Annotated in this window: 56 protein-coding genes (2 of these 56 only partly in view); 19 read left to right on the top strand and 37 right to left on the bottom strand. The window is 66.9% G+C overall.

Annotated elements, in window-relative coordinates; translation table 11 throughout:
• The 6 genes from HYU53_04755 to HYU53_04730 all read left to right on the top strand — a co-directional run.
• On the top strand, positions 1-918 hold the 3' portion of the coding sequence (locus tag HYU53_04755) for an AI-2E family transporter (GenBank protein MBI2220496.1). Its footprint begins 87 nt before the window's first position; only the last 918 of its 1005 coding nucleotides appear in the window; its start codon lies off the left edge, out of view; the stop codon is at positions 916-918.
• A gap of 82 nt (positions 919-1000) precedes the next feature.
• Complete coding sequence (locus HYU53_04750; protein MBI2220495.1) at positions 1001-2194, top strand: glycine C-acetyltransferase; 1194 nt, start codon at positions 1001-1003, stop codon at positions 2192-2194.
• Positions 2195-2229: 35 nt separating this feature from the next.
• Positions 2230-3420, top strand: coding sequence for a serine/threonine-protein phosphatase (locus tag HYU53_04745; protein MBI2220494.1), 1191 nt, complete (start codon positions 2230-2232; stop codon positions 3418-3420).
• A gap of 11 nt (positions 3421-3431) precedes the next feature.
• Positions 3432-6164, top strand: a complete 2733-nt coding sequence (locus HYU53_04740) for a hypothetical protein (GenBank protein MBI2220493.1) — start codon at positions 3432-3434, stop codon at positions 6162-6164.
• A 713-nt stretch (positions 6165-6877) separates the two neighbouring features.
• Complete coding sequence (locus HYU53_04735) at positions 6878-8656, top strand: molybdopterin-dependent oxidoreductase (protein ID MBI2220492.1); 1779 nt, start codon at positions 6878-6880, stop codon at positions 8654-8656.
• Between the two features lie 3 nt (positions 8657-8659).
• Entirely contained in the window at positions 8660-9382 is a 723-nt protein-coding gene (locus HYU53_04730; protein ID MBI2220491.1) for a cytochrome c biogenesis protein CcdA, read from the top strand.
• Here the strand turns inward: HYU53_04730 and HYU53_04725 are convergent.
• Complete coding sequence (locus tag HYU53_04725; protein ID MBI2220490.1) at positions 9342-10271, bottom strand: diacylglycerol kinase family lipid kinase; 930 nt, start codon at positions 10269-10271, stop codon at positions 9342-9344. The genes HYU53_04730 and HYU53_04725 overlap by 41 nt on opposite strands.
• 33 nt (positions 10272-10304) lie before the next feature.
• On the opposite strand from HYU53_04725, the gene HYU53_04720 reads away from it, so the two are divergent.
• Positions 10305-11471: a GAF domain-containing protein gene (locus HYU53_04720; protein ID MBI2220489.1), complete on the top strand. Its 1167-nt coding sequence runs from the start codon at positions 10305-10307 to the stop codon at positions 11469-11471.
• Here the strand turns inward: HYU53_04720 and HYU53_04715 are convergent.
• Complete coding sequence (locus tag HYU53_04715; GenBank protein MBI2220488.1) at positions 11468-12298, bottom strand: PDZ domain-containing protein; 831 nt, start codon at positions 12296-12298, stop codon at positions 11468-11470. The two genes, HYU53_04720 and HYU53_04715, sit on opposite strands and share 4 nt — an antisense overlap.
• A 484-nt stretch (positions 12299-12782) precedes the next feature.
• Here HYU53_04715 and HYU53_04710 point away from each other — a divergent pair, with 484 nt between their 5' ends.
• Positions 12783-13145 carry a hypothetical protein gene (locus HYU53_04710; GenBank protein ID MBI2220487.1) on the top strand — a complete coding sequence of 121 codons (363 nt, stop codon included), beginning with the start codon at positions 12783-12785 and terminating at the stop codon, positions 13143-13145.
• 33 nt (positions 13146-13178) lie between these two features.
• Here HYU53_04710 and HYU53_04705 read toward each other — a convergent pair whose 3' ends face one another.
• On the bottom strand, positions 13179-14933 hold the full coding sequence (locus HYU53_04705) for a GAF domain-containing protein (protein MBI2220486.1): 1755 nt from the start codon (positions 14931-14933) through the stop codon (positions 13179-13181).
• Positions 14934-14961: 28 nt separating this feature from the next.
• On the opposite strand from HYU53_04705, the gene fabZ reads away from it, so the two are divergent.
• Entirely contained in the window at positions 14962-15408 is a 447-nt protein-coding gene (gene fabZ, locus HYU53_04700) for a 3-hydroxyacyl-ACP dehydratase FabZ (GenBank protein ID MBI2220485.1), read from the top strand.
• Here the strand turns inward: fabZ and HYU53_04695 are convergent, their stop codons facing one another.
• Positions 15409-15876: a hypothetical protein gene (locus HYU53_04695; protein ID MBI2220484.1), complete on the bottom strand. Its 468-nt coding sequence runs from the start codon at positions 15874-15876 to the stop codon at positions 15409-15411. It lies immediately after the preceding gene.
• Positions 15877-16108: 232 nt separating this feature from the next.
• Between HYU53_04695 and HYU53_04690 the strand changes: the two genes are divergently transcribed.
• Positions 16109-16255 carry a lmo0937 family membrane protein gene (locus tag HYU53_04690; GenBank protein MBI2220483.1) on the top strand — a complete coding sequence of 49 codons (147 nt, stop codon included), beginning with the start codon at positions 16109-16111 and terminating at the stop codon, positions 16253-16255.
• Here HYU53_04690 and HYU53_04685 read toward each other — a convergent pair.
• From HYU53_04685 to HYU53_04670, 4 genes are all read right to left on the bottom strand, one after another.
• Positions 16236-17192, bottom strand: coding sequence for an HD domain-containing protein (locus HYU53_04685; GenBank protein MBI2220482.1), 957 nt, complete (start codon positions 17190-17192; stop codon positions 16236-16238). The genes HYU53_04690 and HYU53_04685 overlap by 20 nt on opposite strands.
• Positions 17189-18127: an EamA family transporter gene (locus HYU53_04680; protein ID MBI2220481.1), complete on the bottom strand. Its 939-nt coding sequence runs from the start codon at positions 18125-18127 to the stop codon at positions 17189-17191. Before HYU53_04680 ends, HYU53_04685 begins: the two co-directional genes overlap by 4 nt.
• Complete coding sequence (locus HYU53_04675; protein MBI2220480.1) at positions 18124-18600, bottom strand: Lrp/AsnC family transcriptional regulator; 477 nt, start codon at positions 18598-18600, stop codon at positions 18124-18126. Before HYU53_04675 ends, HYU53_04680 begins: the two co-directional genes overlap by 4 nt.
• Positions 18601-18741: 141 nt before the next feature.
• A complete protein-coding gene (locus tag HYU53_04670; GenBank protein ID MBI2220479.1) occupies positions 18742-19533 on the bottom strand; it encodes an SDR family oxidoreductase in 792 nt (263 codons plus the stop codon).
• Positions 19534-19571: 38 nt separating this feature from the next.
• Between HYU53_04670 and HYU53_04665 the strand changes: the two genes are divergently transcribed.
• On the top strand, positions 19572-21116 hold the full coding sequence (locus HYU53_04665; GenBank protein ID MBI2220478.1) for a response regulator: 1545 nt from the start codon (positions 19572-19574) through the stop codon (positions 21114-21116).
• Here HYU53_04665 and HYU53_04660 read toward each other — a convergent pair.
• The 3 genes from HYU53_04660 to HYU53_04650 form a co-directional block, all read right to left on the bottom strand.
• Entirely contained in the window at positions 21076-21996 is a 921-nt protein-coding gene (locus tag HYU53_04660) for a FliA/WhiG family RNA polymerase sigma factor (GenBank protein ID MBI2220477.1), read from the bottom strand. The two genes, HYU53_04665 and HYU53_04660, sit on opposite strands and share 41 nt — an antisense overlap.
• A 252-nt stretch (positions 21997-22248) precedes the next feature.
• Positions 22249-22473 carry a hypothetical protein gene (locus tag HYU53_04655; GenBank protein MBI2220476.1) on the bottom strand — a complete coding sequence of 75 codons (225 nt, stop codon included), beginning with the start codon at positions 22471-22473 and terminating at the stop codon, positions 22249-22251.
• 14 nt (positions 22474-22487) lie between these two features.
• Positions 22488-22709 (bottom strand): excisionase family DNA-binding protein, encoded by a 222-nt coding sequence (locus HYU53_04650; protein MBI2220475.1) that lies wholly within the window; start codon positions 22707-22709, stop codon positions 22488-22490.
• A 92-nt stretch (positions 22710-22801) separates the two neighbouring features.
• On the opposite strand from HYU53_04650, the gene HYU53_04645 reads away from it, so the two are divergent.
• The 3 genes from HYU53_04645 (at position 22802) to HYU53_04635 (ending at position 25376) form a co-directional block, all read left to right on the top strand.
• The gene (locus tag HYU53_04645) at positions 22802-24202 is read left to right on the top strand and encodes a sigma-54-dependent Fis family transcriptional regulator (protein ID MBI2220474.1); all 1401 of its coding nucleotides are present in this window, start codon (positions 22802-22804) and stop codon (positions 24200-24202) included.
• Between the two features lie 222 nt (positions 24203-24424).
• Positions 24425-24766 (top strand): Dabb family protein, encoded by a 342-nt coding sequence (locus HYU53_04640; GenBank protein MBI2220473.1) that lies wholly within the window; start codon positions 24425-24427, stop codon positions 24764-24766.
• A gap of 127 nt (positions 24767-24893) precedes the next feature.
• Positions 24894-25376: a hypothetical protein gene (locus HYU53_04635; protein MBI2220472.1), complete on the top strand. Its 483-nt coding sequence runs from the start codon at positions 24894-24896 to the stop codon at positions 25374-25376.
• Between the two features lies 1 nt (position 25377).
• Here HYU53_04635 and dusB read toward each other — a convergent pair whose 3' ends face one another.
• From dusB to mfd, 4 genes are read right to left on the bottom strand one after another with little or no spacing between them, the layout of a single operon-like run.
• On the bottom strand, positions 25378-26454 hold the full coding sequence (dusB, locus tag HYU53_04630) for a tRNA dihydrouridine synthase DusB (protein ID MBI2220471.1): 1077 nt from the start codon (positions 26452-26454) through the stop codon (positions 25378-25380).
• Positions 26455-26485: 31 nt separating this feature from the next.
• The gene (locus tag HYU53_04625; protein MBI2220470.1) at positions 26486-26998 is read right to left on the bottom strand and encodes a UpxY family transcription antiterminator; all 513 of its coding nucleotides are present in this window, start codon (positions 26996-26998) and stop codon (positions 26486-26488) included.
• Between the two features lie 36 nt (positions 26999-27034).
• Complete coding sequence (locus HYU53_04620) at positions 27035-28108, bottom strand: peptidylprolyl isomerase (GenBank protein MBI2220469.1); 1074 nt, start codon at positions 28106-28108, stop codon at positions 27035-27037.
• A gap of 24 nt (positions 28109-28132) precedes the next feature.
• Positions 28133-31699, bottom strand: a complete 3567-nt coding sequence (gene mfd / locus HYU53_04615) for a transcription-repair coupling factor (GenBank protein MBI2220468.1) — start codon at positions 31697-31699, stop codon at positions 28133-28135.
• A gap of 107 nt (positions 31700-31806) precedes the next feature.
• On the opposite strand from mfd, the gene HYU53_04610 reads away from it, so the two are divergent.
• Positions 31807-32001 carry a DUF1059 domain-containing protein gene (locus HYU53_04610; protein MBI2220467.1) on the top strand — a complete coding sequence of 65 codons (195 nt, stop codon included), beginning with the start codon at positions 31807-31809 and terminating at the stop codon, positions 31999-32001.
• Here the strand turns inward: HYU53_04610 and rfaE2 are convergent.
• From rfaE2 to rpmH, 22 genes are all read right to left on the bottom strand, one after another.
• Positions 31967-32449, bottom strand: coding sequence for a D-glycero-beta-D-manno-heptose 1-phosphate adenylyltransferase (gene rfaE2, locus HYU53_04605; protein ID MBI2220466.1), 483 nt, complete (start codon positions 32447-32449; stop codon positions 31967-31969). The genes HYU53_04610 and rfaE2 overlap by 35 nt on opposite strands.
• Positions 32449-33828: an ABC transporter ATP-binding protein gene (locus HYU53_04600; protein MBI2220465.1), complete on the bottom strand. Its 1380-nt coding sequence runs from the start codon at positions 33826-33828 to the stop codon at positions 32449-32451. The genes rfaE2 and HYU53_04600 overlap by 1 nt, the downstream gene beginning before the upstream one ends.
• Before the next feature lie 5 nt (positions 33829-33833).
• Positions 33834-34631: an ABC transporter permease gene (locus tag HYU53_04595; protein MBI2220464.1), complete on the bottom strand. Its 798-nt coding sequence runs from the start codon at positions 34629-34631 to the stop codon at positions 33834-33836.
• A complete protein-coding gene (locus tag HYU53_04590) occupies positions 34621-35382 on the bottom strand; it encodes a serine/threonine-protein phosphatase (GenBank protein MBI2220463.1) in 762 nt (253 codons plus the stop codon). Before HYU53_04590 ends, HYU53_04595 begins: the two co-directional genes overlap by 11 nt.
• A gap of 3 nt (positions 35383-35385) precedes the next feature.
• Positions 35386-35802 (bottom strand): F0F1 ATP synthase subunit epsilon, encoded by a 417-nt coding sequence (locus HYU53_04585; protein MBI2220462.1) that lies wholly within the window; start codon positions 35800-35802, stop codon positions 35386-35388.
• A gap of 34 nt (positions 35803-35836) precedes the next feature.
• Positions 35837-37285, bottom strand: a complete 1449-nt coding sequence (gene atpD, locus HYU53_04580; GenBank protein ID MBI2220461.1) for a F0F1 ATP synthase subunit beta — start codon at positions 37283-37285, stop codon at positions 35837-35839.
• Entirely contained in the window at positions 37285-38160 is an 876-nt protein-coding gene (atpG, locus tag HYU53_04575) for an ATP synthase F1 subunit gamma (GenBank protein ID MBI2220460.1), read from the bottom strand. Before atpG ends, atpD begins: the two co-directional genes overlap by 1 nt.
• 3 nt (positions 38161-38163) lie before the next feature.
• On the bottom strand, positions 38164-39687 hold the full coding sequence (locus HYU53_04570) for a F0F1 ATP synthase subunit alpha (GenBank protein MBI2220459.1): 1524 nt from the start codon (positions 39685-39687) through the stop codon (positions 38164-38166).
• Positions 39684-40229 (bottom strand): ATP synthase F1 subunit delta, encoded by a 546-nt coding sequence (atpH, locus tag HYU53_04565; GenBank protein ID MBI2220458.1) that lies wholly within the window; start codon positions 40227-40229, stop codon positions 39684-39686. The genes HYU53_04570 and atpH overlap by 4 nt, the downstream gene beginning before the upstream one ends.
• The gene (locus HYU53_04560; protein ID MBI2220457.1) at positions 40226-40909 is read right to left on the bottom strand and encodes a hypothetical protein; all 684 of its coding nucleotides are present in this window, start codon (positions 40907-40909) and stop codon (positions 40226-40228) included. Before HYU53_04560 ends, atpH begins: the two co-directional genes overlap by 4 nt.
• Before the next feature lie 20 nt (positions 40910-40929).
• Positions 40930-41355, bottom strand: a complete 426-nt coding sequence (locus HYU53_04555) for an ATP synthase F0 subunit B (GenBank protein ID MBI2220456.1) — start codon at positions 41353-41355, stop codon at positions 40930-40932.
• A 59-nt stretch (positions 41356-41414) separates the two neighbouring features.
• A complete protein-coding gene (gene selD / locus HYU53_04550; GenBank protein ID MBI2220455.1) occupies positions 41415-42455 on the bottom strand; it encodes a selenide, water dikinase SelD in 1041 nt (346 codons plus the stop codon).
• A 28-nt stretch (positions 42456-42483) separates the two neighbouring features.
• Positions 42484-43341 carry a ParB/RepB/Spo0J family partition protein gene (locus HYU53_04545; protein ID MBI2220454.1) on the bottom strand — a complete coding sequence of 286 codons (858 nt, stop codon included), beginning with the start codon at positions 43339-43341 and terminating at the stop codon, positions 42484-42486.
• Positions 43342-43348: 7 nt separating this feature from the next.
• Positions 43349-44155, bottom strand: a complete 807-nt coding sequence (locus tag HYU53_04540) for a ParA family protein (GenBank protein MBI2220453.1) — start codon at positions 44153-44155, stop codon at positions 43349-43351.
• 69 nt (positions 44156-44224) lie between these two features.
• Positions 44225-44872 carry a class I SAM-dependent methyltransferase gene (locus HYU53_04535; GenBank protein MBI2220452.1) on the bottom strand — a complete coding sequence of 216 codons (648 nt, stop codon included), beginning with the start codon at positions 44870-44872 and terminating at the stop codon, positions 44225-44227.
• Positions 44869-46713: a tRNA uridine-5-carboxymethylaminomethyl(34) synthesis enzyme MnmG gene (mnmG, locus tag HYU53_04530; GenBank protein ID MBI2220451.1), complete on the bottom strand. Its 1845-nt coding sequence runs from the start codon at positions 46711-46713 to the stop codon at positions 44869-44871. The genes HYU53_04535 and mnmG overlap by 4 nt, the downstream gene beginning before the upstream one ends.
• 7 nt (positions 46714-46720) lie before the next feature.
• On the bottom strand, positions 46721-48067 hold the full coding sequence (gene mnmE / locus HYU53_04525) for a tRNA uridine-5-carboxymethylaminomethyl(34) synthesis GTPase MnmE (protein ID MBI2220450.1): 1347 nt from the start codon (positions 48065-48067) through the stop codon (positions 46721-46723).
• 39 nt (positions 48068-48106) lie between these two features.
• The gene (locus tag HYU53_04520) at positions 48107-48562 is read right to left on the bottom strand and encodes a hypothetical protein (GenBank protein ID MBI2220449.1); all 456 of its coding nucleotides are present in this window, start codon (positions 48560-48562) and stop codon (positions 48107-48109) included.
• A gap of 6 nt (positions 48563-48568) precedes the next feature.
• Positions 48569-50266, bottom strand: coding sequence for a membrane protein insertase YidC (gene yidC, locus HYU53_04515; protein MBI2220448.1), 1698 nt, complete (start codon positions 50264-50266; stop codon positions 48569-48571).
• A complete protein-coding gene (gene yidD, locus HYU53_04510; GenBank protein ID MBI2220447.1) occupies positions 50248-50508 on the bottom strand; it encodes a membrane protein insertion efficiency factor YidD in 261 nt (86 codons plus the stop codon). Before yidD ends, yidC begins: the two co-directional genes overlap by 19 nt.
• A complete protein-coding gene (gene rnpA, locus HYU53_04505; protein ID MBI2220446.1) occupies positions 50486-50860 on the bottom strand; it encodes a ribonuclease P protein component in 375 nt (124 codons plus the stop codon). Before rnpA ends, yidD begins: the two co-directional genes overlap by 23 nt.
• Positions 50861-50864: 4 nt before the next feature.
• The gene (gene rpmH / locus HYU53_04500) at positions 50865-50999 is read right to left on the bottom strand and encodes a 50S ribosomal protein L34 (protein MBI2220445.1); all 135 of its coding nucleotides are present in this window, start codon (positions 50997-50999) and stop codon (positions 50865-50867) included.
• Positions 51000-51234: 235 nt separating this feature from the next.
• On the opposite strand from rpmH, the gene dnaA reads away from it, so the two are divergent.
• The 4 genes from dnaA to gyrA all read left to right on the top strand — a co-directional run.
• Positions 51235-52569 (top strand): chromosomal replication initiator protein DnaA, encoded by a 1335-nt coding sequence (dnaA, locus tag HYU53_04495; protein MBI2220444.1) that lies wholly within the window; start codon positions 51235-51237, stop codon positions 52567-52569.
• A gap of 350 nt (positions 52570-52919) precedes the next feature.
• A complete protein-coding gene (gene dnaN, locus HYU53_04490; GenBank protein MBI2220443.1) occupies positions 52920-54032 on the top strand; it encodes a DNA polymerase III subunit beta in 1113 nt (370 codons plus the stop codon).
• Positions 54033-54040: 8 nt separating this feature from the next.
• Entirely contained in the window at positions 54041-56605 is a 2565-nt protein-coding gene (gene gyrB / locus HYU53_04485; GenBank protein ID MBI2220442.1) for a DNA topoisomerase (ATP-hydrolyzing) subunit B, read from the top strand.
• A protein-coding gene (gene gyrA, locus HYU53_04480) for a DNA gyrase subunit A (protein ID MBI2220441.1) crosses the window boundary here: on the top strand, positions 56598-57333 show its 5' end (the start). 1766 nt of this gene lie beyond the right edge of the window; 736 of the gene's 2502 nt are visible here — the first part of the coding sequence; it begins with the start codon at positions 56598-56600; its stop codon lies beyond the right edge, outside the window. The genes gyrB and gyrA overlap by 8 nt, the downstream gene beginning before the upstream one ends.

Here is a 57333-nt window from a genome sequence, read left to right as displayed (position 1 = left end):
CATGTCCTGCTGCTCATCTACATCTCGGGGCTGCTCGCGATCGGTTTCTCGCCCGTGGTGCGCCTGATCGAGCGGCAGCGCCGGATTCCCCGCTGGCTTGCCATCCTGCTGCTGTACGTCGTGATCCTCGGCTCGGCGGCGATCGTGATTTCGCTCGTCGCCCCGCCGCTCATCGAGCAGGCGAAGGGACTCTGGGATGCCGCGCCGCGCATGTTCGACCGCGCGCAGGAGTACCTGATCGACAGAGGCCTCCTGCGGGAGCGTCTCACGCTGCGCGAGGCGGTCGAACAGGCGCCCGGCACGAGCGGCGCGGTGGGCACGATCACGGGCGCCGCGCTTGGGATCGTCGGCGGCCTCGCTGGCGTGCTGACGATTCTCATCCTGACGTTCTATCTCCTGCTCGAGGCCGACAGCCTGCGCAATACGTTCCTGCGGCTGTTCCCGAAGCCGCGACGCGCACAGATTGCGAACGCATCGGCCGAGGCGACACGCAAGGTCAGCGCGTGGCTCAACGGCCAGCTGCTGCTGGCCGCCACCATCGGCACGACCGCGGCCATCGGGCTCTGGATCCTGGGCGTGCCGTACTTCTACGTCCTGGCGCTCATCGCCGGCGTCGGCGAGATGATCCCCGTCGTCGGCCCGATCATCGCGGCGGTACCCGGCATCGCCGTGGCCCTGACCATCTCCTACCAGAAGGCGCTCATGGTCGCGCTCTTCTACCTGCTGCAGCAGCAGCTCGAGAACCACGTGCTCGTGCCCAAGATCATGTCGCGGCAGGTCGGCGTGAGCGCCGTCACGGTGATCGTGTCGCTGCTCATCGGCGGGAACCTGCTCGGCGTGCTCGGCGCGATCCTCGCCATCCCCACCGCGGCCATCCTGCAGGTCATCTACCAGGAAACGATCGGCAAGCAGGACTGACGTGCCCGCGCGGGCACGCGTCGATCCTGCCGTGGCCGCACGGCTCTACGCGGGCTGACGCGCGGCGTATACTTGGCCAATCATGGCCATCTCGCAGCGAACCGATCCCCTCGCGTATCTCGGCGAGGAGCTTGATTCACTCAAACAGCAGGGCCTCTATCGGCGCCTTCGCATCCTGGGGGATGAACAGAAAGCGCGCACGACCTTCGACGGCCGATCGGTCGTCAACCTGTCGTCCAACAACTACCTCGGATTGACGACTCACCCTCGGCTGCGCGAGCGGGCGCGCGCGGCGCTCGAGAAATATGGCGCCGGCACCGGCTCGGTGCGCACCATCGCCGGCACGATGGACATCCACATGGAGCTCGAGCGGAAGCTCGCCGAGTTCAAGAAGACGGAAGCGGTCGTCGTGTTCCAGAGTGGCTTCGCCGCCAACGCGGGCACGGTGTCCGCCGTCCTCTCGAAAGACGATTTCATCGTCTCCGACGAATTGAACCACGCGAGCATCATCGACGGGGCCCGGCTGAGCCGCGCCACGATCAAGGTCTTCGCGCATCGCGACGTCGCGGCCGCGCGCAAGATCCTCCAGGATCTGCCCGCCGGCCCGCGCAGGCTCCTCATCACCGACGGCGTGTTCAGCATGGACGGGGACGTCGGGCCGCTGCCGGATCTCTGCGCGGCCGCCGAGGAGCACGGCGCGATCATGATGGTCGACGACGCGCACGCGAGCGGCGTGTTCGGACAGAACGGACGGGGCACGATCGATCACTTCAACTGCCACGGCCGCGTGCACGTGCAGGTCGGGACGCTCTCGAAGGCAGTCGGCGCGCTTGGCGGCTACGTGGCCGGCAGCCGCAACCTCGTCGAGTTCCTGCATCACCGCGCACGGCCGTTCCTGTTCTCGACGTCTCACCCTCCCTCGGTCGCCGCCTCGTGCATCGCCGCCATCGACGTGCTTCTCGAAGAACCGCAGATCATCGACCGGCTCTGGGAGAATACGCGCTTCTTCAAGGCCGGTCTCCAGAAGCTCGGGTTCAACACCGGCATCAGCGAGAGCCCGATTACGCCGGTGATCGCCGGCGAGGGCGCGCTGGCGATGAGGCTCTCCGACCGGTTGTTCGAGGAAGGCGTCTTCGCGCAGGGCATCGCGTTCCCGACCGTCGCGCGAGACAAGGCGCGCGTCCGGACGATCGTCACCGCGACGCACACCCGCGAGGAGCTGCAGTTCGCGCTCGACGTGTTCGCGAAGGTCGGGAGGGAGCTGGGGATAATTTAGAAAGGCAAAAGGTAAAACCAAGAAAAACTACGTTCATGCGAAAGCTCACCGCCCGTGCCCGCAAGTTCTTCGGCGACTACGCCGGAGATCTGTCCGCCGACGACGTTCAACGGCTGCTGACCAGGGACACGGCGGAGGCGTACCGCTTCTTCGCGCGGGGGATCGATCGCGATGCCATGCGGCAACTGCCGGCGTTCAAGCGCTGGGCGGTGCACGCGCGGCTGCTCTTCCTCGCCTTCACCATGCGGCTCTCGCCGCCGCGCCGCGTGCTCTACGCGGCGGCGCTCGTCGCGGCGGTGTTCGGCCTGTTCAGCCTGTTTCGCGGATTCGGGCCGCGCACGGTCCCGGTTGCCGGCGTCCCCATCTTCGACGTCCGGCTTCCCGCACCCACGTGGGTGCCGGGAACGCTGTGGCTCGTCAGCAGCCTGATTCTCCTGAACCTGCTGATCCTCCTCGAGGTCGCGGATCGACTTTCCCTCAAAGGGGACCTCGAGGTGGCGCGCGACATCCAGCTGGCCATGCTGCCCGCGGGCACATGGAGCGCGACGGGGGTCGCCGCGTGCGGGCTGACGCGGCCGGCGAACACCGTGGGCGGTGATTTTTACGACATCCTGCCGCTGCCCGACGGGCGTCTCGCCATCGCGGTCGGAGATGTCGCGGGCAAGGGCAGTCCAGCGGCACTGCTGATGGCGTTGCTTCTCGCGATTCTCCGCACGCTCGTGGACGAAGCGCTCGAGCCCGGCGACCTGGTGCAGCGCCTGAACGCGCAGGTGGCGCGGCATGCGCCCCCGTCGCGCTTCATCACGCTGTTCTTTGGGATCTACGATCCGGCGAGCGGCCACCTCACCTACGTGAACGCCGGCCACATGCCGCCGCTGCTCCGCCGCGCCGCGACGGGAGAATCGCTGCGTCTGCCGGCGACGGGCGTCGCGCTCGGGATGTTCGAACAGTCCACCTACGTCACCGAGCGCGCGACGCTCGACGCCGAGGATCTGCTCGTCCTGTATTCGGACGGCATCACCGAGGCCGAGAACCCCGACGGCGACCCCTTCGAAGACGCGGGACTCGAGCGCGCGCTGAACAACCTCTCCGCCGGGGATCTGGCCGCCGCCGGCCGCTTCATCTTCTCAGCGGTCGAGCGCCACGCGCAGGACACGCGATTCGCGGATGACCTGACCGTCCTGCTGCTGAAACGATCGATACAATCGGCGCCCGCCGGCGTCTAATACGGTGAGTGGTGTCCTCCCTGCTGCGCGCGCGCATCGCAGTGCTGGCGTTCATTGCCGCCGCGGCGCCGTTTGCCCCTGCCGCGGCGCAGACCGCCCCTGCGACCGACGGGATCGCGACCGTCCTGCAGCAGATAGAGAAAGCCCTGCTGGGCGGGAGCCTCGACGGCTACCTCGCGCTCGTGGCGCCCGGGGCGAACAGCGAAGCGGCTGAAGCCTTTGCAAAGCCCCTGTTCGCCGGGGGCATGACCAAGGTCACGATTCGCGAACGCGACCGCCAGCCGCTGGTCGGTGCGGTGGCGGGCGAAGGGCACCGGCTGCTGGTCGAGGCGCTCTTCGAACGCGGCCGCTCGGGGCGGATCGTCACCTGGCGGCTCGACGTGCGGCGCTCGCGCGAGGACGAGCAGCGCTGGTTCATCTCCGGGCAGGAGCAGATCTCGTCGCTCGACGGCCTCTCCCAGCTGCAGCTCGAGACCGCGCGGCCGTTCGCCGCACGCGATCTGACGATTACCTCGATCGATTTCTCGCTCACCCTCCCGAAAGGGCGTGTGTACGTCGCCGAAACCGCGGCGGGAGTGACGGCGCTCGTCCTCGTGGGCAACGGCACGATGCGGTTCTCGCCCGGGCCGGCTGCCGAGCGCCGCCAGGTGCGGATCTTCGCGGGCAGCGAGACGCTCGAGGCGTCGTTCGACACCGCTCTTGTCCGCCTGAACCCGGCTGAGTACGCCGAACGCGTCTCCTCCGGCGCGCTGACCGCCACCGAGGGCACTGAAAAGGACGCGCGCGGCGCTCGGGCCTTCTTCGACTCGCAGATCGGGCAGAGCTTCGCGATCGCCACCGACCTGTCACCGGGCAGCAACTGGTCGCTCACGCCGGGCTATGGGGACTTTCTCGCCGAAGTCCGCACGAAGAAGCACGGGACGCTGACCGTCGCTCGCTCGTCGAGCGAAGCGGAGGACGTGACGCTGTTCGATCGGCGCCGGCGCCGCAACATCGCCCTGTATCCGTCTCCCCAGAAGCTCGAATCACGCGGGCGGTTCTACGACGAAGACGACCTGGCCGACTACGACATTCAGAGCTACGACGTCGCGACGACGTTCAACCCCGATCGCGAGTGGGTCGAGGGACGGACGACGATCGCGCTCAAAGTGCGGGCCCCGTCGATCGGCACCCTCACCCTGAAGCTGGCTGAATCGCTCGCGGTCCAGTCCATCGGCTCGCCACAATTGGGCCGGCTCCTCTTTTTCCGCGTCGTCGGCCAGAACAGCATCATCGTCAGCCTGCCGTCAATGGCGTTCAAGGACCAGCAGTTGTCGCTGACGGTGACCTACGCCGGCCGTCTCGGGCCGCAGGTCCTGGACCGCGAGGCGATCGCGGTCGCGCCGGACCAGACGCAGGAATTCGTGTCCGATTTCCCGCTGGCGCAGCCCGAGCGTCGCTACATCTACAGCAACCGCGCGCACTGGTATCCGCAGGCGCCGGTCACCGACTACGCGACGGCAATGCTGCGCGTCACCGTCCCGGAGGATCTCGCGTGCGTCGGCAGCGGCGAGCTGACGGAGACGCGCACCGTGAGCACGCCGATCGAGCGCGGCGACACGCGCTGGCGCCAGTACACCTTTCACGCGCGGCGGCCGCTCCGCTATCTGGCGTGCGTCATCAGCCGCTTCGTCGGACCGCACGTGTTGAACGTCAGGATGACGACGCCGTCGGCCGAATCGGCGGCGACGAGCGTGCGCAGCGGCAGCCAGGCCGGGGCTGCAGATACCTTCGTCCGCCTCGCTGTCACGTCCAATCCCCGCCAGGAGTCGCGCGGCAGGACGTTCCAGGAACGCGCGGCCGCGATGTTCCAGTTTTACTCGGGCGTCGCGGGGGACACGCCGTACCCCGCCTTTACGCTCGCGGTGACCGAGAGCGAGGTGCCCGGCGGCCACAGCCCGGCCTACTTCGCGATCCTCAACCAGCCGCCGGTGCAGAGCAGCCTGACGTGGCGCAACGATCCCGTCAACTTCGAGAGTTTTCCGTCGTTCTTCCTCGCGCACGAGATCGCGCACCAGTGGTGGGGCCAGGCGGTGGGCTGGCAGAACTACCACGAGCAGTGGATCAGCGAGGGCTTCGCGCAGTACTTCGCCGCGCTGTATTGCAGGGAGGAACGCGGGGCCGACGCGTTCATGAGCGTGCTGCGGCAGATGCGCCGTTGGGCCGTCACTTACAGCAACCAGGGACCGATTTCCCTCGGGTATCGCCTCGGCCACATCCGCGGCGACAGCCGCGCCTTCCGCGCGGTCCTCTACAACAAGTCGGCGGTCGTGCTCGACATGTTGCGGCGGCTCGTCGGCGACACCGCCTTCTTCCGCGGGCTGCGGCGCCTCTACTTCGAATCCCGCTTCCGCAAGGCGGGAACCGACGACGTGAGGAAGGCGTTCGAGGCGGAGTCGGGTGAGACGTTGGATCGGTTTTTCGACGGGTGGATTTTCAGCTCGGACCTGCCAACGGTGCGCGTCGATCACCAGATCGTGGGCGGGGGCAGCGGGGGGCCCGTCGTGCGCCTCGTCTTCCAGCAGGAGCAACCCGAGCTGTTCGACGTGGTGTTTCCTCTGGCCGTCCGCTACGTCTCGGGCGCGTCGGATACCCACGAGATCCGCGTCCGCGAGCGTCGTACCGAGGTCACGCTGCCGCTCAAAGGGCAGCTCCGGCGCGTCGACCCCGACCCGGATAGGATCACGCTCGCGCAGTTCAAGTAACGAAAGGTTCAAGACGGGGGGTTCAAGACGAGGGGTTCAAGACGACAGGTTCTGCCGGAAGGTTCTGATACAGAAAGCGTGATGCCGATCGCGCCGAAGGCGATCATCGAAAGGAGGAACGTCAGGCACCCCACTACGATGATAGCTAGCGGGCGAAACGGACCAAGCGAAATAGCCACCTCCACCCTCCCACTAACATGGTGGTTGAGGCCCGCAGTTCGAGGCCGCATCGCACGAATCCTGCGCGCCGAACTGATAGACGATCGCGGTGCCCCCGGTCATACTCGCACCGAGTAACACACATCCAAAGAACACGCCGGCGGCGACGTACGGCCCAGTGGCCCCTGCTCTGGTGGCATTCAGGGCGCAATATCTTACGGATCCTAGTCCGCCGCCCACCGCCGCCCACATCGACGCGTTGAGCCGGGCCTTGACGCATGCTCGCATACAAGCGCGCCACGCCGCGCGGTCCGCCTGACAATCGAGTCCCGCGACAAAGAGCGCCTTGAGCAAGCGAGGCATATGCACTTGCTGAGCTGTCCCCGATGTCTGGTGGACTTTGGTAACACCCACTCTTAGAACACTATTTTTGAACCTTCCGTTTTGAACCTTCCGTTTTGAACCTTCCGTTCAGAACCGACCGTTTTGAACCCACCGTTTAGAACCTTCCGTTTTGAACCTTCGCCTTCCGTCTTTGATAAGATTTCAAGGTTATGGAAACCGTCACGCTCACGATTGATGGCCGGCAGATCACGGTGGAAAAGGGCCGGACCGTCCTCCAGGCCGCGATCGAGCACGGCATCAAGGTGCCCTACTACTGCTATCACCCCGGCCTCGGCGTCGACGGGTCCTGCCGCGTCTGCATCGTCAAGGTGGAGAAGATGCCGAAGCTGCAGACGTCGTGCTCGACGGTATGCACTGACGGCATGGTGGTTTACACCGATACGCCTGAGGTCGTGGAAGCGCGGGCGAGCGTGTTCGAGTTCCTGCTCATCAACCATCCTCTTGATTGCCCGGTGTGCGACAAGGGGGGCGAGTGCCCGCTCCAGGACTTCTCGTATACGTTCGGCCCCAACCGCAGCCGGATGGAGTTCCCGCGGCGCGTCTTCGACGGCGAGGGGGTTCGCGCCGACGTGGACTTCGGCCCCACGCTGATGCTGAACCGCAACCGCTGCATTCTCTGCACGCGGTGCGTGCGCTACATGCGCGAGATCGATGGCGACGCCCAAATCGGCATCATCGATCGCGGGAACGGCAGCGAGATAGCCACCTTCCAGGAGCAGGGGGTGCACTCGCTCACCTCCGGGAATCTGATGGATGTCTGTCCGGTAGGCGCGATTACCACGCGCGATTACCGGTTCAAGTCGCGGCCGTGGGACAACCCGCACGCCGTCGACACGATCTGCACGCTGTGCGAGAAGGGCTGCAACACGACGGCCTGGATCAAGGCGAAGCCGGAGTGGGCCAAGGGGGCGCGCCTGATCCGGATGACGCCGCGCTTCAACCCTGATGTGAACAGCTATTGGATGTGCGACATCGGCCGGTTCAACTTCCACTGGGTAGAAGGGGAGCAGCGCGTCCGCAGGCCGTTCGTGCGCGGCGCCGCGAACTCGTTCGAGCCGATGGCCTGGCACGACGCGCTCGCGAAGCTGCGCGAGCGGGCCGACGCGTCCGGCGGCAGGCTCGGGTTCCTCGTCTCGGCCCACGCCGCTCTCGAGGAAATGTTCCTCGTGAAGCAGCTCGCCTCCGCCCTCGGCGGCGCGCCGATCGCCGTGTCGTGGACGTCGAGCCGGAAGCAGCAGCCGGCGAACACCCGGTTCCCCGTCCCCCCCGTCGATGCGCCGAACGTGAACGGCGCACGCGACCTCGGGCTTGTCGCCGCCGGTGCCGCGCAGCCGGATGCCGGCGCGTTGCGCGCCGCGGTCGAAAGCGGCGCCGTGAAGGCGGTGTACGTGCTCGACCCGGGGCCTGAGCACAGCATCGGCGACGTGCACTGGCTCATCGACGCGCGCCGCTCAGGCCGGTTGCCGCTCCTGGTTGTGCAGGGTGTGTCGATGACGCCGCTGGCCGAGGCGGCGGACTTCATCCTGCCAGGCGCGGCCTACGTCGAGAAGGATGCCGTCTACACCAACGGCCAGGGACGCGTGCAGGCGGCCTCACAGGTGCTGCTCCCGTCGGGCGACGCGACGGAAGACTGGCAGATCCTGGTGAACGTCGCGGTGTCGCTTGGCGTGTCCACAATCACCTACACGGACGCGGCGCACGTGCGCGGCGCGGCCGCTTCCGCCCTGTCGTCGAATCCGGCATATGCCGCCATGGCGACGCTCGAATTCACGCGTCCCGTCCCGGCGCGGACGTGGCTCCAGGCGTCCAACCCGTCGGAACGGTGGAAGTGGGATTTCATGTTCCAGGACCTGCTCCCGGTGAAATTCGCCGGCGAGCCGGAAAAGACGTCCCGTCCGGACCTCATCCTCCTGAGACGCGTCGAATAGTACATGTCTGAAGTGTCATACCTCGCCGCGTTCGTGGGGGGCTTCCTGTCGTTCATTTCCCCCTGCGTGCTGCCCTTGATCCCGGGCTACCTGTCGTTCGTGTCCGGGCTGTCGATGGAGGAGTTCCGCGGCGGAACGGCGAGCTCCAGCTCGCGCTGGCAGCTGCTCTCATCCTCGCTGGCGTTTGTGGCGGGCTTCTCGCTCGTGTTCATTGCGCTCGGCGCGTCGGCCAGCGTCGTCGGCGAGTTCCTCATGAGCCGCTTGCCGCTTCTGGGCAAGATTGCCGGCGTGCTGATCATCGTCTTCGGGCTGCACACGATGGGCGTGTTCCGGCTGCCCTTTCTCGACGCCGAGAAGCGCGTGCATGCGCAGCGGAAGCCCGCGGGACTGCTGGGCGCGATGGTGGTGGGGATCGCGTTTGCCTTTGGATGGACGCCGTGCATCGGCCCGATCCTCGGCGGCATCCTCGTGATGGCGGGACGCCAGGAAACGATCGGCGATGGTGTCAAGCTGCTCTCGGTCTACTCGGCGGGCCTGGGCATCCCGTTCCTGCTGACCGCGCTCGCGATGAATCGCTTCTTCCACGCGAGCGCGCGCATCCGGAGGCACTATCACGCCGTCGAAGTCGCCTCGGGTGTGCTCCTCATCGCGATCGGCGTCCTGATCTTCACGAATCAATTCACGATCATCGCGCGGTATCTCGAGCCGTACCTGCCGACGTACTGACAGGGCTGCGCAGCGTGAGGGCACGCGGTAAAACGCGCACGACCGCTTCGCGTGCGGGCTCTACGATTTCCCCGTCCACGTGCATCTCCATGGGATGGTCGCTGGTGACGCGTGCGTGTTCCACGGTCCGCGTCAGAACGCCCGGCGCGCGGTGAGCCGTCCGCCGGAACAGGTGGTGCAGCCGCACGAAGTTTGCCGCGGCCGGCCACGGTTTCACGACCACCATCTCCAGCTTCCCATCGTCCACGCAGGCAAGCGGCGCGATCACGGCGTTGTTCCCGTACTGGCAGCCGTTGGCGAACGCGACGATCAGGGCCTCCGTGTCGCAGCGCTCGCCGCCGGCGTCGATCGTGTAGCGCGCGGCGCGGTATCGCCAGACCGATCGCAGGCCGATCATGAGGTACGGCAGGCCGCCGCGCCTGCCCTTGGGCAGCCGCTGGAACTGGTGGGCGACATGGCCGTCAAAGCCAATGCCCGCGATGTTGACGAAGAGACGGCCGTTCATCTCACCGGCGTCCACCCGCCGGTCGCTGCCGTGGAGCGCCCCCTCGAGCGCCGCCGCGGGATCGACGGCGAACCGCAGCTCCGTCGCCAGCCCGTTCCCCGAGCCGGACGGGACGATGGCCAGCGGCACGCCCGAGTGAGCAAGGGCACACGCAGCCTCGTTCACCGTGCCGTCTCCGCCCCACACGATCACGACGGGCGCGCCGGCGCGCTTGAACGCTTCGGCCAGCTCGCGGGCGTGCCCTGCGCGGGAGGTGACGGCGATCTCGATCGCACGGCCGGCGCGCCCGGCCACCTCGCGCGCCAACGCCGCCCGCCGTTCGGCCGCGTGCGTGTCGGCGCCCGCTCCGGATATGGGATTGATGATCAGGGCTGCTGCTTTCACGCGGTGCTATAGTAACGTCCCGGAGGCGCGATCATGAGCAGACGCGGAGCGCGGCTGACCGTAGCCGTTCTCTTCGCCCTCTCGGTCGGGGCGGCGGCCTGGCAGTACCTGCGCGCGGAACGCGCGCTCGCATCCCATCACAACGAGTTGGCGGCCTTCGAGCGTGATGCCCGTGCGGCCGGCGTGTCGATCGCCGACACCCGCGCCGCGCAGCAGGCGTACGTGGCGATCGGGCAGGGCACCGACTACTGGACGACGCGCGTCTCGGCGTCTCTCGACTCGCTGAGGGTACGGCTCACCGCACTGCGCCAGCAGGCGCAGTCGCCCGAAGCCGGCGCCCGAATCGATGCCGCCCTCGTCGCGCTCGACGATTTCGCGCGGATGGATCGCCGCGCGCGTGATTATGCCGTGTCGGGACAGCGCCTCCTTGCATCGGACGTGATCTTCGCCGATGGCTTCGAAATGAGCCAGGCGGTGGCGGCCGAGCTCGACGCGGCCCGGGCTTCGGAACTGCCGCACCGCGCGCGGCTCGCCGGCGCCATCGAATCGCGGAAGCGACTGCTGGCCGCGGGCACCTCCGGCCTGGGGATCTTCTTCATGCTGATCCTCGCGTTTGCGGCCGGTACCCGGCCGGTGAAAGGGGACTTCGCCCAGGACGTCGCGTCGGAACCGGCTGGCGACCTGTCCGGATTGACCCTGACGCTGGACGCGCCGAGAGCGCCGTTTCCGGCCGTCGACCTCCCGGCGGCTGCGGCGCTGTGCGCCGACCTGGCGCGGGTGACGGACCCGCGCGAGATCCACGTCCTGCTCGACCGCGCCGCGCGAATTCTCGACGCGTCCGGCATCATTCTGTGGATTGCGGACCCGGACGGCCGGGAGCTGATCCCGACCGCGGCGCACGGCTACACCGGGGCCGCGCTGGCGCGGATGGGAACGATCCCAGGCGACGCGGACAACGCCACCGCAGCAGCCTATCGCGAGGGCAAGGTGCACACGGTGAAGGGGGACGTGCTGACGAGCGGCGCGATCGTCGCGCCGCTCGTGACCCCCGGAGGGTGCGCGGGAGTGATGGCCGCCGAGGTCCGGCACGAGCGCGAGCAATCCGAGGATGTCCGGGCGGTGGCCGCCATCATGGCGGCGCAGCTCGCGATGCTCGTTGGCGCCGCGCCCGCTGCGGCGCCCCGCGCCAAAGCCAACTAGTACGGGGTCACGGTGCCCGGCCGGCGCGCTGCCGGCCGCGGATCCAGCTTGACCTTCAGCGTCATCGGCTTCCGATCGCGCACGATCTCGACCGCGAACTCCCTGCCGTCATCGATCCGCCGGATCTCACGGCGCACATCGCCCGTGCTCTCAACCGTCTCGTCCGCGATCTTCGTGATGACGTCGCCAGCCTTGAGGCCCCCTCGTGCCGCCGGCGAGCCGTCTGCGACGTTGGTGACCAGCGCCCCGCGCTTCACGCCGAAGTAGCTGGCGAACTGATCTTCCAGGTCCTCGAGCTGCACGCCAAGACGCGCCTGGCGCGACGTGTAGACCTCGATTTCAGGCAGTGCCAGGTGCCGTTCGAGGTTGCGCATCTCGGGCATCTCGGGCATCGTGAATCGCTCGAGCGGCATGACCCGGCCGAACGCCCGCGCTTCCGGCGTCACGTCGACCGTCGTGCGCTGGCCGCTCCGCTGCAGGACCATCTTGACCGGCTTCCCTTGGGGCGTTTCATCCACGAGCCGCGCGAACTGCCGCGCGCTCCGCACACGCTCGCCGTCGAATTCGATGATGACGTCCTTTTCCCTGACACCGGCTTTCCCCGCGGGACTGTTCGACCGGACCTCGTCCACGACGACGCCGCCGGTTGACTCCGCGTCAGACACCGTGATCCCGATCTGCCCGCCGAACCACCCGGCGAAACGTGCGCGATCGCCACGCGGCGATGGCCGGCGATCCTGCCCGTAGAGGCCGGGCGCAACCGCCGCGAGCGCCGCCACAACGGCGACGGCCGCGACGAGGCGGGCCGCTACCCTCCACCTGTGCATGAGTTCTGACCTCCATGGGATCAGACGCGCCCGATCTCCAAAAGGTTGTTCCAGGCTCGCGCTGGCGCGCCGGGAAACGTTCGCTCCGGAGGTCAGCGGCGTCCCCGGCGCAGGACGCACGAGGCGTCGGCCCTGCTGAAATCCTCGGAAAAACAGAGGCACAGCTTTTGATGAGGAGGCCAGCAGTCGCGACGGGTCAACGGGGTGCGTAACCTCAGGCAGGCGCTGGCATCGCCGCATCCCGTCTTAACTCACCGGGCGTTGGCGATCCGTCGCGGCATTTCTTCTCCTCGCGGGGCGGCAGGCTTGTAACTTTTGGGTGGCCTGCTTTAGCGGCTCTGCCTTCGCGCAAGGCTTGCGGCGGACGCGGGGCGGCAGGCTTGCAACTTTTGGGTGGCCTGCTTTAGCGGCTCTGCCTTCGCGCAAGGCTTGCGGCGGACGCGGGGCGGCAGGCTTGGCCTTGAACGTACTCGGGTGGTTTGCTGTGAGAATCCTGAAACTCGTCCTCGCCGCCATTCTCGCCATTTCGTTCGGCGGCTGCGCGCTGCGAACGCCGAGAATCGGGGAGCTCCGCGCGAATCCCGGCCGCTATTACAACAAGACCGTCAGCGTGGAGGGTGTGGTCACCAGCTCATGGGGCGTACCGCTGCTGCCCTACCGGCTTTACAAGGTCGACGACGGTTCAGGCGAGCTGACGGTGGTCGCGCAGGGGGGTCGCATCCCGACCAAAGGCGCTCGAGTCCGCGTCAAGGGGCGGGTCAATGAGCTCGCCACTTTCGGCGGTACCGCCGTCGGGCTGCATCTGCAACAGCACAAGCTCGATATCAAGCGCGGGTACGGCTACTAGCCTGCGCGCCGTATCAACCGCAGAATCTTCTACCTAGGCGGCGACGCGGATGGCAACGGCCGTCATGTCGTCGTTCTGGGGCGCCTCCCCGCGGAAGTCGCGGGTCGCGCCCATGATCGCATCGACCATCTGGCGCGCGGTGGCGTCGCGGTATTTGTCGATGACCTGGAGCAGCCGGCGGGCGCCGAATTCACACCCATTCACGTCGAACGCCTCGAAGATGCCGTCAGAGCAGAACACGTAGGTGTCGCCCGCCTTGAGCGGCAGCGTCAGCTCGTCGTACGTGCTCCCGACAAACGACCCGAGTGGCACGCCGGGAAGCTCGATCTGCGCGCACGTCGTGGCGGTGCAGCGCACGGGGTACGGCAGGCCGGAGTTGGCGATGGTCACCACCCGGCGTTTCAGGTCGATGTTCGTGTAACACAGCGTGCAGTAGTACTCCTCGAGCTGTCGCTGGTTCAGGATCGTGTTGATCGACGAGAGCACGCCGGCCGGCGACGATCGCTCCGGCAGGTACTTGCGCCTGAACGTACGGCTCCGCACGAGCTCCGCCGCGAACACGCTGTAGAGGGCCGCCGGCACTCCCTTCCCCGACACGTCCCCCACGGCGACCACCAGCGTGTTCGAGTCGGGCATGAGGAAGTCGTGGAAATCACCACCCAGCTCGCGCGCGGGCTCGAAGGCGGCTGCCACGTCAATCGACTTCAGTTTCTTCGGCAGCTCCGTCGGCAGGAGTGCGGTCTGGACGCGCTGCGCAAAGCGCAGCTCCTTTTCCATCCGCGCCTCGTTTTCGCGGAGCTCCTGGTACAGCCGTGCATTGTCGATCGCCACCGCCGCCTGGCTGGCAAGCAGCGTCAGAATCTCGATATCGCGCTTCCTGAACGCGTCCAGCTCGGGGCTCTCCAGGTCGAACACGCCGATGCACCGGTCCTTCAGCAGCAGCGGGATCGCCAGCTCGGAGCGGACGTCCGGGACGACCGGGAGGTATCGCGGGTCCGCGGAGACGTCGGGGACCAGCACCGGCTCCTTGTGCAGCGCCGCGTATCCCGTGATGCCCTCGCCGAGCTTCACGTTGGGAATCTGCACCTTCTCGCCGTACTGCACGGCGAGCTTCATCTCCAGGATCCCGCGTGGCTCGTCGAGCAGCAAGATGCCGAACGTCCGGTAGTCGATCACCCGCCTGGCCAGCTGCGCGATTCGCGCCAGCAGCTCGTCCACCTCGAGCACTGCCGCGACTTCCCTGCCGATCTCGGCCAGCGTCTCGAAGGCCTCCGCATCCGCGCGCTCGCGCACGAACAGGCGCGCGTTGGCCAGGGCCACGGCGACGTGCGCGGCGAACTGCCTCACGATCGGGACGTCCTCTTCGGAAAACTGCCCCGGCTGTGAGCTGAGGAGGTTCAGCGCGCCGATCGCCCGCGCCTGGTGGATCAGCGGCATCACCAGCTCGGAGCGGATGCCGGGAACGACTTCGACGTACCGGGGATCCGACAGCACGTCGTTGACGAGGATCGGCTGCTGTTCCGCCACCGCGGCGCCGACGATCCCCTGGCCGATCTTCAGCGTGAAAGGTCGGTCACCCTTGGGATATCCGACGCCGCCTGTTTCCCGCAGCTCGCCACGTTTCCCGTCCAGCAGGTAGACGGTGAAGGCATCGAAGCGAATGAGACGGGAGATCAACTGCGGGAGTTGCTGGATCAGCTCGTCGAAGTCGAGCACGGACGTCACCTGGCGTCCGAGGTCGAAGAGCGTGCTGATTAACTGCTGATCGCTGGCGCGAACGGTCATCAAAAAGATGAATTATACTCAGGATTTGGCCATGGACCTGACGCTGCCCCTGGACTACTCCGCGATCGAGCGCATCCTGCCCCATCGCTATCCCTTCCTGCTCGTCGATCGCATCATCGAGCTCGAACCCGACAAGCGCATCGTCGGCATCAAGAGCGTCTCGATGAACGAACGGTACCTGTCGCACGTGGGGCCGGGCCGTCCCGTGCTGCCGCCGACCATTCTCACCGAGGCGGTGGCGCAGGTCGGCGCGATCATGATCCTGGCGAAGCCGGAAAATCGCGAGAAGCTCGCGCTCTTCATGGGGATTCAGCGGGTGCGCTACCGGCGCCCCGTGCATCCGGGGGACGTTGTCGTCATCGAGGCGACCGTCCGGCGCCTGCGCAGCCGGATGGGCGTGCTTCGCGGGGTGGCGCGCGTGAACGGGAAGGTTGCGGTGGAAGGCACCATGACCTTCGCGCTCGGCCCGCGCGCCTGACTACCGCATCACCATCAGCACCATTCCCACCTTCACCGCCCGCGAGGCCCATGCGGCCCATTTCGCGTCGGGCGAGAAATACCGGTACGCGTCGAGAGCGGCGGGGGCAAGCACCAGGACTCCCGCCCACCGTTCGTCCATGCCTCGCGGGCCGAAGCTCGCCGCCAGGCCTCGCGTGTCGCGTTCAGCGGGGCCGGTCCGCGTCAGCGCAGCGCCTCCGTACGCCACCGACGCCAGCACGTTGAATGCTAGGAGGCCTTTGGCAAACGGCGCACGCGCGCGCCGGATATTGGGGCGCGTGGTGAGGAGCCACTCGCTCGTCGCGTGCTGCGCCCAGAATCCTGCGGAGGAAATCGTGAACTCGCGGCGCCGCGACACCGGGTGGTGCGTCACGGCGAAGAACGGAATCCCCAGATAGTCCACGCGCTTCACACCGGGGCGCGCGCCGAACGCCAGGTCGAACGCCACGTGCGCTCCCTCGTGCAGACCCAGTCCGGTCGCTCCACCGCCGAGAAACGTCAACGTGCGTACGACTGGATGGCCTTCCGAGTTCCCACTTGCCCGCTGAGCTTGTTGCGCCGAAGCGCGACCACCGAGCGCGATAACGCCTGCGGCGACTGCAACTAGCGCGCGAATGGTTGCGCGTCGCGCTCCCGTGGCACTCCCGTTGCACTTCGGCTGAGGCGAGAGGAGCGAAACCATGCTCGAAACGATTGCGATCATCCTCATCGTGCTCTGGTTGCTGGGGATGGTCAGTGGCTACACCCTGGGGAACTTCATCTGGGTTCTCCTGGTGATCGCCGTGATCCTGTTCCTCGTGCGCCTGATCAGCGGCCGGACGGTTTGAAGAGCACACGCCTGAGGCGGGGGTGATAGCCGGTGAAATCCCCCTCGCCTTCGTCCTCGGCGACGTGCCGGCGCACCTGGTGAATCTTGGCGTCCAGGTCGTCGACCGCCGCCAGGATGAAGGCCTCGACGGTCATCGGCTCGACGGGTGAGCCGAATTCCTTCGAACCGTGGTGCGACAGCACCAGGTGTGAAATCTGGACGATGAGTGCCTCGGGGAAGCCCTCGATCCGAGACGCTTCATCGCGGACGATCTGCGCGCCGAGCGTGATGTGCCCCAGGAGGTTCCCCGCGGTGGAGTACTGCGCCACGCACTCGTAGTCGAGCTCCTCCAGCTTGCCGATGTCGTGCAGCAACGCGCCGGCGAGCACGAGATCCGCATCGGCGCCGTAGGCCCGCGCGAGCGGCACGGCGACCTCCGCCATCTTCAACACGTGCTCGAGCAGCCCGCCGCGATAGGCGTGGTGCACCATCTGCGCCGCCGGCCATACGCGCAGCCGTTCGCCGTACTTCGCCAGGACCCGTGAGAGCAGCTCGCGCACCCATGGGTTCCGGGCTTCCCGCGCGACAAGCGCCTCGAGCTCCCCCCACATCTCCTCGATCGGGCGCGGCGCGCAGGGGATGCAGTCCTCTTCGCGGAAACCATCGCTGCGGTCGCGCTCCTGCACGCGACGGATCTTGTCCAGAACGAGCTCGAGCCGCTGGTTGTACACGCTCCCCCGCCCCAGGACCTTGACGAACTCGCCGGCATCGAACTCCCCGCGCAGGACGTCAACATCCTGGAAGACTTTCGCGGTGATCTGCCCGGAGTTGTCCTGCAAGACGACCGAGAGAAAGTCTCCGCTCCGCCCCGAGCGCAGCTCCTTGCGGGCACACAGGTAGAAGCCCCAGCCCGCCGATCCGGCGCCGAGGTCCATGATTCGTGGAAGCCTGTTCATCGTGACCGGTTCATTCTAGCGGTTTCCGGAACCCGTTCCTCGAGCGCGGGCGTGCGGACGAACGCCACGCCTGCCAGGACGATTGCGGCCGCCGCTCCCGCGCGGGCGCTGAACGGCTCTCCCAGGAGAAGCATGCCGAGCGCCACGGCGATGATCGGGTTGATGTAGGCGTATAGCGAAACCAGTGCCATGGGCAGGTGCTTCAGGGCGTATGCGTAGGCCGCGAAGCCGCCGATCGCCCCGACGGTTGCCAGGTAGAAAAATGCCGTCACGCTTCGCGCGGAAAACCGCAGATCCTTCCATTCGCCCAGCGCCGTACCCACGGCAAGCAGCATCACGCCCGCAAGCAGCATCTGCAGCGCCGTCGTCGTGAAGACATCCTGATCCTGGGTGTGGCGCTTCGACCAGGACGATCCCCACGCCCAGCCGGCGCACGCGATCTGCAGCGCGACGATCCCCGCCACGAATCCGCTCGCCGTTGCGCCGCCACCACCGAGCTCCGGCCAGACGAGCAGCACGATGCCGCTGAAGCCGATCGTCAAGCCCAGGAGCGCGCGCCCGGTGATGCGGTCGCCTCCCGCCAGCGCTTCGACACCAACCATCCAGTAGGGATTCGAGGCGACGATCACCGCCGTCATACCGCTGGTGACGTATTGCTCGGCCCACACTACGCCGCCATTGCCGAGCACGAGCAGCAGAAAAGACATGACGGTGAGGGGCCACCAGAAGCGGACCGCCGGCAGGCCGCGGCCTCGAGATGCGAGCCCCGCCGCGAAGAGCGCGCCGGCGAGCGTGAAGCGCAGACCCGCCATCAGGAACGGCGGCATCGTCTCGAGCGTGACCCTGATGGCCAGGTACGTGGTGCCCCAGATCAGGCAGACCGCCAGGAACGCGCCGATCGCCTTCTGCCGCTGCGACAATCCGTGCGGGCTCACGGCGCAGTCTCTTCGCCGCCCGCTTCCATCGGCAGAATCGGCGTCTCTTTCTCGGTCCCGAGCACGATGGTCGTGCGCGTGGAGCGCACGCCCGGAATGCGGCCGATCTTCTTCTTCAGCAGCTCGCCGATGTGCTCCGCGTCGCGCGCGCGTACCTTCACGAGGAAACAGTCCTCGCCCGCGACGTGATGCACCTCCAGCGCTTCCGGCATGCGCGCGAGCGTCCGCGCGATCCGCTCCTCGCCGGGAAGATCCGACGTCTGCACGGCAATGAACGCCAGCATCCGCTGGCCAACCACTCCGGGGTCTATGAGCGCCACGTAGCCGCGAATCGCCCCGCCCTGCTCCAGCTTCCGGATGCGCTCCAACACCGCTGAGGGCGCAAGCCCCACCTTCCTGGCGATTTCGACGTTTGAAATGCGGGCATTTATCTGAAGATAATTCAGAATTTTAATATCTATATCGTCTTTTATTCTGTTTATTGCCCTCATATATGAATAATACTTCAGAAACAGATCGAAATATTGACGCCCACCAAGCGCGTGCGCCAACAGTGCAGTCGTGATGAGCTAAACAATTGATATTATTGATGTTGTAATCCGAGAAATGCCTCGCTACTCGAGGAATCCGTACGGCCCTCTGCCCATCCAGTTCCCGCCATCGACGGTGAGCGTTTCTCCAGTGATGAACCCGGCCAACGGCGACGCGAGGAAGGTGACGGCGTCGGCGACCTCGGATGGACGCCCCCATCTCCCCAGGGGCACGGCGCGCGTGATCCTTTCCACCGCTGCGGGCGTGCTCCACAACTGCCGCGCGGCGCCAGGTGATTCGATTGGCCCGGGCGCGACCGCGTTGACGCGGATCCGGTGTTGCGCCCATTCGACGGCCAGCGTCTGCGTCATCGACATCACTCCGGCCTTTGCCGCCGCCGAGTGAATCGTGCCGGGGCTGCCGGTCCACACGTAATTGGCGAGCACCGAGACGATCGCCCCGTCCTGCCCTCGCGAGATGAGGTGACGGCCAAACGCCCTCGCGCAGTAGAAGCTGCCGTTCAGCACGATGCTGATCACCGCATTCCAGCCGTTCGGTGAAAGCTCTTCCGCACGGCAGACGAAGTTGCCCGCGGCGTTGTTCACGAGGATGTCGGCGCGACCGAACGTGCGGACGGCGTGCGCGACCATGGCGTCCACCTGTTCCGGATCGCGGACGTCCACCTGGAACGCGCTGGCCTCCTGACCCGACCGCTGCACCGCGGCCACGCCGGCCTCGAGATGCTCCGCGTTGCGGCTGGCGATGACCACGCGGCATCCGACCGACGCAAGCCCTGTCGCGATGGCCTCGCCGATTCCGGTCCCGCCCCCCGTGACAATCGCGACGCGCCCCTTCAGCAGGTTCTTGTCGAACATGGGCGAAGTCTATCAGCCGGATGGTACAATCCGCCCGCGTGAGGCGGCGCGAGTCTCCATCCTCCCCATCGTCTGCCGACGCGTACCAGCGGCTGTTCGAGTCGGTCCACGAAGGCGTGTACATCGGCCGCGTCTCGCCGGACGGGGCCGCGGCGTCCGAGACGATCGCGGCCAACGCGCACCTCCGGCTCATGTTCGGGTTCCCCGCCGATCCGGCGACCGACGCGCCGCGCCCATTCGATCCCGATCGCTTTTCCGATCCGCAGGCCCGCGAGGCTTTCTTCTCGCGCCTGCAACGCGACGGGTCGGTCACGGATTACCTGCTGCGACTGCGGCGCGCCGACGGCAGCCCCATGTGGGCCGAGGTCACCGCCCATGCCGACGCGCACGCCGACGGCGGGCTGCACGTGGCGAGCCTCATGCGCGACGTGAGCGAGCGCAAGCGGCTCGAGATGCAGGCGCGAGACCTTTACCACCAGTTGCTGCAAGCCGAGAAGATGGCCGCTCTCGGCCAGACGATTTCCGGCGTCGCACACGAGCTGAACAACCCGCTCGCCACGATCCTCACGTGGGCTGAACGGCTCGCAAAACACGACGTGTCAGACGATACACGCCGCGGGCTCGACACGATCCTGCAGCAGTCGGAGCGCGCCGCGCGAATCGTGCGCAACCTGCTGACGTTCGCGCGCAAGCGGCACACGACGCGCACGATGGTCGACCTGAACGCCGTTGTCCGCGAGACGCTCGCGTTGCGCGCCTACGATCAGCGCGTGTCGAACATCGGCACGATCGAGGCGCTGGCGGCGGGGCTGCCGCAAGTCTTCGCCGACCCCCACCAGATCCAGCAGGTGCTCCTCAACCTCGTGATCAACGCGGAGCAGGCCATGCTGGCGGCGAACGGCCGCGGCTCGCTGATCGTCCGCACCTGGTACGACAACGAGCGCGACGTCGTGATTCTCGAGGTCAGTGACGATGGCCCGGGCGTGCCGGACGATGTGCAGACAAAGATCTTCGACCCGTTCTTCACCACCAAGGAGGTCGGCAAGGGAACGGGGCTGGGCCTGACGGTGGCATATGCCATCGTGCAGGAGCACGGCGGGGAGATTCGCGTCACGTCGAACGAGGGGCGGGGCGCCACGTTCACCGTGGAAGTGCCCGCCGGGGTCGGTGCGATGAAGACGCGCTCGGACGCGCCCGGAGCCACCGGCCCGGTCACGTCCGGATCGCTGGCGCTGGTGGTCGAAGACGAGAGCGCCCTGGCAACCGCCGTCGCCGAGGCGCTCGCCGACGCCGGGTTTACAGTGGATCGCGCCGGTGACGGCGAAGAGGCGCTCGCGCGTGTTCGCGAGCGCGCCTACGACGTGATCGTGTGCGACCTGAAGATGCCGCGCGTGGACGGGATGGCGTTCTATCGAATGGCTGTCGAGGGAGCACCCGGCCTCGCCCAGCGAATCATCTTCATGACGGGCGACGTGGCCGGAACCGAGGCCGAGCGCTTCCTGGAGGAAACGGGTTGCCGGTGGCTCGCCAAGCCGTTCCGCCTCAGCGAGCTGCTGCGCGTGGCGCAGGGTATTGTGGCGTGACGCGGCCGGCGGCGCGCCGCGCCACCTGGGGTCGCGTGTAGTTCAGCACCACGCCCCGGCCCCCGTGGTCGGCGCTCGCAGCATCTTTCCTCGGCGCCAGGCTGGCCTTCGCCATCTTCAGGACCGCCCCGATTTCCACGACGTCGCCGCGGGCCTGCTGGCCGCTCGCGCCTTCGGCGCCGAGCGCCTTGCGCAGCCGCTGGATGGCGCGCGCGTGAAGCTGGGAGACGCGCGATTCGTTGACACCGATCTCCGCGCCAATCTGCTTCATCGTGACCTCGCCGAAGTAGTAGAGGGAGACTACCTTCCGCTCGCGCGGCGGCAGCGACATGATCGCCGCCCGAATCCGCGCTTTCACCTCGGAAACTTCGTACGCCTTGTCGGGTGCAGGGGGCTCGGACGGCACCAGCACGGGCGGCAGCGCGGCGGCATCCGGGTGCTCGCCCGCCGACAGCGGGGAAGTGGACTCGATCGTGTGGATGCGCACGATGGTCCTGTTGAGCCGTGCCTCGTCAGAACCCACTCGAGCCGCCAGGTCGGCGAGGCTCGGCTCGCTGCCAAGCTCACGGCGGAGCTGCTCGCGCGCGGCTTCCAGCTCACGCCTGACGCGGCGCACGCCGCGGGGCCAGGCCTCGCGGCGCAGCGCGTCGATCATCGCCCCGCGCACGCGGCGCTCGGCAAACGTCTCGAACTTGATGCCGCGGTCCTCGTCGAAACGGTGCGCGGCGTCGATGAGACCAATCATGCCGTCCTGCACCAGATCGCCGATGTCGATCGAGTGGGGCATCGAGGCGGCGACACGCCGGGCAAGCGACTCGACAAAAGGCAAGCCGGCGACGATCCGGTCGGACTCTCGACTGGTCAGGGGCTGGCGGTGCATCTCCATGGTCTCCTTCCTCCGCGGCACGCGTGGCGGAGGCGAGCCCTGTGATGGCAACGGCGGTACCAGCAGCCCAAGCGTAGAGAGAACGAAAGCCAAGCCCGGCGATAGAGGACACTAACTACTTAATTTACAATGATTTATATGGTGTGCCACTCTGTGAAGAGACGCGCAGCGACGGGCCAGAAGGCGACGTTGTGAGCCAAAACATTGACGCCTGGCTGGGTACTGTGTCCGATTTTTGGCGTTTGACTAACGTTCCAGTCGCTGCCGGATCTCTTTGGCAGTGGTCATCGCGTCGAGCGCGCTGGCCACGACCTGCGCGGCGCGCCGGCGGCTCATATCATCGGCCGCCTTGCGCTCCAGCAGCTCGGCGTTGGCGAGGATAATCCCGAGCTGGTTGTTCAGCCGGTGGAAGAGGGAGCCGATGAGGTCTGCGCCCGGATCGGTATTCTGCACGGAAAGCGGCACTGCCATGGCGGCGCCCGGGGCTAGGACGCCTGTTTCCGTGCGGGCCCCGGCCGGTACGGGCCGGTCTGCACGTCCGGCTCGCGCCAGAGCGTGTCCACAAAGATCCGCACCGATCCGCCCGCGGTCCGGACGTATTCGACCTTCCCGCTGGCCATCCAGTTGTAGATCGTGCGGCGGCTTACACCGACCAGCTCGCACGCCTTCATGATGGAGATCGTTTTCCGTTCGACAGTGATGTTCATAGCGGGTGAATCTCTCGTTCAGTGCAGGTATCGGATGCGCAGATTCGCGCCTGTAGAGGCATTTCTGTGTCAAAATACCGCCGCCTCGCTAAATGACTGATTCGCCGAAGCATCTGCTGCTCGTGGACGATGAGGACGCCTTACGGGAGGTGGTCGCGGAGCGCCTGGCCGACCTGGGATTCGAGGTGCAGCAGGCCTCCAGCGGGGAGCAGGCGCTCGACAAGCTGGCCGAGTTCGCGTTCGACGTCCTGCTCGTCGACCTGCGCCTCCCGGGGATCGGCGGAGACGAAGTCCTCCAGGCGGCGCTCGAACGCTATCCCGAGCTGATTGCGATCGTGATCACGGGGTACGGGACGGTGAGAGACGCGGTCGGCGCGATCAAGCAGGGGGCGGCCGACTTCATCTCGAAGCCCTTCCAGTTCGACGAGCTGCTCCACGTCATCGAGTCCGCGTTCGAGCAGCGCCGGCTGCGCTCCGAGAATGCGTACCTGCGCGCGCAGCTCGAACAGCGCTACCGGCTGGACGGAATCATCGGACGCAGCCCGGTGATGCGCGACCTGTTCCAGCTCCTGGAGACCGTCGCGCAGTCGTCGAGCACCGTGCTGATCACGGGGGAGACCGGCACCGGGAAGGAGCTGGCGGCCAAGGCGATCCACCACAACAGCCACCGGCGCGCGCAGCGGTTCGTGGCGATCAACTGCAGCGCGATTCCCGAGACGCTGCTCGAGGCCGAGCTGTTCGGCCACGTGCGCGGCGCATTCACCGGCGCCGTCGCCACGCGCCAGGGACGGATCGAGCAGGCGCACAAGGGCACGCTGTTCCTCGACGAGATCGGCACGATGAGCCCGGCGCTGCAGGCCAAGCTGCTGCGCGTCCTGCAGGAGCGCGAGTTCGAGCGCGTGGGGGACTCGCATCCGATCAAAGTGGACGTCCGGCTGATTGCCGCCACCAATTCCGATCTGCGCAAGCTCGTCGCCGAAGGAGCCTTTCGCGAGGACCTGTTCTATCGCCTGAACGTGATTCCCGTGCAGCTCCCGCCGTTGAGAGATCGCCGCGAGGACATCCCGGTGCTCGTGCGCCATTTCCTCGAGCGGTTCTGCCGCGAGCACGTGCCGCCGCGCACGCCGCCGTCGGTGGCGCAGGACGCGATGCGCGCGCTCATGTCATACCCGTGGCCGGGCAACGTGCGCCAGCTCGAGAACGTGGCCGAGCGCGCCATCGCGCTCTCGCCGGGGCGCGCGCAGATAGAGCTGCGCGACCTGCCGCCGGAGCTCCAGCAGGCGCAGGACGTCGCCGCGCCGCCGCTGTGGTTTCCGGACGCGGGCGTGGACCTCGAGGCGCACATCAGCGACATCGAGCTCTCGCTCATCCGCCAATCGCTCGAGCGCACCGGCGGGAACAAGCGGCGCGCGGCCGAGCTGCTCAGGATCAAACGCACGACGCTGGTGGAAAAACTCAAGCGACTCGAAAAACGGATGGTGCCGGAGGCCTGACCATTCCCCGCTTCAAGTACTGGACGATCGTGATGGAGAACGCGCCGACGGCGTTCCGCGCCGCTGATGCCGGCGAGCTGCTGCCCACGCTGCGCCAGCTGCAGCGCCGCCACCCCGACGCGGTGATGAAGTGGTTCGAGCGGGGACGCCTGTGGGACTCGCCGGAAGCGGCGCGCGCGCGGCCGCCGGCCAGACAGCTCAGGCCGCGAGGAGACAAGCCCTTTGCTCGCACACATCGTGCTCTTCCGGCCCAAGGCCGGCCTCGCCGCGGCGGACCGCGAAAGCCTCGTCGCCGCGATTGACCGGGCGCATCGCGACATCCCCGTCGTCCGGCGATTCCTGGTAGGGAAGCGCACGATGCGCGGCGCCGGCTACGCCGCGGCCATGCCGGAATATCCGTTCCTGGCGCTCATCGAGCTCGACGACGAGGCCGCGCTGCGGCAGTACCTTGCACATCCCGCGCACGAGATGCTGGCGAAGCTGTTCTGGCACACGAGCGATTCTGCCCTCGCGTACGACTTCGAGATGCTCGCGGCGTCCGCGGCGGGGGGGCTTCTCGCCTGAGTGCGACTGGCGCACACGCGTGTGCGCCCGGCGCCCGCCCTGTACCCGCGCACGCGGGCGCGAACGGCGAAAACAGGCCGTTTTTTGAAGCTTCGCCCCTGGCACTGAAGCGGCTTAAGCAGGGGGCATGCGAAAGCTTCTCTTCGCGCTCATCCTGCTGGGTCTGCCCCTTGTCGCGTCAAGGCCGGCCCTCGCGCAAAACCTCGACCTCGGTAGCGCCGCCAGCGGCACCGCCAGCGAAAGCGCCGGGCCGCCGCTCGCTCGGCCGATCGCGGAGGCCTCCGAATACGAGTGGCTCCGCGACCGCGAACCGAAGCGGCCGGCCGCGCTCGTCGGTCTCTACTCGAGCCTCGTCGCGCTCAACGCGCTCGACGTGTACAGCACGACGCGCGCGCTCGACAACGGCGCACGCGAGGTCAATCCTCTCGTGGCCTCGACGTCCGACCAGCTCGGCACGTCGCTCGCCATCAAGGCGGCAACGACCGCAACGTCGATCTACTTCGCGGAAAAGCTGTGGAAGAAGAACCGCGCGGCGGCGATCCTCACGATGGTCGTGGTGAACGCCGGAACGGCGGCGGTTGTGGCGCGCAATTTCCGGAACGCGCGCTGACTCAGCCGGCGGACTGGCTGGCGTGGGCGACCGCGCCGCGCGTGAGGAAGAACTGCGCGATGGCGTCCCGGAGTTGCTCGATCGACTCGGCCGAGTTGATCGACACGCGCAGGTGGCCGCCGTTCTCGAGTCCCTTCGTGTACCAGGAGCCGAGCGCGCGCAGTTTGTTCACGACCCAGCGCTCCCGCCCACGCGCCGCGGTGGCGCGCATCGCGAAGGCGCCGCCACCCCGTCCGGCCGAATGGCGGAACCCGTCCGCTTCGTCGATCCCTTCCTCCAACAGCAGGTCGATGTAATCGAGCAGGAAGCGGCCGCGATCTTCCAGTCTCACCGGCGGCGGTGAGCCTCCAGCCGCCAGTTCCGCGGCCTGCGCGAAGATCCAGGGATTGCGCAACGCGCCGCGGCCGACGAGCACACCGGCCACCCGGCCGCGCGACAACCGGTCCACCACCTGGTGCGGCTCAACGCAGTCTCCGCTGCCGAAGACCGGGATCGAGACGCTCGCGGCGACACGATCGATGAGGTCCCAGTCCGACGCGCCGCCGTAGGACTGCGCGGCGGTGCGCCCGTGCACCGCCACCGCCGACGCACCCGCGTCCTGCACCATCCTGGCAAGCTCGGGGGCATTGATTTCCTGCTCGTTCCAGCCGGCCCGCATCTTCACGGTCACTGGAATCTTCACCGCGCGCGCCATGGCCTCCACGATCTCCGCCGCGTGCGCCGGCTCGCGCATGAGGCTGCAGCCGGCATTGTGCCTTGCGATCTTCGGCACCGGGCAGCCCATGTTCACGTCCACGATGTCGGCGCCGAGGCCTTCGACAATCTGGGCGGCGCTCGCCATCGTCTCGGGATCGCCGCCGAAGATCTGGATCGCGACGGGGCGCTCTTCCTCCGTGTACTCGGCGTACTCCAGCGTGCGATCGATCCCCCGCACGAGCCCCTCGGCACTGACCATCTCGCTGACGACAAGGCTGCATCCGCCGTGGCGCTTCACGAGGCGGCGGAACGCCGTATCGGTCATCCCGGCCATCGGCGCCATGGCGAACGGCGGTTGCAGTTGAACGTGGCCGATCTTCACCTTTGACCTTTTACCGTGTGCCTTGTGCCTGCTAGTAAGCCCGCACGTCAGCGGCATCCACCTCGACGCTCACCGCCTGGCCGATCAAATCAACCGACAGCACGAGGCGCGCGTGCGCCCCTTTGCGGACGAGCCGCCCGACGACACCCTTCAGCGGCCCGTGCGTGACCTCCGCCATCATCCCTTCGCGGATGAGAGGGCAGGGATCGTACTGGAGATCGCTCGTGACGAGCCGGCGAATGCCGTCAATCTCGAAGTCCGGCACCGGCGCCGGCTCCCCGTCGAATGAGACGATGCTGACCACGCCGCTGCACTTGAGGATCGGCAGCCGCTCGCCCGGCTCGAACCGCGCGAAGCAATACCCGGGGAACAGCGGCCATGCGATCTTCTTCTTCCGATCCTTCCAGCGGCTCCACCGCGTGATGGTGGGCAGGAACACCTCGAACCCTTTGCGCTCGAGCTGCTCACGAACGACGTGCTCGTGTCGCGAGCGCGTCCACACCGCGTACCACGCGGGCTGCCACGCTTTGCTGTTCGGCTGCACGGCTCGTTGACGATCCGGGTCTCGGACGATCGCCCTTCAGGCGCCCGGGACGGGGGTTTCCGCCATGGACTTGATCTTGTGCTCGTACATGCGGCGCAGGTCGTCGTTCTTCCACTCGATCAGCGCCTCCGCACGGACGCGCTGCAGGTACTTGTGGACCTCGCCCCGGCGCTTCTGGTTGAAGACCGCGTCGGCGATCTTGTCGCGAACGTCCTCGAACGATTGGCGCACGTCGGTGGTCGCGGTTTCGAGCTTGATCAACTGGTAGCCGCGGGCGGTCCGCAGCGGCTCGCTCACGTCGCCCGGCTTCATCTTCGCGAGCGTCTCCTGGAGCGCCGGCGCGAGTTCCGACGGCTCGATGGGCCCGATGAGGCCGCCGTTCGCCTTCGACGCCGCGTCGGAGACCTCAGAGGCCACGCGCGAGAAGTCTTCGCCACCCTTCGTCACGCGATCGCGAATTTCCTGGACACGCGCCCGTGTCGCCTCGTCCTGCGCGACGCTCGTCCCCTTCTCACCGGTGGGTGTCATCGTCTCCGGGATGTTGATGAGGATCTCGCGGAGAGTCACGCTCGCCGGGCTCGTGAAGTCCTGCGGGTGCGCTTCGTAGTAGCGCTTCGCGTCCTCCTCGGTGATGCTGATCTTCTGCATCACGTCCACCTGCTGCACGCGATCCACGATCATGCGGCGCTCGATGGAGTCGCGCAGCTCCTGCAGCGTCATGCCTTCCTGTTTCAACGCCGCCTGGAACTGCTCTTCGCTCTCGAGGCGGTTTTCCTTCTTGATGTTCGCGATAATCTGGCTGAACTGCTCGTCGCTCAGCCGGTAGCCGAGCTCCTTGCCGCGCTGCAGCAACAGCATCTCGTCGATCGCGTCCACCAGCACGTCCGGCGTGACCTCGTCGAGCAGCTTCTTCAGTTGCTCGTCGTTGCGGACGTCCGCCTCGCTCATCTGCGGGTTGCGCTGCCGCAGCGCAACGATCTGGCGCTGCTCCAGCTGTGTCTTCGTGAGGATTTCGCCGTTCACCTTCACGAGAACCCGCTCGACGATTTCCGCGGAGGCGGGCAGCACGAGCGCGCCAGCGACGACGATGCCTGCAAAAAGTGTCTTCACAACAACCCCTGAACAATCAATATTTTAGCCTACCGCGAGGCCTTCGCTCAACACCGCCAGCAGCCCGCCGACCCGGTCGAACAGGCCGTTCTGCGCGCGCGGATCTTCCAGCGGCTTCCGAAGGATATCGTCGCGCGAGAAGCCGGGCGTGACCTCTCCTGCCGTCGCCCGCGCGGTCCACCAGGAAACGCCGGTCGAGGCCCGGCGTTTGGGCTCGAGGCCGCGCCGCGCCGAAGCCGCAGGCGAAGGCGGCCAGGTCCGGGCGCCCCTTGGCGCCGCCTCCCGCGCGGCCATCCCCGGGTCCTTCCGCAGGTCGATCTTCAGAATCGTCGGAGGCACCAGCGTGAGATCCCCGCGCGACTGCACCAGCCGGACGAGAAACGCCGCGTCGATCTTCGCGTCCGGCCTGAACTTTAAGACGACGGCCTGTCCCTCGCGGTCGAGCGACTCGATGCCGATCCGATCGGCCATGATGCGAATGCGCGAGTAATCCGCGAGGTTGAGGAGCGTCGCCGGCAGCGCGCCGTAGCGGTCCCGGATCTCGGCGACGACGGCATCCAGTTCGTCGTCGTGACGTGCCGAGGCAATCCGGCGATATACGGCGAGCCGCTGGTTCATGTCGGGGATGAACGTTTCGTCGATCTTGAGATCCGCGCGGAGGTTGACCGCTGCGCGCCGCTCGTCCTCGAGTTCCTCTCCCTTGAGCTCGCGCACGGTCTGCTCGAGCAGCGTCATGTATGTGTCGAATCCGACCGCCTCGATGTGGCCGCTCTGCTCGCCGCCGAGCAGGTTGCCTGCGCCTCGAATTTCAAGGTCCAGGGCCGCGATCCGGAACCCGCTGCCGAGGTCGCTGAACTCGCGGATCGCCGCGAGCCGCTTGCGGGCGACCGGCGCGAGGGCTTCTTCGGGCGGGATGAGCAAGTAGGCGAACGCGTGGCGGTCCGACCGCCCGACCCGGCCGCGCAGCTGGTAGAGCTGCGCCAGGCCGTAGCGGTCAGCCCGGTTGATCACCATCGTGTTCGCGTTCGGAATGTCGAGGCCGTTCTCGATAATCGTCGTCGCGATCAGCACGTCGTGCTTGTTCGCGACAAAGTCGACCATCACGTTCTCCAGCTCGTCCTCGCCCATCTGGCCGTGCGCGACGCCGATGCGGGCTTCGGGCACGAGCCGTGTGATCAGGTTGGCCACCGAGTAGATGGATTCGACGCGATTGTGGACGAAATAGACCTGGCCGCCGCGATCCAGCTCGTTGCGGATGGCGCGCGCGACGATCTGCGCGTCGAACTTCGCGACGCTGGTCTGGATGGCGAGGCGGTCCTTCGGCGGCGTCTCGATCACCGACATGTCGCGAATGCCCACCAGCGACATGTTCAGCGTCCGCGGAATCGGCGTCGCGGTCATCGTCAGGACGTCGACGCGCTTCCGCAGTTGCTTGATGCGTTCCTTGTGCGCGACGCCGAACCGCTGTTCCTCATCGACCACGAGCAGGCCGAGGTCCTTGAAGACGACGTCTTTCGAGAGCAGCCGGTGCGTGCCGACAATGATGTCCAGCTTGCCGGCGGCGAGATCCGCGAGCGTCTGCTTCTGCTCCGCCTTCGAGCGAAAGCGGCTCACCATGTCAATGGTGACGGGGAAGCCCGCGAAACGGCGCGTCAGCGTCTTCAAGTGCTGGAACGCGAGCACGGTCGTGGGCGCGAGGAACGCCACCTGCTTGCCGTCCATCACCGCCTTGAAGGCGGCGCGCAGGGCGACCTCGGTCTTTCCGTAGCCGACGTCGCCGCACAACAGCCGATCCATCGGCGTGGGGGACTCCATGTCGCGCTTGATGTCCGCGACCGCGCTCCGCTGGTCCGGCGTCAGCTCGAAGTCGAATGCGTCCTCGAACTCCTGCTGCCAGTGCGTGTCCGGGCTGAACGCGTGCCCCGCGATCGACCGGCGCGAGGCGTAGAGCTTCAGCAGCTCTTCAGCCATGTCGCGCATCGCCTTCCTGACGCGGCTCTTGGCGCGCTCCCAGGTGACCCCCCCGAGCCTGTCGAGCGAGGGTTTCGCGCCGCCGGTGTACTTCTGAACGAGGTCCAGCCGCTCCACCGGCACGAACAGCTTGTCCTCGCCGGCGTAGCGGAGTTCCATGAACTCCTGGCGGTCGCTCCCGACGGTGATTTGCTTCAGCCCGACGAACACACCAATCCCGTGGTCCACGTGGACGACGTGGTCGCCGACCTTCAGGTCGCGGAAGTCCGAAAGGAACGCGCCCTTGGCCGCCCGCCGCCGCTCCCGCGCGCCGCGCTCTTCCTCGAACAGGTCGGTCTCGGCCCAGATCTGCAGTCCAGCGTCCGGCAGCCGGAACCCGCGGGACAGGCGCCCCGTGGCGACGAGCACGGCGGCGGCGTGCGCGTCTTCCGCGCGGTCGAGGTCCACGGCGACGACGTCGTAGTCGCGAAGCAGCTCGACGGTGCGCTCCGCGCGGCCGTGCGTTCCCGCAAGGAACAGGACCTGATCGTGCCGATCGCGGGCGCGGCGGATGTCCTCCACCCACTCGGAGAGGCGGCCGCGGAACTCGACCGCCGGCTGACACGGGATGTGGCGCGCCGTCGAGTCGCCGGTTTCGACGCCAAGCTCCTCGAGCACGGTGGCGCGCTCGAACAGCGGATCGAAGTGCTCCAGCCCGACGACGATCTCCTCGGGCCGCGGCACCAGCGTGCCGGGCAGCCTCGCGAGCGCGTCCTCGTGACTCGCCGCAATCTGCTCGAGGCGTTTCGTCGCGCGCGCGGCGACGTCGTCCCGTTCAGAGATGAAGACGGACCACGCGCGGCCCCGCGCGAGGTAGTCGAGGAGCGTCGCCGAGCGGTCGGCGTGCGCGTCGCTGAGCCCTGCGTCGAGCTGATCGCGAAGCGGCATGACGCCGGCGCGATCGAGCGTCTCGATGGAGCGCTGCGTCGCCGGCTCGTAACGGCGGAGAGATTCGATCGTGTCGCCGATGAACTCGATGCGGACGGGAAAGTCGTCACCGGCGGGGAAGAAGTCCACGACGCCGCCGCGCACGCAGTACTCGCCGTGTTGATCGACCGGGTCCTCGCGCCGGTAACCGGCATCAGCCAGCAACGCGCCGAGATCGAGTGGCGGGATCTCGATGCCCGCCGACAGTTCCATCGACGTCGAGATGACGCGCGCCGGGGCGCTGACCCGCGGCAGCAGCGCGCCGGCTGACGCCACCACGATTCGCGCGCGGCCGGTGGCGAGCGCGTGCAGGGCGCGCGCCCTGGCGGACGACACCTGGAAGTGGGGCGTCATCCCCCGGTAGGGATCGACTTCAGGAGACGGGAACGGCAGAACAGCGCGCGTGACGTCGGAATCCGAGAGCCCCTCGAGGGCCGACACGAAGAAGCGGGCGTCGGAGGTCAACCGCTCGGCATCGCCGTCGCTGGGCACCACCACGAGGCATGGGTTCTCTGCTGAGGCGGCGGCGACAAACAGCGCCTTGGCGGGCGCCGTGAGCCCGGTCACCCGGCCGGCACCCGGACCGCTGCGCATGCGGCCGGCGGCCGACTTGAGGAGCGAGCGCAGGGTCAGGGAACTGGAAGTCGATTGCACGGCCGAGCCCGTTTCAAGGTCGCGAACCCTTCATTTTATCACGCCGGTCGAGCCCGGACAGGCGTAAGATCTCCCTCAGGCGGCCATCTTCGACAGGGGGGAGAACCATGAAGGTGCTTCGCTGTGGTGACGTGATGCCCGGCTGTAACGCCGTCATCACGGGCAAGGACTCCGACGAGGTCCTCGAGAAGGCCGAGATCCACGCGCGGAAGGAGCACAACACGATGCTCTTCCCGCCGAGCGTGGTCTCGCAAATCGAGCGCGCGATCAAGGACGGGGAAGACGCCGCACGCGCTCGATGATCGCGCTGGTGGAGAAGCCTTTCTCCACCGGCATCCGCACCACGCGTCCGCCGCGGGCCTCGACGGTGTCGCGGCCGACGATGTGATCCGCCGGCCAGTCCGCTCCCTTGACGAGGATGTCGGGCTGCAGCCGGCGGACGATCGCTTCCGGCGTTTCTTCATCGAAAATCACGACGGCATCGACACAGGCGAGCGCGGCGAGGACCTCGGCGCGCTCCTGCTCCGCGTTGACCGGCCGCGACGGCCCCTTGTTCGCGCGCACGGATCGGTCCGAGTTCACCGCCACGACCAGCGCATCGCCTTCCGCCCGTGCCGCCTGCAGGTAGCGCAGGTGGCCCGGATGCAGGATGTCGAAGACGCCGTTGGTGAAGACCACCCGCCGTCCCTCGTTCCGCCATCGGTGCACCAGCTCGGCGGCCTCCGCCTCGCTCACGGCAGGAGGCTCCATTACCGGGCGTCCGGCGCCTTGATCACGACGATATTCGGTGAAAAGCGCCACGAGTGCGCCGGGCGGTAGATGCCGACGTCCAGCGTCCGTGATTTGACGCGGAACGTGTAGAGGAGACGGTGATAGTCGTAGTTCCGGCCGTCGCGCCGGTGCGCGGCAACGTCCAGCTTGTAGGTGCGCTGCGTGAGTTCGAGCCTCGGAAGATCGAGGGTGATCGTCCCTTCGCCGGAGAAGGGGGCGACGTCGAGGCCATCGATGCCGGTGTTCGTGCCGTAACAGAAAATCCCGTCGGCCGTGTAGATGCCGATGCCGAACACGACGTCGTCGATTTGACGCGACGCGCGAACGGACATCGTGATCGACAGCGGTTCGCCGCTCTCGAACACGTGCCGGGCCTCTCCGCCACGAGTCGTGAGCCGCACGTCGGTGATCTCGACTTCACGCGAGCCCCAGCGTCCCTCGGCCGCGTCGTACATGCTGCGCACGGCCCGGTCGTCGGCCTCAGCTGGCTCGCCGGCCGGAGACGGGGAGGCGGCCGTCTCGGCCGGGGCTGACGCCGCGATGGCGTCGTGCGCTCTCGAGTCGGAGGCCGCCAGGTGCGCTTCCTCGCTGTGTTCCACGTCCCTGATGTAGCTGTCGACGACCCGCCTGGGATCCCCCTGCGCGCGCACGGCTCCGGCGTCGAGCCACAGCGCCTCGTCGCAAAACCGCTCCACGAGGTTGAGGGAGTGGGTCACGAGCAGAATCGTCCTCCCGCGGCGCTTGAACTCGGCGAACTTGTCGAGGCACTTGTGCGTGAAGCCCTCGTCGCCGACGGCCAGCACCTCGTCCACCAGGAGCACGTCGGGATCCACGTGGATGGCGACGGCGAAGCCGAGGCGCATGTACATGCCGGAGGAGTAGGTCTTCACCGGCGCATCGATGAACTCGCGCAGTTCGGCGAACTCCACGATCTCGTCGAAACGGCGTGCGACCTCCCGCTTCGAGAGCCCGAGCATGATGCCGTTGATGAAGACGTTCTCACGGCCGGAAATCTCCGGGTGGAACCCGGCGCCCAGCTCGATCAGCGCCGAGATGCGGCCCTGGACGCGGACGTCCCCCCCGGTCGGTTTCGAGATGCCCGCCACGAGCTTCAGCATCGTGCTCTTCCCGGAACCGTTCCTGCCGACCACGCCGAACGTGCTGCCCCTGGCGACATCGAACGACACGTGACTGACCGCGGTGAACGTCTCGTCGGGGCGCAGGTCCCGGATCAGGCTTCCCGACAGCAACGCGCTCTTGAGCGTGGCGAACTGCCGGCGGTGGCCGTAACGCCGGTACACTTTCGTCACGTCGCGAACTTCGATGGCGTTTGCCATTCCGCTTCCGGCCTTCGGCATGGGCGTCAGACCTCCTCCGCAAAGGAGTCGCGCAGCCGATCGAAGATGAAGTACCCGAACAGGAACAGGGCGGCGGATGCCACGAGCAGCGCCAGCAGCCATCGCCAATGGCCGAACGGGCCCTCGTAGAACAGGATCTCCTGGTACGAGATGGCGAGATGGGTGAACGGGTTCGCGTTGAGCCACCGCTGCGCCCGCGGCGGTGCGAGCAGCATCGGGTAAATAATCGGGGTCGCGAAGAACCAGAACGTCAGCACGTTCGACAGGATGTCGCGCAGGTCGCGGAAATGGACGGTCAGTGCCGAGAGGAACAGGGCAAGGCCGAGCGTGAGAAGCAGCTGCACGAAGACCACAACGGGAAACCAGGCCAGCTCGGACGGCTGGAGCGGCATCCGGTAGTACACCAGGAACGCGGCGAGGATGGGCAACCCGAAGAAGAAATGCACCATGTTCGCCAGCACGCTGACGCTGACGATGGGAAGGATCTCGGCGGGGAAGAGCACCTTTTTGATCAGGTTGCCACCCGAGATCAGGACGTTCGAGGATTCCAGCAGCGACGCCGAGAACCACGTCCAGGGCAGGATGCCGCAGAACATGAACAGCGCGTACGGCTCGTGCCCGGGCGACCGCGCCGGGATTACGAAGGTGAAGACAAAAGAGTAGATGAGCAGCAGCAGGAGCGGGTTGATGAAGGACCAGAAGAACCCGAGCACCGATCCGCGGTAGCGCGCTTTCAACTCGCGCGCCACGAGGCTCTGGATGAGGCCCCGGTATCGCGGCAGCTCTCGCAGGTTATGAAACATCGAGTACGAGCGCGGTGATGTTGTCGGGCCCTCCTGCCGCGTTGGCCGCCTCGATCAGCGAGGCGCACACCCCCTCGAGCGCCCCTTCCGCGCCGAGCCGCGCGGCGATCTCGTCGTGCGGCACGACGCCGCTCAGGCCGTCCGAGCAGAGCAGGAGGCGATCGCCGGGCTGCAGCGGCAGGTCGGCCACGTCGGCCTCCGGATCGTCGCCGCCAGACAGCGCCCGCGTGACCACGTTGCGCCAGGGGTGCTGCCGCGCGGCATGCGCGTCCATCACGCCGGCGCGAACCTGCTCCTCCACCCAGGAATGATCGATCGTCACCTGTCGCAGCTCGCCGCCGCGCAGCAGGTAGACACGGCTGTCGCCGACGTGGGCAACCGACACGGCGCCGTTCCCCACGAGCACACCGCACGCCGTCGTCGCCATGCCGCGCAGCTCGCTGGCGCCGGCCGACGTGGCCGCGATCCGGCGGTTCGCAATGCGGAACGCCGACTTCAGACGGTTCCCGTTCAGCGAGATCGCCGGGTCGTACGGAAACGGCCAGGTGCGATGACGGTCGGCCGCGGCGCTCTCGCGGGCGAATTCCTCGATCGCCTCGACCGCGACGCGCGAGGCCACCTCGCCGGCCGCATGCCCCCCCATGCCATCCGCCACGACGAACAGGCCGATGTCCGGCCGGGCGCACCACGTGTCCTCGTTGACGTCACGCCGCAGGCCCGGATCGGAGAGCGCCGCCCACGACACGCGCATGCGTCAGGCCCGGATCCGGGCTTTGCCGGAAACCTGCAGTCGCGCCAGCGATTTGAGCAGCGCGACGCGCGCGCGCTCCATGTCCACGTCCGATGACGGTTTGCCCAGCCGCTGCTCGGCGCGCGCGCGGGCGCCGTGCGCGCGCGATACATCGATGTCCTCCGCTCGCTCCGCCACTTGCGCGAGGATGGTGACACGATCCGGCATCACCTCGGCGAAGCCGAACGCCAGGGCCAGGTAAGACTTCTCCTCCCCCTTGCGGTACCAGAGCACGCCGACCTGCAGGGCCGCGAGCAGCGGCGTGTGACCGGGGAGGACGCCGAAGTACCCGTCGGCGCCGGGAATCTCGACTTCGTCCACCTGATCGTGCGCGATCGCGTGATCGGGCGTCACGATCTCGAGCGTCAACGACTCCGGTATGCGCGGAACAGCCATCGTCTTTTTTTTTCGTCGGCTAGGCGGCCGAGCGGTGCTTCTTCGCCTCGTCGACCACTTCGTCGATGCTGCCCATCATGTAGAACGCCTGCTCCGGGATGTCGTCGTGCCGCCCTTCGACGATCTCCTTGAAGCCGCGCACCGTGTCGGCAATCGGCACGTAGCGTCCCTGCCGCCCCGTGAACTGGGAGGCCACGAAGAACGGCTGCGAGAGGAACTTCTGGATCTTGCGCGCGCGCGACACGGTGAGCTTGTCCTCCTCGGACAGCTCGTCGATGCCGAGGATCGCGATGATGTCCTGCAGGTCCTTGTATCGCTGCAGGATCTGCTTCACCGACCGCGCCACCCGGTAGTGCTCCTCGCCGATGATCCGGGGATCCAGGATGCGCGAGGTGGACGCCAGCGGATCGACCGCCGGGTAGATGCCCAGCTCGACGATCGCGCGCGACAGGTTCGTCGTGGCATCGAGGTGCGCGAAGGTCGTCGCCGGCGCGGGGTCCGTGTAGTCGTCGGCCGGCACGTAGATCGCCTGCACGGAGGTGATCGACCCCTTCTTGGTGGACGTGATGCGCTCCTGCAGCTCGCCCATCTCGGTCAGCAGCGTCGGCTGGTAGCCGACGGCCGACGGCATCCGGCCGAGCAGCGCGGACACCTCGGAGCCGGCCTGCGTGAAGCGGAAGATGTTGTCGATGAAGAGCAGCACGTCCTTGCCTTCCGCGTCGCGGAAATACTCGGCCACGGTCAGCGCGCTCAGCCCGACCCGCAGCCGCGCGCCCGGCGGCTCGGTCATCTGTCCGTAGACGAGCGAGGCGCGTGACTTCGACGCGTCCTTCACGTCGATGACCCCGCTCTCCTGGAATTCGAGCCACAGGTCGTTCCCCTCGCGCGTGCGCTCGCCGACCCCGCCGAACACCGACACGCCGCCGTGCTTGGTCGCGATGTTGTGGATCAGCTCCTGGATGATGACGGTCTTGCCGACACCCGCGCCGCCGAACAACCCGATCTTGCCCCCCTGCAGGTACGGCTCGAGCAGATCGACCACCTTGATGCCGGTCTCGAACATCTTCAGCTCGGTCGACTGCTGCTCCAGCGTCGGGGCGTGCCGGTGAATCGGCCAGCGCTCCTGCGCGACGACCGGCCTGTCGGGAAAGTCCACCGGCTCGCCGAGGACGTTCATGACGCGCCCGAGCGTGCCCGGGCCCACCGGCATCGAGATGGGCGCCCGCGTGTCGATGACGCGCATGCCGCGCTGCATCCCGTCGGTGGGCTTCATCGACACCGCGCGCACGCGGTTCTCGCCGAGATGCTGCTCCACCTCCGCGACGACATCGATCGTCTCCGCGGCCCCCTCGTCCGACACGACGCGCACCGCGCTGTAGATGTCCGGCAGGTGCCCCCCCTCGAACTCGACGTCCACGACGGGGCCGATGATCTGGACGACACGCCCGTATTTCTGTTCCTTCGCCATTAGAGTGCCTGCGCTCCTGAAACAACCTCGATGATTTCCCGCGTGATCGCCGCCTGCCTCAGCTTGTTCATGTAGAGGGTCAGCTGATCGATCATCTCCGCCGAATTCTTCGTCGCCGTGTCCATCGCGGTCATCTGCGCCGCGAAGAACGCCGCGTTGGACTCGAGCAGCGCGCGCCACGCCTGGATCTCGACGTGGCGCGGCAGCAGCTCCTCGAACACGGCCTCCGGGCCCGGCTCGAACAGGAACTCCACCGGGGCGGCCTCGCCCTCCGCGGGCTCCGCCGGCCGATCCGCCAGCCGCGGAATCGGCAGCAGGCGCTCGATGACGACGCGCTGCGACAGCACGGACTTGAACTCGTTGTAGATCAAATACACCTGGTCGACCGCGCGGGACGTGAAGTCCTCGGTGGCGGCGCGCGCGATCGCCCGCGCGTCGTTGTAGCTCACGCGCTGGAAGATGTTCACGTGCTCGAACTTCACCTCGAAGCCGCGCCGCGAGAAGAAGTCGCGCCCCTTGCGTCCCACCAGCCCCAGCGCGATCGCCCCGGGGTCGTGCGCCATGATGAACTGCCCGGCGTTCTTGATGATGTTGCTGTTGAAGCTCCCGCACAGCCCGCGATCCGCCGTGATGACGACAAACAGGATCTTGCCGCCCGCGGGACGCTGATCGAGCAGCGGGTGCGTGTCGGGCTCGACGCGCTCCGCCACGTCGTTCAGGACGCGCAGCATGTCGGTCGCAAACGGCCGGGCGTTGACGACGCGGTCCTGCGCGCGGCGAAGGCGCGAGGCGGCGATCATCTTCATCGCCTTCGTAATCTGCTGCGTCGACTTGACCGCCCGGATGCGCCGCCGGAGATCGATGAGGGACGGCATCGGCTACACCGCGGCGCCGGCCGCTTTGAACTCCTTCGAGAACTCCTGGAGCGCGGAGGCCAGCTCGGCCTTGAGCGGGTCGTCCACCTGCTTCTTTTCCGCGAGCCCCGTGAGGATCCCGGGGCGGCGGGTCTCCAGGAACCGGTACAGCTCCAGCTCGTACTGCTGGATGTCGGAGGTCTCCACGGCATCGAGATACCCGTTCGTGCCCGCGAAGATGATCGCCACCTGGCGTTCGACCGGCAGCGGCTGGTACTGCGGCTGCTTCAGGATCTCGACCAGCCGCGCGCCGCGATTGAGCTGCGCCTGCGTGGCCTTGTCGAGGTCGCTGCCGAACTGCGCGAACGCCGCCAGCTCGCGGTACTGCGCAAGGTCGAGGCGCAGCGAGCCGGCCACCTGGCGCATCGCCTTGATCTGCGCCGACCCGCCGACCCGCGACACCGAGTTGCCGACGTTGATCGCGGGGCGGACGCCCTGGTGGAACAGGTCGGTCTCGAGAAAGATCTGGCCGTCGGTGATCGAGATGACGTTGGTGGGGATGTATGCCGACAGGTCCCCCGCCTGCGTCTCGATGATCGGGAGCGCCGTGAGGGAGCCGCCGCCAAGGGTGTTGTTCAATTTCGCCGCGCGCTCCAGCAGCCGCGAGTGCAGGTAGAACACGTCGCCCGGGTATGCCTCGCGCCCCGGCGGGCGGCGCAGCAGGAGCGAAATCTCGCGGTAGGCCTGCGCGTGCTTCGACGGGTCGTCGTAGACGCACAGCGCGTGGCGGCCGCTGTCGCGGAAGTACTCGCCCATGGCGCACGCGGCGTACGGGCTGATGTAGAGCATCGGCGCGGGATCCGACGCGGCGGCCGCCACGACGATCGTGAAGCGCATCGCGTCGAATTCTTCGAGCGTGCGAACCACCTGCGCGATCGTGGACTGCTTCTGGCCGATCGCGTTGTAGATGCAGATGACGTCGCGGCCGCGCTGGTTGATGATCGTGTCGAGCGCCACCGCGGTCTTCCCGGTCTGGCGGTCGCCGATGATCAGCTCGCGCTGGCCGCGGCCGATCGGCACCATCGCGTCGATCGCCTTGAGCCCGGTCTGCAGCGGCTCCTTCACCGGCTGCCGATCGACGACGCCCGGCGCCAGGCGCTCGATGGGCGCGAACCTCGTCGTCGCGATCGGCCCCTTGCCGTCCAGCGGCTGGCCGAGCGCGTTCACGACGCGGCCGAGCATCTCCTCGCCGATCGGCACCGAGATGATGCGCCCCGTGCGCTTGACCTCGTCGCCTTCCTTGATCGCGGTGTACTCGCCGAGGAGGACCGTCCCGACGCTGTCTTCCTCGAGGTTCAGCGCGATGCCGAACACGCCGTGGGGAAACTGGAGCATCTCGCCCGCCATCGCGCGTTCGACGCCGTGGACCCGCGCGATGCCATCGCCGATGGACACGACGGTGCCCACCTCGGCGACGTCCACGTCCACCGCAAAGCTGCCAATCTGGTCGCGAATGATCTTCGAGATTTCTTCGGCCTTGATGTTCATGATGTCTGTAGCTGTTCTTTGAGTCGTTCGAGCTGGCGGGCGACGCTGCCGTCGTACACGGTGCTCCCGACGCGGGTCACGGCGCCGCCGATGATCGCCGGGTTCACGGTCGCCGTGAGCACCACCGTGCGGCCGGTCGCGCGCGCGAGGCCTTGCTCCAGCGCGGCGCGGCGCTCGCCCGGAAGCGGCACCGCGGTCGTGACCTCCGCGCGCACCACGCCCTGGTGCTGCATCAGCCGCTCGCGGTACGCCTCCGCGACGTCGGGCAGCAGCACGAGCCGGTCGCGGTCCGCGAGCATGAGCAGCAGTTTCGGCACCACCGCTGTCGCGATCCCGGACTGCGCGAGCAGCGCTTCGACCACGGCGCGCTTGCGCGCGGGGGGCACCGAGGGAGTCACGAGCGCCCGCTCGAGCGGCTCGTGCGCCGACACCATCGCGGCAAAGGCGGCCAGCTCGGTCCCGGCGCGCTCAGGGTCCGCTTCCCTGACCGCCACGTCGAACAGCGCGCGGGCGTAGCGGGCGGCGGCCGCACGGCTGGTCATCGGGCGCCCCCGAGTTGTGTCGTGTAGCGATCGAGCAGTCGCATCTGATCGTCCGGGGTGATCGTCTTCTCGATGCGGCGGCGGGCGACTCCGGTGGCCAGCTCCGCCGCCTCGTTCATCAGCGCGCGACGCGCGATGCGCACCTGCATGTCGACATCGCGGCGCATGTGCTCGAGCAGCCGCTCGCGGTCGGCCTCGGCGGCCGCCCGGATCCGCGCCTCCTCGGCGGCCACGTCCGCGGCGCCGCGCTGCCGGAGCGCCTCGAGCTCGCCGGGCAGGGCCGCCATCTTCCGTTCGATTTCCGCGAGCTGCGTTTCCGCCCGCCGGCGCAGCTCGGACGCGTTCACCAGCTCGCTGCGAATCTGCTCGCCGCGCGACGCGAGATAGCTCGCGATCGGCGAGCGCAGGAAGTACGCGAGGATGCCGGCGAGGATCGCGAAGTTCGCGAGCCGCGCGATGGTGGGCCAGATCCCTTCCGCGTGCTCCCCTTCCGCCGCATGGCCTTCGGCGGCTGCGCCTTCCACGACGGCTCCGGCGGGCTGGCCGTGCTGCTCGGGCGGGGACGCGTGCTCGGCGGCCGGCGCGGGCTGATGCGCCTGCGCGGCCGGCGCCGCGCCGGCGCTCGCCGCGACTGCAGAGAGGATCACGACACACGTGAAGAGGATTCTGCGAAGGTGCACGATCATCCTGCGATTGGGGTTCAGGAAGCCTGCCGGCCGAGAATGCGTTCGGCGGCCGCCGCTCCGAGCGACTCCGCGTCCCGGCGCAGCTTCTGGCGGGCCGCTTCGGCATCCGCCTTCACACGGTCCGAAGCGTCTGCCACCGCTTTCTCGACTTCGGCGCGCGTCTCGGCCAGCACGTGCTGCCGGCGCTCGAGCGCGACGCGCCGCATGTCATCCATCTGTTTGTACACGTCGCCGCGGGCGGCCGCCGTTCGCTGCTCGAACTCCGCCGTCGCCGCCTCGGCTCGAGCCGCCGCCGTGTCGGCCATTTCCCGCGCCGACCGGATCGCCTGCTCGCGCTGGTGCATCACGCGGGTGACCGGCCGAAGCAGCAGACGGTCGACGATTGCCGCGAGCAGCAGCACGAAAAAAATGACCCAGAACACCGACAGGTCGGGAAGCACTCACTCTCCTCCCGGACGGGTTCGTCCGCGTCCGGACAAAACATCAATTTATACCATACTTAGCGCACCGCCACGAGGTGCTCGGACGCCTCTTCGACGCGCCCAATGCGCCATACAGGCACTCCGGCATCGGCGAAACGGCGGGTCATTGCCGGCTCCGCGCCCTGCTCGACCGCAATCAACAGCCCGCCCGAGGTTTGTGGGTCATATAAGAGCGCCAGATGGGCACCGTTCGCTGAGGCGGCGCTGACCCGCTTGCCGAAATATTCGCGGTTCGCGCGCCCGCCACCCGGCACATTGTTCGGCGCGAGCTCGAGCGCGCCTTCGAGCAGCGGAATCGCGCCCACCTGCAGGACCAGAGTGCAGCGGCTCGCAGCCGCCATTTCCGACCCGTGGCCAACCAGCCCGAATCCGGTCACGTCCGTGCAGGCGTGCACGACGCCAGGCGCCGCCGCCCGGAGCAGGTCCGCGGCCGCCCGGTTCAGCGTTGTCATCGAGGCGATGGACGCCCGGACCGCCGCCTCGCCGGCTCGATTGAACTTCAGCGCGGTGGAAATCACGCCGGTGCCGAGCGGCTTGGTCAGCAGCAGCGCGTCGCCGGCGCGCGCGCCGGCGTTTCGGAGCACGCGCGCGGGATCAATTTCGCCGGTGACGGCGTACCCGAACTTGATCTCCGGATCCTGCACGGTGTGGCCGCCCAGGAGCACCACGCCAGCCTCGCGCAGCTTGTCATAACCGCCGCGGAAGATGGCCTGGATCGTTTCCGGGTCCGGCCCGCCGGCGAGCGGGAACCCGGCAATCGCGAGGGCGGTGAGCGGCCGTCCACCCATCGCGTAGATGTCGCTCACCGCGTTTGCGGCGGCGATCTGCCCGTAGACGTAGGGGTCGTCGACGATCGGAGTGAAGAAGTCCACGGTCTGCACGAGCGCCGGTCCCCCTGGCCACGCGTACACACCCGCATCGTCCGCGGTCCTGAAGTCGACCAGGACGCGTTCATCGGCGGGAACGGGCAGACCGCTCAGCACGTGAGCGAGCTCGCCAGCGGCGAGTTTGCTCGCTCAACCGGCGCAGGCGGCGTAATCGGTGAGGCGTTTCTTCATGATCCTCTCTGGCTCGAACCGACTGAATTCAGTCCGTCAATCGCTCGTACACCCTCTGCAGCTCCTCCTCGTCCTTGAACTCGATCTCCACGCGCCCTCCGCGCCCCTTCCTCAGGATACGCACGCGCGTGCCGAGCGCAAACCGGAGCTTCTCCTCGGCGGCGCGCGTGTTGGCGTCGGCCTCCCGGTCGCTCTTCTGTTTCGGCGCCGGCGCGGTGAGGCGCCGCACGAGCCGCTCGGTGTCGCGGACGGAAAGCTTGTGCTCGACGACCTCGCGCGCCGCGCGGCGCAGCGCGGCGGCGTCCTCGATGCCGAGCAGCGCGCGCGCGTGTCCCATCGTCAGGTCGCCCCGCGAGAGCTGCGAGATCACATCGTCGGGGAGCTTGAGGAGCCGGAGCACGTTGGCAATCGTCGAGCGCTCCTTTCCGACGGCGCCCGCGATCTGCTCCTGCGTCATCCTGAACTCGGACGACAGCCGCTGGTAGGCGCGCGCTTCCTCGACGGCGTTCAGGTCCTCGCGCTGGATGTTTTCGATGAGCGCCACTTCGAGCAGCTTCTCGTCCGGCACGTCGCGCACGATGACCGGCACCCGCAAGAGGCCGGCGCGCTGCGCCGCCCGCCACCGCCGCTCCCCGGCGATGATCTCGTAGCCGCGATCGCGCTTGCGCGCGACGATCGGCTGAATCACGCCGTTGGCGCGGATCGACTGCGCAAGCTCCTCGAGCCGCTGGTCGTCCATGTGAACGCGTGGCTGGAACGTGTTCGGCTCGAGGAGATCGATGTCGACTTCCGCGGGACGGCCCGACGGCGCCGCCGGCGCGGGCGCGTCGGGTATGAGCGCACTCAACCCGCGACCGAGCGCGTGGCGTTCTCTCTTTTCAGTCATGGTGCGGCTACCTTGCGGCGTTGGCCGGCGCCGCGGCCGCACGGCGTCCGAGCACTTCGCGCGCGAGCGCGAGGTAGGCTTCAGCGCCGCGCGATTTCACGTCGTACAGAATCACGGGCAATCCGTGGCTGGGCGCTTCGCCGAGCCGCACGTTGCGCGGGATCACGGTCTGAAACACTTTCTCCTGGAAGTACCCGCGGATATCCCGCGCGACCTGCTGGCCCAGGTTCGTGCGCTCGTCGTGCATCGTGAGCAGAACCCCCTCGATGTCGAGCGCAGGATTCAACGCGGCGCGCACGCGTTTCAGCGTCGAGACCAGCTCGGCGAGCCCTTCGAGCGCGAAGTATTCGCAGTTGAGCGGGATGAGCACGGCATCCGCCGCGACGAGCGCGTTCAGCGTCAGCAACCCGAGCGAGGGCGGGCTGTCGATGAAGATGTAGTCGTACTCGCCGCGCAGCGCCTCCATCAATCGCCGCAACCGGGACTCCCGGGCATCGAGCGCCACCAGCTCGAGTTCGGCCCCCGTCAGGTTGCGGTCGGCCGGAATAAGGTCCAGGCCTTTGACAGTGGAGCGGATGATGAAGGCGTGAGGATCGGAGAAGTGGTCCTCCTGGGTGAGCGCTTCATAGACCGTCCCCGCCTCGCCCGACTGCCCTTTCAGACCGACGCCGCTCGTCAGGTTCGATTGAGGATCCAGGTCGACGAGCAGCACGCGCTGATCCGCTAAAGCCAATGAAGCTGCGAGGTTAATGGCTGTGGTGGTTTTCCCGACCCCACCTTTTTGGTTCGCGACGGCGATGATGCGGGCAGGCAAATTGGTTGTTCGCCCTATTGTAATTGTTCAGGTGGAACCGGTCAGTCGCGTTCCACGTGGAACACCGTACTACGGGATTCGGAGTTTTTCCAGTACGGTCAGGACGGACTCAACCGTGAGCGGCAGAGTTTCCTTCCACCGGAGCGGGGGAACGAGCCACGGAGGCTGGCCGTCCCCCATAGGGCCCCCGAAAAGGAACAGCCGGCCGGCCGGGCGAACGAACGCCTGCAGCCCCGCCAACGTCCGGGCGTCGGTCCTCACGGCGCGCAGCGTGAGAAGGTCAAACGTCTCATGAAACTCGGGGCGGGAGAGCAACTCCTCGAACCGAGCTGTTTCGACGGAACCGCCGGCTCCCAACTGGCGCAGGGCTTCGCGCAGGAACGCAGATTTGCGCGCTTTGGACTCGACCATGACCAGCCGGATTTGCGACGCCGCCAGCATGAGCGGAATCCCAGGCGATCCTCCGCCCGATCCGATGTCAATGGCTCTGGCGTCCCCATTTCCCACGTGGCGTGCGGCGACGAGAGGCTCGATCAGCAGCCGGTCGACCGCCTCGTCTGGCGCGTCCGGTGTGAGAGACGTGAGGTTGATCTTGGCGTTCCAGCGGAAAAGCAGGTCGAAGTAGGTCCAGAGGCGGGAGGGGAGGTCGCCGTTCAGCGTCAGGCCGGCACGCTTCGCTCGGCGCGCCAGCCGCTGGCCGAACTCCTTCTGCGTCACACCGTCCGCTCCACCGGCGCGGATCGCTCGAGGTGCCGGGCCAAGATGGCGACGGCCGCCGCCGTGACGCCAGGAATGCGCTGCGCCTGCCCAAGCGTGGACGGGCGGATCTCGGCGAGCCGTTGCACCATTTCGCGCGACAAGCCTGGCAGCCCGTCATAACGGAAATCTTCTGGAATTCCGCGACGGTCGTACTTCCGCGCCCTTTCGATCTCGCTCTGCTGGCGTTTCAAATAGCCCTCGTACTTCAGGTCGATCTCGATAGTACTCGCATCGAGGGTCCCGTCGTGCTCGCTGATTTCAAGGCTCACCGCCCCGGATGCCCGTAGATCATCGAGCGAGACCTCCGGGCGCCGCAGCGCCTGGGTCGCCGGAATGCGATCGCCGCCGACAGCCACGACCGCCCGATCCAGCGCGGCGCGGTTTCGCTCGCAACGCTGCCGCCTCGCCTCGAAGCGTTCCCACCGCTGGTCGTCCACGAGCCCGATTTCGCGGCCGCGCGGCGTCAACCGCAGATCCGCGTTGTCGGTGCGGAGCAGCAGCCGATACTCGGCGCGTGAGGTGAACATCCGGTACGGCTCGAGGCACCCGCGCGCGGTCAGGTCATCGATCAGGATGCCAACGTACGCCTCGTCGCGCCCGAGCACGAGCGGCGCTCCCCGGATTTTCGCCTGCGCCGCGTTGATCCCCGCGATAATCCCCTGGGCGGCCGCCTCTTCGTAGCCAGACGTGCCGTTGATCTGGCCGGCAAGATACAACCCGGCAATCCGCTTGGTCTCGAGCGTCGGCTTCAACTCGGTTGGCTGGATGAAGTCGTACTCGACCGCGTAGCCCGGACGGATCATCACGGCATCGTAGAGGCCGGGCAGCGCGCGAACGAGCGATTCCTGGACGTCGCGCGGCAGGCTCGTCGAAAAGCCGTTCACGTAGATCTCGTCGACGCCGATGCCTTCCGGCTCCAGGAAAATCTGGTGTCGCTCGCGGTGCGCGAACCGCATCACTTTGTCTTCGAGGGAAGGGCAGTAGCGCGGCCCGATCCCCGCAATCTGGCCGTTGTACAGCGGCGACCGCCCGATGTTCGCCCGAACGAGATCGTGCACTCGCTCGGTCGTGTAGAGCACGTGACAGCAGACCTGCTCGCGCTCGATGCGGCCGCTCGTGAACGAGAACGGCACAATCGGATCGTCGCCAGGCTGCGGTTCGAACCTCGAGAAATGAATGCTTCCGCGATGCAGCCGCGGCGGCGTCCCGGTCTTGAGCCGCCCCCATCGGAAGCCGAACGACTTCAGCGACTCAGATAGCTTGCAGGCGGCCGGCTCGCCCGCCCGCCCCGCAACGTACCGTTCGGGCCCGATGTGAATCAGCCCGTTGAGAAAAGTGCCGGTCGTGACGATCAGCGTCGAGCAGGCACACGCTTCGCCATCCTCGAGCGCCAGCCCCGTGATGCGTCCGCCGTCAACGAGAATGCGCCCGGCCTTTCCGTAAATCCACTCGATGTTCGGCTCCTGCTCGAGCCGCGCGCGCACCCACTGGCTGTACCGGCGCTTGTCTGCCTGGGCGCGCGGTGACCAGACCGCCGGGCCGCGGCTCCGGTTGAGCAACCGGAATTGGATGCCGGTCGCGTCGATCGCCTGGCCCATGAGGCCGCCGAGCGCGTCGATCTCGCGCACGAGATGCCCCTTGGCGGTCCCACCGATTGCCGGGTTACAGGGCATGTGCGCCACGGTTTCAGGCGACAGCGTGCACAAGCCCACCCGCCGTCCCATTCGGGCCGCCGCGTGCGCCGCCTCGCACCCCGCGTGGCCGGCGCCAATGACGATGACGTCGTAGTGAGCTTTCATTTGACAATTACTTTCCAATGCAAAACCTGCTGAAGATTGCTTCCAGCAGATCGTCCGCCGATCGGTGCCCGGTCACTTCCTCCAGCGCGCCCCGCGCCTCGTGGAGATCGGCAAGCACCAGCTCCTCGTACGCCTGCGAGGCGGCCGCCGCGCGCGCGCGCCGCAGCGGCTCGAGCGCCCGCTCCAGCAGCGCGAGGTGGCGGATGTTGGTGACCGCAGCGGTCTCGCCCGGCTCGGCCGCGCCGGCGGCGCCCGCGATTGCCGCGCGCAAGCCGTCGAAGCCGCCGCCCGTCCGCGCGGAAACGGCCACGACGCGCGGATGCGGGAGCGCGGAGGCCGTCCACGCCGCCGGCAGATCGCTCTTGTTCGCGACGATCACTCGCGGCAATGCGGCCGTGCGATCGAGCAGCGCACGATCCTCGCTGGTGAGCGGCTCGCTTGCGTCGAGCACGAGCGCGAGGAGGTCCGCCGCGCGCACGCTGTGTTCCGCGCGCCGGACTCCTTCCGCTTCGACCGCGTCGAGTACGTCGCGCAGGCCGGCCGTGTCCACGAGGCTGACGGCAAAGCCCCCGATGTCCACGATCTCGCTGATCAGGTCGCGCGTCGTTCCCGGCGTCTCGCTCACGATCGCGCGATCCGCGCCAGCGAGCCGGTTGAAGACGCTCGACTTGCCGACATTCGGCCGTCCCACGATCGCCAACGTCAGCCCCTCGCGCAGCAGCCGCCCGCGGCGTCCGTCGCGCGCAAGCGCCTCCACCGCGCCGGCGATCGCGTCGATGCGCGACGCCGCCTCGTTTCCTTCGACGAACCGATAGCCCTCTTCCGGAAAATCGAGAGAGGCTTCGAGCCGGACGACGAGATCCAGGAGCAGCGTGTCGATTTCCGCGATCCGGGTCGTCAGCGTTCCATCGAGCTGATCGAACGCGACTTTCGCCTGGAGCGGCGTGGAGGCCGCGACCAGATCGGCCACCGCTTCGGCCTGCACCAGGTCGAGGCGGCCGTTGAGAAATGCGCGAAGCGTGAACTCTCCGCGGTTCGCCGGCCGCGCGCCGCCGGTCACCGCTGCCGCGACAACCTGCCCCAACAGTACCGGGCTGCCGTGCGCGCTGATCTCGACGACGTCCTCGCCGGTGTAGGACGCGGGGCCGGGGAAGAAGGTGACGACCGCGTGATCGATTGGCCCGCGGCTCGGCAGCACGAGACGCGTGAATGTCGCGTGACGGGGGGCGAGGCTCGCGCCCTTCTCGACAAGCTGCCCAGCGATCGAGCGGGCGCCCGGGCCGCTCAGCCGGACAACGCCGATCCCGCCACGCCCTGGCGGTGTCGCGATCGCCACGATCGTGTCGTTCGTCATCCGACCTGGTGCCGGCCTCTGGTACCTGGTACCCGGCCTCTATTTTCTTGCCGAGATAATCACCGTCTTCATGAACGCGTCGCCGACGCTCTCCGAAGACACGTCAGGATGCTGCGCGACGTGCAAGTGCACGAGGCGGCGGTGGAACGGATTGAGGGGCCCGATCTCCTGCGGCTCCTTCGTCGTCCGCGCCCGTTCGATGAGGTAGTCCGTCATCTGCCGGAGCTCCGCCTCTTTTCCCCGGCGATAGCCGAGGCAGTCCACGACGAAGTGCCGCTCGCCCGCCGGACCGCGCCGGAACGCGGTGTTCACGACGTGCTGGATCGCGTCGAGCGGCTCTCCTTTCCGGCGGAGCAGCACCTCGCCGCCGGGGCCCGAGAGATCCACCCGTGTATGGTCTTCCCGGTCTTCAAGCGTGATGGTCAGCGAGAGGCCGAGCGCACCGGTGAGGTCCTTGAGAAACGCCGTCAGCTTGTCGTGGAGGTCGTTCGCCATGTCTGCTCACTGTGCCTGGTCGCTCTTGCCGGATCCGACCTTCTTCACCCTGCGCTCGGCTGCGGGACGCAGCGTGTGCTGCGGAGGCGGCCCGATCAGCCGGTTGGTGAGCAATTGCTGGCCGATCGCCCAGAGATTGCTGATCAGCCAATAGAGCACCACCCCGGAGGGCGCCCACAGGAAGAAGAAGGTGAACATGATCGGGGTGAACATGAAGATCTTCTGCTGCACCGGGTCCACGTTCATCGGCGTGAGCTTCTGCTGCCAGAACATCGTGCCGCCCATCAGGACCGGCGTGATGTAGAGCGGATCGTGCAGCGAGAGATCGTGAATCCAGCCGAACCACGGCGCGCCCCGCAGCTCGATCGCGACGGTCAGGAGCGCGTAGAACGCGAACAGCACCGGGAAGGTGAGCAGCATCGGCACGCATCCGCTGGCCGGGTTCACTCCCTTCTCGCGGTAGAGATTCATCATCTCCACGTTCATCTTCTGCCGGCCGGGATCGGTCATTTTCAACTTCGCATACCGATCCTGGATGGCCTTCACCTGCGGCTGGATCTCCTGCAGCTTGCGCATGGAGACCACGCTCTTGTGACGGAGCGGGAACATCACCAGGTTGATGAGCACCGTCAGGATGATGATCGACCAGCCGTAGTTGCCGACGCTCCCGTTGACCCACTTCAGCGCGCGCAGCAGCGGGACGACGAGCCATGCGAACATGCCGAAATCAATCGCGCGCGTCATGTTGCGGTCGATCGACGCGAGCACGTCGAAGTCCTTCGGGCCGAGGAACAGCTGTTCGTTTTCAGGCGCAGACGCAAACCGGCCCGTGTACTGGACGAAGCGCTGCGATTCCTTCTCGGTCGCACCGCCGACCAGCAGCGGCCGGTATTCGAGCCGAACGGCCTTGCGCGGCATCAGGATGGCCGTGAGGAAATAGTGATCGTCGGCCCCCCCAAAGGTGAAGTTGCCTTCCTCCACCGTGGGATTGCCGAGCTTGCCGGCGTCGACGCGTGAAACTTTGGTGTCTTTCGCGTAGATCGCCCGCGGCAACGTGTAGCTGCCGCCACCGGTGAGGTTCCGGCCGCTGCCGAGGGCCGGCCCGAACGTGATCGTCGGATTCAGCGGCCGTCCTTGCTGCTCGGCTGTAATGGAAAAGTTCAGCACGTACGGTTTCGAGCCGAAGGAGAACACCTTCCTGGCGTGAAGGCCCGCTTGGTCCGTGTACTCGAACGTCAAGGTTTGCCCTGCCGGCGAACCGCCCAGCGTCGGCCGATACAGGGCGCCGCTCAGTACCGTCGAGATCGACTTGTCGTCGAATGCCAGGTCGAACGGCAGCTTCGCGTCCGGAGGGAGTCTCTGCGGAACCAGTTCGAGCTGGCGCCCGTTCTCCGTGTAGCGCTTGAGCGTCCACCGCTTCAGGACCGCGCCGCGCGACGAGAACACCGCGCGTATCGAGTCGTTCTCGAGCACGACGTCGCGGGCGGCCTGGTCGGCCACGAGCGGGGCGGCGGCAGGAGCCGGAGGCTCCGAAGGGGCGACGGCCGTACCGGGAGCAGGCGTCGTTTTGCCGTCCGGCTGCTGCTGCTCGGCCGGCGCAGCCGGCGTCGCGGTTGGTGACGGCTGGGGAGCCGGCACAAGCGCCTGGTAAGCGTAAATTACCAGGAATGAAAGAAATACGGCGATCAGTACCCGCTTTTCCATCGACCTACAGGCACAGGATCGTGCCCGCCCTCACAAAGAGGGTGGCACCGGCTCAACCGCCTGGCGGCCAGCCAGCCCCCGCGCAGAACTCCGTGTCGCATCACTGCTTCACTGGCGTAGTCGGCGCACGAAGGCAGGAACCGGCAGGATCCTGTAAATAATTGTGAAAACAGCAGCTTATAGACACGAAGCGCCGCAATGGCCACGCGTGCCGGGAAGCTAGGCGCGAGCTCGCTTGGCATGGCGCTGTCGTATGTGGCGGTAATCGGCCTCGAGAGCGGCAAAATCGACATCAGGCAGCTCGGGCTTCGGGATCACGACGATATCCCAGCCAGACCCTGACCGCTTGTTCAGCCGAAAGATCTCTCGAATCAGGCGTTTAGCCTTGTTTCTTCGCACCGCCCCGCCGATTCGGCGGGACGCGATGATGCCCAGCCGGTCGTGGGAAAGGCCGTTGGCCAGGAACAACACGGTCATGTAACGGCCCGATTTTCTAGCGCCAAGCTCGTGGACGCGCTGGAACTCCGGCCGCCGGCGAATCCGTTCGCGGGGCCGGAGGGACCGGGCAGGAGCGGGGACAGGCCCCTGGGTCACGTGCTCACAAAGCCAGGCGTTTGCGGCCCTTCGCACGGCGCCGTTTCAGCACGAGTCTGCCGTTCTTGGTGCTCATCCGCACGAGGAATCCATGGGTCCGCTTGCGGCGGCGGTTGTTCGGCTGATACGTTCTTTTCATTGCGTGTCCCCGGCCCGATGACGTCTATGAGGGCGAAACATGAATAGTATCGGAGGCTTCTGAGCACTGTCAACGCAGATAGGTCCGCGTTGCGACCCCTCTGTCCGTGTGCTAGATTGACCGTCCTCCCGTTTCGCCGGCCCGGTAGGGTCTCCCCCCAAGTTTTCCACAACTGTGGAAAAAGATGTGGAAAAGGCCCACAAAATGAGGCGAAAGTCGGGCAGAAGCCGTACCCATGACAGGCCCTAACATCTGGGATCAGGTTCTGACCTGCATTGAAGCCAAGGTCAACCGGCACAGCTTCCTGACCTGGTTCCAGCCCACCGCGTTCGTCTCCGAAAGCGGCGGGTCCATCACGGTCTGTGTGCCCAACCCCCTGTTTCGAGACTGGCTGGTCAAGCACTATGCGGCCGTCATCGACGAGGCGCTCGCCGAAGTCGGCCGCAAAGGATCGACGGTCGAGTTCGTCATCGACGACGGGAAGCCGCGAGCGGCCCCGTTTGCGGCGGGGGATCCGCCGACGCCGGCGATCGACCAGCCGCTGATCACGAGTCCAGCCGGTCTGAATCCCCGCTACACGTTCGACACGTTCATCGTCGGGCCCTCCAATCAGTTCGCACACGCCGCGTCGCGCGCCGTCGCCGAAGCACCGTCGCGCTCGTACAACCCGCTGTTCATCTACGGAGGGGTGGGTCTCGGCAAGACGCACCTGATGCACGCGATCGGGCACTACGTGCTGACGAACGCGCGCGGCCTGAAGCTGACGTACATCTCGTCCGAGCGGTTCATGAACGAGATGATCAACGCGGTCCGGTACGACAAGATCCTGGACTTCCGCGAGCGCTATCGCAGCGTGGACGTCCTTCTCGTCGACGACGTCCAGTTTCTCGCCGGCAAGGAAGGAACGCAGACCGAGTTCTTCCACACGTTCAACTCGCTCTACGATTCACAGAAGCAGATTGTCATCTCGAGCGACTGTCCTCCCCATGAAATTCCGTCGCTCGAGGAGCGCCTGCGCTCGCGGTTCGAGTGGGGCCTCATCGCGGACATCCAGCTCCCCGATCTTGAAACCAAGGTCGCGATTCTCAAGCGCAAGGCGGAAGCGGAAGCTGTCCCGCTGCCCGATGACGTGGCGATCTACATCGCGGGGAAGATCAAATCGAACATCCGTGAACTCGAAGGGTCGCTCATCCGGCTCATCGCATACGCGTCGCTGACGGGGCGCGAGATTTCGCTGTCCCTCGCGCAGGAAGTGCTCAGGAAGGTGCTGGGCCACGAGGAGAAGGCGGTCACGATCGAGCAGATTCAGAAGTTCGTGTCCGAGTTCTACCAGTTGAAGTTCGGCGATCTGAAGTCGCGCAACAACGCCAAGTCCGTGTCGATGCCGCGCCAGATCGCGATGTATTTGTGCAAGGCCCTCACAAACGCGTCGCTTCCGGAAATCGGCAAGAGCTTCGGCGGCAAGCACCACTCGACCGTCATTCACTCGATCCGGAAGATCGAGGAGCTGCGCAGGACCGACCAGGATTTCAACAGCCAGATCACCGGTTTCATCGAGTCTTTCCGGTAGTCCAGCGGGTTTTCCACAGTGTTCTCTCCGGCGAGGTGTGGGTGTTCTGTCGATGATCTGCGGGCCTGATTTTGTCCGCCGTACGTGGCCGGAGCATGCGCACCCGCACCCCGGATCCGTGCACAGCCTAATTTATTGATTTTCAAGGATTAAGTGGCTGCCGTCCGCTTTTCAACAGCACCTAATTCTTGATATACTTTTTATTCTATTTTCTAGACGATTATTGGAAATACAAGGCCGCCACGAGGCCACCCGCGCCGCAGTGACAACCGCCGCAACAGTGGCGGTGAACTGAGTTGCACATTGAAGAAATACAGGGCCACGAAACAGGCGGCCCCGCGAGGAGACGAATGGAACTTGTTGTACGCAAAAATGATCTACTCCGCGAACTTCAGTTGTTCCAGGGGATCGTCGAGCGCAAGAACACGATTCCGATCCTCGCCAACGTGCTGATCGAAGCCGAAGGGAGCACAGTGAGGATGGCCGCGACCGACCTTGAAGTCGGCCTTCGCAGCCAGTGCGACGCGTCGGTGTCCAAGGGGGGATCGCTGACGCTCCCTGCGAAGAAGCTGTACGAGATCATCAAGGCGCTGCCCGAGACGGACGTTCGCATCGAGGAGGATCGCAACGGCGTGAAGGTCGCCGCCGATCGCTTCGACTCGCGCATGCAGACCATGGCGCGCGACGATTTTCCGACGCTGCCGGAGTCGAAGGGCGCGATGGACGCGCTCAAGCGCGATGACCTGCGACAGATGATTGCGCGGACGCAGTTTGCGATCACGGGCGAAGATACCCGCTACTACCTGAACGGCGCGTTGTTCATCATCCGGGCGGACGCCATGAGCCTGGTGGCCACCGACGGCCATCGTCTCGCGCTCGTCACGATGCCGCGCGAGAAGGCGAAGGGGCGCAAGGCGGACGACGAGACGCGCGTGATTCTGCCGCGCAAAACGCTCTCGGAGCTCGGCCGGCTGCTCGCCGAGGGGGAAGGCGACGTCAGCTTCGAGAAAGGTGAGAATCACCTGTTCTTCGAGGTTGGCGGACGGCTCCTCATCTCGCGCATGATTGACGGGCAGTTCCCGGCCTTCGAGCGCGTCGTGCCGAAGGGCAACGACAAGCGCGTGGAGTTCGACCGCGACCGCCTCACGAGCGCTGTGCGTCGCGTCGCGCTGCTCTCGAACGAACGCTCGCGCGCCGTGCGGTTCCAGGTTGACACCGGCAGGATCGAGATCACGTCCAGCAGCCCCGAATTCGGTGAGGCGCGCGAGGTGATCATCGTGGACTACCCCGGCCCGTCGCTGCAGATCTGCTTCAACGCGCAGTATGTCCTCGACTTCCTCGCCGTCGTTGAAACCGACATGGTGGCGCTGGAGTTCAAGGACGAGATGAGCCAGGCGGTGATGAAACCGGTCGGCGCCGACGGCTACGAGTATACGTACGTGATCATGCCGATGCGGATCTGAACCATCGAATGTCTGTGCCCGAACAGGAAATCAACCAACACCCAGACGCCGCGGCCGTCGACGATTACGGGGCCGACAAGATCAAGGTCCTGGAGGGGCTCGAAGCGGTCCGCACGCGGCCCGCGATGTACATCGGGTCCACCGGGCCGCTCGGCCTCCATCATCTCGTGTACGAGATCGTCGACAACTCGATCGACGAGGCCCTCGCCGGCTATTGCGATCAGATCAACGTCACGATCCACATCGACGGGTCGATCACCGTCGTGGACAACGGGCGCGGGATCCCGGTGGACCGGCACGCGAGCGGCAAGTCCGCCGCGGAAGTCGTGCTGACCGTGCTGCACGCCGGCGGCAAGTTCGACAACGAGAGCTACAAGGTCTCGGGCGGGCTGCACGGCGTCGGCGTCTCGGTGGTCAACGCGCTCTCCGAGACGCTCGAGCTCGAGATCTGGCGCAACGGCGCGGTGTATCAGCAGTCGTACGAGCGCGGGAAGCCGCAGAAGGACATCGAGGTCACCGGCACCACGAAGCGGCGCGGCACCAAGGTCACCTTCAAGCCCGACCCGGAGATCTTCGAGACCCTCGATTTCAGCTTCGACACGCTGGCGCAGCGCCTGCGCGAGCTCGCCTTTCTGAACGGCGGCATCACCATCAGCCTCGATGACGAGCGCGACGGCAAGGCGCACAAGTTCCACTACGAGGGGGGCATCAACTCGTTCGTGCAGTTCCTCAACACGAACAAGGCGCCGGTGCACGACAAGCCGATTTACATGCGCGGCGAGCGCGACGGCATCGACGTCGAGATCTCCCTGCAGTGGAACGACGGCTACACGGAGACGATCTACACCTTCGCGAACAACATCAACACGCATGAAGGCGGCACGCATCTCTCCGGGTTCCGCGCCGCGCTGACGCGCACGGTCAACTTCTACGCCACGAAGAACAATCTGGCGAAGGACCTCAAGGAAAGCATCGGCGGCGACGACATCCGCGAAGGGCTGACGGCGATCATCAGCGTGAAGATCCCGCGGCCGCAGTTCGAGGGTCAGACCAAGACCAAGCTGGGCAACACCGAGGTCAAGGGCATCGTCGAGGCGATCGTCAACGACAGGCTTGGCGCGTACCTCGAGGAAAACCCGAACGTTTCGAAGCGCATTGTGGCCAAGTCGGTGGACGCCGCGCGGGCGCGCGAGGCCGCGCGGAAGGCGCGCGACCTGGTGCGCCGCAAGGGGGCGCTCGACAACAGCTCGCTCCCCGGCAAGCTCGCCGACTGCCAGGAGCGCGACCCGGCCCAGAGCGAGCTGTATATCGTCGAGGGAGAGTCCGCGGGCGGCTCCGCGAAGCAGGGGCGCGACCGGCGGTTCCAGGCGATCCTGCCGATCAAGGGCAAGATCCTCAACGTCGAGCGGGCGCGGTTCGACAAGATGCTGAGCAGCGACGAGATCAAGACGATGATCGCGGCGCTCGGCTGCGGCATCGGCGACGAGGACTTCGACCTCGCGAAGCTGCGGTACCACCGCATCATCATCATGACCGACGCGGACGTGGACGGCTCCCACATCCGCACGCTCCTGCTCACGTTTTTCTACCGCCAGATGAAGGCGCTCATCGACAACGGCTACGTCTATATCGCGCAGCCGCCGTTGTTCCGCGTGAAGCGCGGGAAGACCGAGACGTTCATCAAGGACGAACGCGACCTCGAGTCGTACCTGGTCCGGCGCGCCACCGAATCGCGCGTGGTGAAACTGCCGGATGGGACCGAGCTGTCTGGTGTGGAGCTCGAGCGCCGGCTCCAGAAGATGATGGCGTTCCGGAAGTACGTCCAGGTCGTCGAGCGGCGGGGGCTCTCGCGCGAGGTGATTGTCGCGCTGCTCGAGCGCGGCGGCCGCGACCGCGGGTTTTTCGGCAACAAGGCCGAAGTTGACGCACTCGCCGCCTCGCTCGCGACCGACCACCGCGGCGTCGACGTGCAGCCCGACGAGGAGCACCAGGCGTATGCGATTGCCGTGGAGGACCGCTCCAGCGGCTACCCGCGTCACTACCGCATCGACCTTGATTTCGTCACGACCGGCGAGTTCCGCACGCTGGCCGGCAGCTACCAGGACGTCAAGGGCATCAAGGGCCCCATCGTCGTATCGGCCACCGGCCACCAGGAGGAAGAGGCGCCCGAGGAGACCGCCTCCACCGACCCGACGACGCACGGGGGCGTTCCGGTGGACACCGCCACGAAGCTGGCTGCCGAGCCGAAGCCGTCGAGCGGCCTGCCGCGCCGGAGCGCGCAGCGTGAAGGGGGGGACGTCCGCCTCGAGTCGCTCGACGAGCTGGTGGAGTACTTCGTGGACGCGGGCAAGAAGGGGATTGCCGTCAATCGCTACAAGGGCCTCGGCGAGATGAACCCCGAAACGCTCTGGTCCACGACGATGAAGCCGGAGATGCGGACGCTGCTGCAGGTGCGCGCCGAGGATCACACGGAGGCGGACCTGATGTTCACGACGCTCATGGGCGACCAGGTGGAACCGCGCCGGAAGTTCATCGAAGAGAACGCGCTCGATGTGAAGAACCTCGATGTCTGACTTCGCTGCCTCGAAGATCCCCGTCGCGATCGAAGACGAGATGAAACGCTCGTACATGGATTACGCCATGAGCGTCATCATCGGGCGAGCGCTGCCCGACGTCCGCGACGGCCTCAAGCCGGCGCACCGCCGCGTGCTGTACGCGATGCGGCAGATGGGTCTCGCGTCCAACCGCGCGTACCGCAAGTGCGCGAAGATCGTCGGCGAGGTCATCGGCAACTACCATCCGCACGGCGACACCTCCGCCTACGACACCCTCGTCCGCCTGGCGCAGGACTTCAACATGCGCTACCCGCTGGTGGACGGGCAGGGAAACTTCGGATCGGTGGACGGGGATCCTCCCGCCGCGTACCGCTACACCGAGGCGCGCCTGCAGAAGCTCGCCGAAGAGATGATGGCGGATCTCGACAAGGAGACCGTCGACTTCGTCCCGAACTTCGACGAGACTACCGAAGAGCCCACGGTGCTGCCGACGCCGTTCCCCAACCTGCTGGTGAACGGATCGGCCGGAATCGCGGTGGGCATGGCCACCAACATCCCGCCGCACAACCTCCGCGACGTGGTCGAAGCCGCCATCGCGCTCGTCGAGCACCGCAAGGAATCACGCGAGGCGAAATTCCGCCACGTCATCCGCGCGGTTCCAGGCCCCGACTTTCCGACCGGCGGCATCGTCGTCGGCCGCCAGGGCATCTTCCAGGCGTACCAGACCGGGCGAGGCGCCATTACCA

The sequence above is a fragment of the Acidobacteriota bacterium genome (assembly GCA_016184105.1).
Classification (GTDB): domain Bacteria; phylum Acidobacteriota; class Vicinamibacteria; order Vicinamibacterales; family 2-12-FULL-66-21; genus JACPDI01.
The sequence above is the reverse complement of the archived record's forward strand: the minus strand, read 5'-3'. Positions and strand labels throughout refer to the sequence as shown.

Excerpts from the sequence above, each read along its gene's own strand:
- gyrB (MBI2220442.1), top strand. The coding sequence starts at position 54,041 with ATGTCTGTGCCCGAACAGGAAATCAACCAACACCCAGACGCCGCGGCC.
- HYU53_04635 (MBI2220472.1), top strand. The coding sequence starts at position 24,894 with ATGCGAAAGCTTCTCTTCGCGCTCATCCTGCTGGGTCTGCCCCTTGTC.
- HYU53_04590 (MBI2220463.1), bottom strand. The coding sequence starts at position 35,382 with ATGCGCGTGTCGTGGGCGGCGCTCTCCGATCCGGGCCTGCGGCGTGAC.
- HYU53_04610 (MBI2220467.1), top strand. The coding sequence starts at position 31,807 with ATGAAGGTGCTTCGCTGTGGTGACGTGATGCCCGGCTGTAACGCCGTC.
- yidD (MBI2220447.1), bottom strand. The coding sequence starts at position 50,508 with ATGCCAAGCGAGCTCGCGCCTAGCTTCCCGGCACGCGTGGCCATTGCG.
- yidC (MBI2220448.1), bottom strand. The coding sequence starts at position 50,266 with ATGGAAAAGCGGGTACTGATCGCCGTATTTCTTTCATTCCTGGTAATT.
- HYU53_04690 (MBI2220483.1), top strand. The coding sequence starts at position 16,109 with ATGCTCGAAACGATTGCGATCATCCTCATCGTGCTCTGGTTGCTGGGG.
- HYU53_04570 (MBI2220459.1), bottom strand. The coding sequence starts at position 39,687 with ATGAACATCAAGGCCGAAGAAATCTCGAAGATCATTCGCGACCAGATT.
- HYU53_04520 (MBI2220449.1), bottom strand. The coding sequence starts at position 48,562 with ATGGCGAACGACCTCCACGACAAGCTGACGGCGTTTCTCAAGGACCTC.
- rfaE2 (MBI2220466.1), bottom strand. The coding sequence starts at position 32,449 with ATGGAGCCTCCTGCCGTGAGCGAGGCGGAGGCCGCCGAGCTGGTGCAC.
- HYU53_04595 (MBI2220464.1), bottom strand. The coding sequence starts at position 34,631 with ATGTTTCATAACCTGCGAGAGCTGCCGCGATACCGGGGCCTCATCCAG.
- HYU53_04545 (MBI2220454.1), bottom strand. The coding sequence starts at position 43,341 with ATGACTGAAAAGAGAGAACGCCACGCGCTCGGTCGCGGGTTGAGTGCG.
- atpG (MBI2220460.1), bottom strand. The coding sequence starts at position 38,160 with ATGCCGTCCCTCATCGATCTCCGGCGGCGCATCCGGGCGGTCAAGTCG.
- HYU53_04600 (MBI2220465.1), bottom strand. The coding sequence starts at position 33,828 with ATGCCGAAGGCCGGAAGCGGAATGGCAAACGCCATCGAAGTTCGCGAC.
- HYU53_04645 (MBI2220474.1), top strand. The coding sequence starts at position 22,802 with ATGACTGATTCGCCGAAGCATCTGCTGCTCGTGGACGATGAGGACGCC.
- dnaN (MBI2220443.1), top strand. The coding sequence starts at position 52,920 with ATGGAACTTGTTGTACGCAAAAATGATCTACTCCGCGAACTTCAGTTG.
- HYU53_04720 (MBI2220489.1), top strand. The coding sequence starts at position 10,305 with ATGAGCAGACGCGGAGCGCGGCTGACCGTAGCCGTTCTCTTCGCCCTC.
- fabZ (MBI2220485.1), top strand. The coding sequence starts at position 14,962 with ATGGACCTGACGCTGCCCCTGGACTACTCCGCGATCGAGCGCATCCTG.
- rpmH (MBI2220445.1), bottom strand. The coding sequence starts at position 50,999 with ATGAAAAGAACGTATCAGCCGAACAACCGCCGCCGCAAGCGGACCCAT.
- HYU53_04660 (MBI2220477.1), bottom strand. The coding sequence starts at position 21,996 with ATGCACCGCCAGCCCCTGACCAGTCGAGAGTCCGACCGGATCGTCGCC.
- mnmG (MBI2220451.1), bottom strand. The coding sequence starts at position 46,713 with ATGAAAGCTCACTACGACGTCATCGTCATTGGCGCCGGCCACGCGGGG.
- atpD (MBI2220461.1), bottom strand. The coding sequence starts at position 37,285 with ATGGCGAAGGAACAGAAATACGGGCGTGTCGTCCAGATCATCGGCCCC.
- mnmE (MBI2220450.1), bottom strand. The coding sequence starts at position 48,067 with ATGACGAACGACACGATCGTGGCGATCGCGACACCGCCAGGGCGTGGC.
- HYU53_04735 (MBI2220492.1), top strand. The coding sequence starts at position 6,878 with ATGGAAACCGTCACGCTCACGATTGATGGCCGGCAGATCACGGTGGAA.
- HYU53_04715 (MBI2220488.1), bottom strand. The coding sequence starts at position 12,298 with ATGCACAGGTGGAGGGTAGCGGCCCGCCTCGTCGCGGCCGTCGCCGTT.
- HYU53_04745 (MBI2220494.1), top strand. The coding sequence starts at position 2,230 with ATGCGAAAGCTCACCGCCCGTGCCCGCAAGTTCTTCGGCGACTACGCC.
- dnaA (MBI2220444.1), top strand. The coding sequence starts at position 51,235 with ATGACAGGCCCTAACATCTGGGATCAGGTTCTGACCTGCATTGAAGCC.
- HYU53_04670 (MBI2220479.1), bottom strand. The coding sequence starts at position 19,533 with ATGTTCGACAAGAACCTGCTGAAGGGGCGCGTCGCGATTGTCACGGGG.
- HYU53_04750 (MBI2220495.1), top strand. The coding sequence starts at position 1,001 with ATGGCCATCTCGCAGCGAACCGATCCCCTCGCGTATCTCGGCGAGGAG.
- HYU53_04650 (MBI2220475.1), bottom strand. The coding sequence starts at position 22,709 with ATGAACATCACTGTCGAACGGAAAACGATCTCCATCATGAAGGCGTGC.
- HYU53_04685 (MBI2220482.1), bottom strand. The coding sequence starts at position 17,192 with ATGAACAGGCTTCCACGAATCATGGACCTCGGCGCCGGATCGGCGGGC.
- HYU53_04655 (MBI2220476.1), bottom strand. The coding sequence starts at position 22,473 with ATGGCAGTGCCGCTTTCCGTGCAGAATACCGATCCGGGCGCAGACCTC.
- atpH (MBI2220458.1), bottom strand. The coding sequence starts at position 40,229 with ATGACCAGCCGTGCGGCCGCCGCCCGCTACGCCCGCGCGCTGTTCGAC.
- HYU53_04730 (MBI2220491.1), top strand. The coding sequence starts at position 8,660 with ATGTCTGAAGTGTCATACCTCGCCGCGTTCGTGGGGGGCTTCCTGTCG.